The sequence below is a fragment of the Aquisalimonas lutea genome, assembly GCF_030409225.1.
GTDB classification, from domain to species: domain Bacteria; phylum Pseudomonadota; class Gammaproteobacteria; order Nitrococcales; family Aquisalimonadaceae; genus Aquisalimonas; species Aquisalimonas lutea.
Genome location: NZ_JAUFPK010000005.1, coordinates 310,831 through 365,827, shown reverse-complemented (window position 1 = coordinate 365,827; position 54,997 = coordinate 310,831). Strand labels below are relative to the sequence as shown.

Sequence of the window (54,997 nt, the reverse complement as noted above, 5' to 3'; positions counted from 1 at the left end):
CGTCTGGGAGCAGGCCCTTGCCGCCACGGATGCACCGGACTGGGATCTGGAGGTCGGGCGACAACAGCTGGAGCGCGACCTCGCAGAAACCCTCGATGTGCCCCTGCGCGAGATCCGGCTGGAACTCGATACCCGGCTGCGGCAACAAGGTGGTCCCAATTCGGCGCGACAGACGGTGGCACCATCCGCACCCGCCTCGGAGTCCCCTGAGCAGGAACCCGTACCGCAACAGACTCCATCATCTGGTACGCCACCAGCGACCGCAGGCACCGAGCATATCGATGCAACGCCCGCCGGCCCCGGCGAGCACGCGAACGCGGAGCCGGCTTCAGCCTCGGCCACCATCACCGAAGACGCGCGTGACGCACCGAACGAGCCGGAACTCGCCGACCCATCCACTTACGGCAGTGAATGGAGTGACGAAGAGTCACCCGGGCATGGCGACGCGGGCGAACCGTCGACCACACCCGGCGAGGACGCGACCGTCAGCTCGCTCCGGCGGGACGCTTTCCTGTGCGCCGAGCAACTCGCGCGTCGGTACAAGCTCGACATCTATCTCAAACGCTGGGACTACGGCATGGGTTTTCTCATGGATCTCCCTCCGCCGGAAGACGTCCTTCGAGATCCGTCAACGCCGCAGAGCACCCGTCGCCAGTGGGTGTGGTGGCTGCTGACGGTCTGGTCGGAAGCCCTGGAAGAATCCAAGGCGGCCCATGCGCCATTCCCCGAGCGCTTCGAACTGGGCCGGGTCATCAACCACGGCAACGACCAAGCGCTGCACTACCGCGTCGGCTCCCCCATGTGGGCCATAGCAGCCGCCGATTGGTGGTCCTGCCCGAACACCCCGGAAGACGACTTCGAGGACTTATTGCAGCTGATGCGCACGTGTCGCCGCCTCGCCCAATGCGCCGCGGCCAGCGGTGAGGCGCTTTGGAGGGACGAATCATGAGCAAGGAACTCGCTTACCAGATCGTTTGCTACGCGGTTGAGAAGCTCAAGGCATCCGACGAGAACGCGGTCGCGGATCTGGGCTTCGATCCGGAAGAAATCAGGGCCATGGAACAAATGACCGTCGGCGAGCTGCATCACCTGGCCCGGATGGGGACCCACTTCCTGGATATCGCGGTCGACCACCGATGCCTGCAAAACGCCCTCGCCCACGCCCGCAACGAAGCAGAAAACGAATCCACGCAGGATAATCTGATCCGCAATGGCGCCAGCGCAGAAATGCTCCAGGCGCTCTACGGGCTTACGCCCGGCGAAGTCTGCCGCCGGAGGCGGCTTCTGGGTGCGCAAACGCCGCGCGGCCGTCCCCAGCGGCCCCGGCCGCCGACACAGGATCGCATCTGGCGCACGTGGTGCGCCCGCGGAGATCTTCCGGAACCGGAGCGCTATCTCGAGGTCGCCCGGGAGTGCCAGGTGTCGGCACAGGCCGTATGGCGCCTCGTTCAGGAGGCTCAGGCCATCCAGGACACGGTCGGCGGCGCCAGCGCATCCCCGAGCGCGGTCGTTTCCCTTGTGACCCGCTACGACGGCTCGGAGGGATAGGCCATGACAACGAGCAACCGGAATGCTTCCCCGTTGAACTACCTCGACGGCCACCTCTCCGAGGCCGCTCGCCAGGCGCGTGCAATGACGGCCACCGAGGACATCCAGGCCGACGAACGCAACACGGTTCTATACAGCGGCAACTGGCAGGACAGCCACCCCCGACGCCTGCTCTACGATCCCGCTCTCGATGCCCGCGACAAGATCGCATGGATGGTGATCAAGGCCCACACGGACCCACAGTCCCCACGTAGATTTCCCAGCTATGACGACTTTGGCGCCGCCGGTGTGGGAAGCAAACCCACCATCGCCGTTTCCGTCGCCATGCTGCGCATTACCCGCTGGCTTTGTCTCTACGAGCGCGTGCGGGACGAGAAGGGTCGCTACCGGGGCAACGTCTACGCGCTCCACGACGAGCCCGTCAGCGTGGCGGAGGCCATGGAGCTCGACGAAGGGTATGTGGCCTTTCTCGAGAGCATGTGCCGACACAATCATCGCCGCGTCCGCCGCACCGCCCAGGCCGTTTTAGCGACCATCCAGGCAGAGCTGATCGCGGGCAGTGACATAACCGACGATCGTGGAGCGAAGACCCGCTTCGAGACACGGCTTGCCGGCATCCGCGGCCACGCTGGGGCGTTCGCGACCGGTGCGTACGGTGAGCTATTCCGCGAGCACCAGAACAATCTCTCCGGCGACAGCGGAGCCGAGGCTCAGCACCGGGTTAACCCAGTTAACCCGGAAGGGGATGCAGCCCAGGTTAAGCAGTTTAACCTGGACGAAAATAGCCAGGTTAAACACGTTAACTCGGAGGACAATTCTTTTTATTCAGAATCTTACAGCCAGGTTAAACAGCTTTACCCCTCGCGCGCGCGGAGTAGTAGTGGTAGTAGTAGTTACAACAACACAACAACGTCGAATCAAACCGCTCGCGAACGCGGCGAACCCGGTGACGAGCCACCTCTTCGCTACCCCACCGGCCTCAGCGGTGAACAGCAGCGACTGGCCCGCTTGTGCGTTGAGGGCTTGGAGCCGGAGCTCGCACAGCAAGTGTTCGACGAACTCGACGGATGTCTCAAAGACAGGTCAAGGGAGCCCATCCGGAACCCTATCCGGTATCTGACAGGACTGGCCCGGCGTGCCCGGGAAGGAGCCTTCATCCCTACGTACGCAGCCAATTTCCAGGCGACGGGACAGCGCGAGGCCTGCTCGGCTCAGGAACGTGGATCGACGGGAAGCACGCGGTCGCAGTTGAGCCGCGCCAGGGGAGCGGAGGACCTGGTTCAGATGCTCAAGGCCGCCGGCAGACCCGTTCCCCCGGAACTCGCTGCGCAGCTTCCGGAGGATTCATAGATGCTGGAATGGTGGTCTGTCCCATCAAGGGACGAAAACCACGCGATCCCGGAAAGCATTTCTCCGCCAATACTTCGGCAAGCGATTCCACGATCCCCGACCCAAGCTTGCCATCGCGGAGTGAGCACCATGTCCCAGGCAATCCGGGAAGACACTGGCGAACCCTTTCACAGTGAAGAACGGGCCGAGCTGGTCCGCGATGCGCTGGTGCGCGAGACCGGTTTGCGGTTTCGGGTAGTCGCGGTGGAAGGCGGTTACATCGTCGAGCAATACTCCCAGGGCGCAGCGGAGATGCCCACCGGCACGGCGGCCTCGGGCGGCACGGCCGACACGCATCCGGAAACGGTTGTTCTGCGACCAGCCGTACGCGGCCATATCGGCCTTGTCATGCAGGTGCTCATGGGCTTGCTCGGCCTGGCGACTGCCCCGGTCATCACCGATCAGGCTGCTGCGCTTCCGGAACCGCTCGGTCCGGCCGCTGGAAGCTGGTCACTCGATTCACCACCACTGGGGCCCATCAACGGTGTCGAAGCGGCCATCGCAACCGCCGCATCCGGGGTCGCGCTTATCTCGCTCCTACGGCTCCTGATCGCCGTGTACTACTACCGTTTTGAGCTGGGAAGACACGTCGTCACCGTCCATGAAGGCATCGTCGCCCGTTCCGTTCGGCACATGTACTACCGGAACGCGCGAATTCCGACCCTCAAACAGAACCTTGCCGAACGGCTCCTTGGTGTCGGTACGGTCACGCTCTCCTCGGCAGGAGGTGGCGACACGGGTGAGATCGATCTCGCCACCATTCGCCATCCAGCCAGGGTCAAAGACGAGATCCAGCGTCGCATCGAACAGGCGGTCGGATGAGTCCACCGGAGGGCACTGATGAACAACCAAGAAGTCGAGACGAACAACGGCGCCTCCGATCCGAACCATGCTGGCAAACGCCACCCCGGCGGATTGCGCGGCCAGGCAACCATGACGTTGCAGACGCGCCAAGCCCAAAAGCTCATGCGCGGGCGCACGCGTCGCGACAACAGCAACAAGCCGGCGATCATCGGGCTCACGCGGTTCGCCACCCTGATGCGCTGGGCGTGGCGTGCCGCCGAGTTCGACGATCCGTGGGCCGACTGGTTGCTGATTCGTGTCCATGACACGATCACGGAGAATCGCGATTCGCTGGCTGTCCTGCAACGGCAAATCGAAGAGCGCCTATCAGCGATGTCGAACGTCGAGATTGCCGTCGCGGAGAGCCTGGAACCACTGGAGATCCCGTTGAACTTCTCCACACCTTACGGGTTCTTAGGCGCCTACCTCGTGGCGGACTACGACAACTATGCGCGCGCTGTCCTGACCGCCCGCCACGTAGGGCTTCTCGGCCGTGATGACGCCGAACGCCAACTCCACCAAGGCGGGCACCTCGTTCGTAGCACCTTCCATATACCCGCTGGCTGGCGTTACCGGGCCCTCACGAGGGACAGTGTTCGCCGACAACCCCCCAAGGCCGTGGAAGTCGCTCAGATCATGGGCTGGCCACCGCAAGAGGTCGTCGACAAGATCACGCGTGCGCCCATTGCTCCTTCCATCCGCAAGCCATCAACCAACTCTGGCACGCGGGAAGAGGAACCGCAAGCGTAGCCTTTCAACATGGGCAGACACCTTCCAGATGCTCTCTGACGACGAACCAGTCTGTGGCCTTTAGCCAATGGTGGGTTGTCGGATTCAACACAACATGCAGGTAAGCGTCCGCTGAGCACCGTCTTGTCGCCGGGCCTCGACGATGCTTACGCGTTGATCTCGTCGGTGAACTCGCCGTGCTCGATCGCGGTTGCGACCGCCGCGTCGAGCCGCAGCAGGACGTCAGCGAGGGACTCGTCCGGACGGCGGCGGAGCATGGCGAGGGCGTTGTGGGGGTCGCTGGCGACGGCCACCTGGCCGACCGGATGCAGGTAGCCGATGTTGATGTCGCCATCGTCGGCAAGCAGCGCGTCGATGTTCGGCAGATCAAGCTCGGTGATGTGCGCCATCGACCCTCCTGGCGGATCAGGCCGCCCGGGCGTACTCGTGCTCGGTATCCAGCGCGATGTTCCAGGGCAGCAGCTCGTCGATGCGGTTGATCGGGTGCGTGCCGATGCGCTCGAGCACGGCCCGGAGGTAGGCGTAGGGATCGACGCCGTTCAGCCGGGCGGTTCCGATGAGGCTGTAGATCAGCGCCGCACTGTCCCCGCCCCGGTCGGAGCCGGCGAAGAGGTAGTTCTTGCGGCCGAGGGCGACGGTACGCAATGCGCGCTCGGCGGCGTTGTCTATCTCCACCCCGTCGTCATGGCGGTGGCGTGTCAGTGCCGACCAGCGCTCGAGCGCATAGCGCACCGCCACCGCGAAGGCGGACTTCGCAGAGACGCGCTGGAGTTTGTCGGTGAACCAGGTATACAGGGCATCCAGCACGGGTCCCGCCCGGGCCTGGCGCTCGGCCCGGCGGACATCCGGTGCCTTGCCCCGGATGTCGGCCTCGATCGCGTAGAGCGTCCCGATGCGCTCCAGCGCCTCGCGGGCGAGGGGCGAGCCGTTGCCCTGGTCGATGTCGTGGAACTTGCGGCGCACGTGCGCCCAGCAGGCTGCCTCCTGGACACGACCCGTGTCGTACAGCGGCCGGAAGCCGGCATAGCCGTCGGCCTGGAGGACACCGGTGAACGAGTGCAGGTGACGCTGAGGATGCACCCCCTTGCGATCCGGTGAGTAGCGGAACACCACCGCGGGCGGCGTCTCGCCGCCCGCGGCGCGCTCGTCGCGCACGTAGGTCCATAGCCGAGCGGTACGCGTCTGCCCGCGGCCCGGGGCGAGCACGGGCTCCGGCGTGTCATCGGCATGGACCGTGGCGCCGGCGAGGATGTGGCGCTGAAGCGCCTCACCGATTGGGGCGAGCAGTGTGCTGCTCGCGCCCACCCAGTCGGCCAGCGTGGAGCGCGTGAGCTCCACGCCCTCGCGGGCACAGATCGCCGACTGGCGGTACAGCGGCAGATGGTCGCAGTACTTCGCCACCAGCACCTGGGCGAGCAGCCCGGGGCCGGCGAGCCCGCGCTCGATGGGCCGCTCGGCGGCCGGGGCCTGGTTGATCGTGCCGCACTGCCCGCACCGGTGCTTGGGGCGGATGTGGCGGATGACCTTGAACGATGCCGGGACGTACTCCAGCACCTCGCTGACGTCCTCACCGAGATAGGTCAGCGCGCCGCCGCAGTCCGGGCAGGTGCAGGCCGCCGCGTGGAGGCGGTCTTCGCGGGGGAGATCGTCCGGCAACGCCTGGCGCGCCGGGCGGGCACTGGGTGAGGGCTTTGGCGATGCCGATGGCCTGGGCTGCTGGGCAGCCGCCTCGGCCTGCGCGGCCTCCATCTCCTCGATGGTGAGTTCGAGCTGGGCGATCTGCGCATCCAGCCGCTCCGAGGAGCGGCCGAACTGCTTGCGCTTGAGCCGGGCGAGCTCGAGCTTGAGCTTCTCCAGCTCGCAGTCACGGTGATGGAGCCGGCTGCGCAGCTCCGCCAACTCCGCACGGCTGGCTGCCAGTTCCGCCCGCAGGGCGGCGACGTCCTCGGGCGGTTCCGGGGTGTTGGCGGGCGTCGTCGGCATGCGCGCATTATACCGACGACCGCCCCGCGGGGCATCTCTCAGGCGGCGTGTTGCGGGTCGAACGTGCGCATCGGGATGCGCCAGTCGATGCCCTCCAGGAGCATCGCCAACTGTGCCGCGGTGAGGTAAACGGCCCCGTGCTTGAGGCGCGGCCAGACGAACCGGCCCCGCTCCAAGCGCTTGGCATACAGGCACAGTCCTTGGCCGTCCCACCACAGCACCTTAATGCGGTCCCCGCGCCGGCCACGGAACACGAAGATTTGCCCCGAGAACGGATCCTTGCTTAACCGGTGAGCGACCATCGCAGCCAGGCCATCGAAGCCCTTGCGCATATCGGTCACCCCCGCAACCAGATAGATGCGCGTGCCAGTCGGTGGCGCCATCATCGGCCCAAGACCTCCAGCGCCACACGCAGTGCCTCCCCGTCGGCGTCGCCGCGCACGAGCACTCGATGGCCGCCGCTCAAGGTGATCTCCAGCTCGCCATCACCCGGCCTCGGGGAACGCTGCGGCTCGGCCGCCGCAGCGACGTGCGTGTCGGCCACGCGGATGGGCACAAGTGCCGCCGCGCTTGTGCCCGTCGTCTCCTCCAGCAGACCTTCACGATAGAGCTTGCGCCACTTGAAGAGCTGGTTGGCGTTGACGTCGTGGCGGCGGGCGACCACCGATACCGAGGCGCCCTCGGCCAGCGTCTCCTCGACCACCCGCCGCTTGTAGCCGACCGTGAAACGCTGGCGCCTGTCGCCTACGGTGGCGCGAGTGTGTTCTTCGTTGGTGTCCACTTCGCCTCCAGGTCGACACCTATCCGGTGCCCACTTCACCCATGGAGGCGCGATCATCGGTCATCACGAATCTGACGGGAAGCCGGTACTCACCGGACGCTTACACATGCAATAGCGCCCCCATGAGTGTGTATCTCGGCATCCGGCAACCCTCCCGGACACCGAGTTACACATTCATGGGGACTCTGGTAACCGATCCACGAACCCCATCTGTTGAGCGGATTGTGGTTCCGGGACGCTGAGCGGGCGGTAGACAAGCTGTTCGTGCCTGTCCATCGTCCAGGCGGGCTACTGCAGGGGTGATTCCGACCGGGGCGTTTTCGGGAAAGGAGCCGCAGTCACCACGCGGTTGCGACCGCTTTCCTTGCCCTCGTAGAGAACGGCGTCGGCGCGCTCGATCCGATCCCGTATGCCTTTGTCCTCCTCCAAGCCTCCCACTCATCTGCAAGGCTTAGTGTCACGGAACCACAATCCGCTCAACAGATGGGGTTCGTGGATCGCTTACGGACTCTGCTCCGTCTCGCGCGTGATAGTGAAGGAACAATCAGCATGACCTGCTTGACTCTTGAACGCTTGATTCGGTCAATCGACCGTTTTCGCTAGACGCTCGAGATCGGCCAAAACCGCTTCCCGGTCATCGCTCTGGCGGATCAGCACCCGTGCCTCGCCGTTGGCGGCGAAACCGTAGATCCCCGCGCTGTGGGAGACGTCGTAGTCGCCGTTTTCGTCCTTGTCGCCGTAGCCGTAGGTGACGCGATAGCGCTTGCTCAGGCGGCGCAGCTGCTCCTGGGTGCCCGTTAGGCCCGTAATCGCCTCGTGGAAGTGCGCCGTGTAGCTGCGCAGCCGCTCCGCGTCGTCCCGATCCGGGTCGACGCTGACGAACAGTACCCGGATCCGCTCGCGGTCGGCCTCGGGCAGCTGCCCGAGCCAGCCGGCGATACGCGCCATGGTCGCCGGGCAGACATCCGGGCAGTGGGTGAAGCCGAAGAACATCAGCACGGCCTTGCCTTCGTACGCGTCGGCCGTGACCTCCCGGCCGTGCTCGTCGGTCAGGGTGAACTGCAGCTCCGGCATCAGCCGCGAGATGTCCTTGGTCTGCCAGTCCTGCCCGCCGCCGCAACCGGCAACAGTGAGCCCGCTCAGCAGCACCAGGGTGAGAATCCAGCGTGGCATGCGTTTCTTCGCGAATAACATGGACCTTGGCTTCATGCCGTCGAACCCGACGCGGCGGCATCCCGCCCCATGCGCTCGGCTTCCCGCTTCTCCTGCCTGAACATCTGGGACAGGACGATAAGCAAACCCAGCACGCTCATCATCGCCGAGGGAATCCAGGTAATCAGGCCGCCCAGCATGCGGTCTGTGTCGGTATCGATGGGCCAGGGACTCCCGCAGACCTCGTAGTACTCGTAGACCCCGGTGCCGTAGAAGAAGATATAGGCGCCCAGGACGATCTGAGGGAACGCCACCACCGCCACCACAATACAGCGTTTGCCGTACCCAATGCGGTGCTGTGCGGGATCCGGAGGATATGGGTTGAGCACCAGCCACCAGAACAGCAGCCCGTCCAGGGCCATGCTCCAGTTCATGATGCTGTACAGCCAGCCGCTGAGCATAGCATCGAAGTGGATGCTAGGCGTGAGCCACAAGTAAATCAAGCCGACAAAGAGAAAAGCGGCGACCACTGGCTGCTGCACGGCACCGTAAGCGCCGCGCACCGGTCCGCTGCGCCACACGGGCGTAATCAGATTGTCGCGCAGCCATGCCGGCGCCCCTTGGGCCAGCACCGGCAACGGGTTGGCAAGCACCAGCAGCATCGCCGCCACGTGGTGTAGCGCCAGGTGTTGGATGCGATGGATGAAGAACACGTACTGGGAGAAATAGTCGAATTGGGTCTGGCTGACTCCGTACATCAGACCCAAACCTACGAAAAACGCCGTATTTCTCCAGAAACCCGGCCCGCCGCCGCGACCAAGGCCTCTCAAATAAAGAAGAAAAACCAGCCCGCAGACCAGCGTAACCATAGGCTGCCACTGGTAAGGGGTGAGCGCATGAACAATATCGCTGGGTTCGGGCATATAGGGTTAGGCTGTGAGTTGATGAAGTTAATGTGCCACGTTAGCAGTCTACCGTTTGCACTATGACTAATGCTGATTTCTTATTTTCCAACCATTTTAAGATGAAGTCTTGTCAGAAAATAACGCGGGACCACGAACCTCATAAGAAAGTATGAGGGATAAAACATAGGCAGTCTTTACTTGATTTGATGTCATTCTATTAATCTCCTAATATCGGCAACGATGGCATTGACCGAGTCACTCGGGATTCCACCGACTCCACTGGCCGTAATTTTTAAACGGGCCCTGTCGTCGCGATCGAACACAAATACCGAGCCATTATGTTGGACGGTATAGTTACCTTCACGGTCGGACTCTCCATAGGAAAAAGTCGTGTAGTAACGACCCGTGAGTTCCCGGAGTGTCGATTGATCGGCAGTCATGCCCACGAACTGCTCGCCAAACGCGTCAGTATATTCCGCTAGGCGACTGGGGTTATCCCGCTGTGGATCAACGCTTACGAACAGTATGCGCACGTTCCCGCGCTGCGAAGGCGAGAGCTCTCTCAGGACTTGGCTTAGGCGACCGAGGGTGTTGGGGCATACGTCCGGACATGACGTAAACCCAAAAAATAATAGATTAACTTTCCCCGAAAAATCTTCTTCGGTAACAGTTTTCCCGGTCTCGGCAGTAAGTTCAAACTGAAGATCAGGAAATTGTCCAGTTACATCAGAAGTTTCCCATTCGGGTTGCTCATCGCATCCGAGCAGAAGAAGGATTAGGAAGAAGATCAGAGAAAAATAAAAAGGTGCAAACCGCCTAACTTTAATCATCCAGTCCTCCACGGCCTGTTGTTGCGTTTCGTACTACGAATGAAACGGTGTAGTTCGCACCGGATTCTGTGGCAAACGTTAGTTCTACTTCTCCACCAGGCTCGATATCTTTTTGCGAGCTTCTAAGCATCAGGTGATACCCACCGGGCGCGAACGTTGTCGTTTCGTTGGTCTGAATTTCCAGTGGCATGTCAACTGGTATCATCGAAATCGAGCCGTCGTTCTTTTGGATGGTTCTGTAAATTGAAACGGAGCCGAATGCCGAGCTGCGGGCTTCAGAAAAATTTAATGGCTTGTTGCCACTGTTGACTGCATGAAAGTATCCGTTCATTGGAACGCTGGCCGGCAGTCAACGGATCCATGCATCACGAAACTGTAATTGGGCTCCGGCTATGGCTATAGTACAAGTGGCGGCGAAGGTTAGCGCAATAAGTAGATAACGCATATCTGCTAGAGATCTCCCGTGGTAGTCGGAGTTTCTGAGTGGGCGTCTAGATTGGCGTAGGTCGATTTGGCGGCACCGTTCAGGACGGGTTCAAGGTTCCGTACATGGTTTCGAAATTCATCGAGGGTCTCGCCGGTCAACTTCTGACTGGGAGGGAGATCAAGGGTGCGGGGATTAACGGGGGCGCCGTCGCGCAGAACCTCATAGTGAAGGTTTGGTCCAGTGGCGGTGCCGCTCGCACCGACATAGCCGATCACTTGCCCCTGACGGACTTGATCTCCCGCGGTGAGTCCGTTCGCGTACCTGGAGAGGTGGGCGTACGCAGTCTCGAATTCGGGATCATGGCGTATACGTACGTACTTGCCGAAACTCCCGTAGCGGCTCGCTCGAACGACGCGACCGCTACCGGCCGCGACGACGGGAGTGCCATGGCGAGCGGCGAAGTCGAGTCCTTCATGCATGCGGGTATACCCGAGAATTGGATGGTCACGCTCGCCGAACAATGACGACAGTCGAGCGCCCTCGACGGGGGTTCGTGATAAGACCGTCTCCACGCTCACACCCGCGGAATTGTAAAAGGCGGAGTTGCCTCCGCCGGGGGCGAAGCGGTAGATTGCTATGCGCTCAGCCTGTTGGTCGATAGACGCAGCAAGCAGCTGGCCAGCGTGCCTTATTTCATTTCTTTCGTGTCGGAACATTTCGAAGACGAAGCTAAGCTCATCTCCCAAGCGGATGTCGCGCTGGAAATCCACGCGGTTACGCAATTGCCTGTACGCTTCGATGAGAATTTGAGTGGGTACGCCCGCAGCCATCGCGCTTTCATAAACGCCATCCTCAACGCGAAATCGCACGCTTTCGACTGTGCGTTGATGTGGTACGGATGTCTCCTGAACGTCCAAGGTGCCCTCGGCTGAGCGTGAGGCGATCACGCGGGTATCAACGGTTCGCCTTATGTGCAGGCGTTCAAGGCTAGGAGAATCTGTCGTTTCCGCTGAGCTTGACACTGCATAAGCGAGTGTCTGCCCAGGATGCAGATTTTCAGGATCCATAACACTGGCAAGTGCATCCACGATGCGCAGTGCCTCACCGGCCGACAGACCGGCTTTGCCCGTGAGAAGCCCCGTAAGTGTATCGCCAGATTGCACAGTAACCGTAGTCAGCTCGCTTGGACGAGACGGAAGATCGTTAGTTCCGCCGGCAGACCGTGGCCATGAGAATGGCGTGCTCGACAAGTCCCCCGCACTGGCAAGCGTTAGCCACAATGAACCCCCAGCGACCACGGAGGGAGGCTGCGGCGCTGGTGCTGCTTGGTTCGCCTGAGTAATGACTGCCGCACCAGCCAGCACCGCGAGCAGAGCAGCCAACGAGAAGAAAACTATGGGCAATCGGATCATAAGTCGCTTGGCATTCTCGGCAAGGTAGGGTTTTCAGCGAGAAGCTGATGCGAACGCGGAACGCTGAAAGGGAGAAAATGCATATGACATTCGGATACTACAGCCCCGGTCATAGATCCCGGAGCACGAGTCTTGCCTCCGTGACAACGGCCGCTGCCCCGCCGGAAGACAGGATTGCAGCAGCCGTATAAAGAGTGGTACCACGATGCACCAAGGCAAAGTGGCGCAGAATCCGGCCAGTCGCTGCGAACGCAAGCACGATGGTGTGTTCGTTGATGCATTAGCCGGTATTTCCGCTCTGTCCGCGCCTTTGATGGCCGGCGACTACAGGGATAGTGGCCACGTCATACGGGAGTTCAGGCTGCAATGTGACGTGCTCAATGCCGAAGTCTTCCCGCAACAACCGCTTCATCTTGTCGAGCTGTTCGGGCCACTCCGCAAGCCTGCGTGTGCGGACATGGGCTGCAATCGCGTAGCTGCCGGATGCGATGATCCAGATGTGCAAATCGTGCACACCGTCAATGCCCTCTACGCGAGCCATCCTCTCCCGGACCTCATCGAGGTCCACGTGCGGTGGAACGCCCTCCATAACCACATGGACCGCGTCGCGTAGCAGTCGCGAGGTAGAGATGAGAATCAGAGCGGAAATCAGCAACGACAGGATGGGGTCAATCGGTGTCCAACCAGTCAGGGCAATAACGACACCGCTGGCCAAGGCAGCCACGGAGCCCAGCAGGTCTCCGAGCACGTGGAGGATTGCGCCACGCGTGTTGAGGTTCTGCTCACCACCATGCAGCACTTTGAGCACAATGAAATTCAGTGCAAGGCCAATGGCTCCGACCACCAGTACGGTTTCGCCTTGCACGGGTACAGGTTCGATGAAGCGCTGAACCGCCTCGTAGCCGATCCAGGCAACCACCACGAGCATGAAGCCGGCATTGACCAAAGCTCCGATGACCTCGGCTCGTTGTAGCCCGAAGCTATGTCGCTTAGTCGGAGGTTGTTGGCTCAGGCGATATGCGAGCGCACCGAGGCCCAACGCCATTGAATCGGTAATCATGTGCCCGGCGTCGCCAATCAATGCAAGCGAACCAGACAACCAGCCCGCTATAATCTCGACGACCGCGAAGGTGGCAGTCAGGACGAGGCCGGTCACGAGCGCCCGACCGCCCGAGTGCTGGTGGTGGGAATGATGCTCGTGGCTATGGCCGCCGTATTCGCGCCCAGAGTGCGCCTGCGTCATGATGAAAATGACTCCCCAATCCGACAAAGCAACCGCCGGCGTGAAGCCGGCAATGAAAGGGGTTCAGGCGATGGGCGGCGGCGTGTTGGGGGCTGAGTCGAGGCTTGTCAGACGCTGGCGAAAAATTGCGAAGACTACTTGTCCAGCAAGAAGGTCTTGAAAGTCGAGGGAAGTGTAAACCGGAGCAAACAGGTGCGACGTTGCGTGGCAGAGGTGCGCAGCTGACTCGGGGCTCGATGGCTGAGCCCCGGCCTCCGGCGTCTGCATGCTCGCTTCTCCATCACTGTGAGAAGCCACCTCGATGCTGGCTACCGCTGAATGAGCGGTGACTGACAGCGCTATGAGGACTAGCAGGATTCGAGCGGCGACCTTCATAGAGCAGGAGAGTAGGACGATTGCGCGTGTTTGTCTACTCATGCACCTACGTCTGATACTCGTGATCGATGAGTTAGTGTAGACAATCTAGATTAGCTATTGCTAATCTATAAAGCAAGATGACGATCAAATGTGGATGGGGACGTCCATGAACATACCATCACTCACTCGCCGCGCTCTCCTGCGGGGCGGGCTCGGCAGTGGAGCAGCTGCACTGCTGGGCCTTTCGAGCGCGCGCTTCGGCTCCTTAGCGGGTGTGGCTCATACTCAGCAGGGCGGGAAGCACGGTTCAGGAGACTCCCGCACCGACGGAATGACCACCGTGGGTGAAGTGAACCACGAGCGCAACGGCTTTGACCCGGGCGAGGTTCTCAATGACTGGGATATCGGCGAGGTGAGCGAGCTGCCAGACGGCCGGCATCTGCGTGAGTACACCATCACGGCGGTCGACAAGGAAATCGAGATCGCGCCCGGAATCTTCTTCCCGGCCTGGACATACGAAGGTCGCGTGCCGGGGCCCACCCTGCGCGCCACCGAAGGCGACCGCATCCGTGTCCGCTTTACCAACGCCGGCAGTCATTCGCATACGATGCACTTCCACGGAATCCACTCGGCACGAATGGACGGCGTACCGGGCGCGGGGCAGGTCGCGCCGGGAGAAACGTTCACATACGAGTTTGATGCCGAACCCTTCGGCTGCCACCTGTATCACTGCCACTCGGTCCCGCTAAAGCGCCACATCCACAAGGGTCTCTACGGTGCCTTCATCGTCGACCCGGACCCGAAGCGCCATCCGGAGCAGGCGGACGTTGCGCAATCGCGGTTGCTCGGCAGCGAGGAAAACCGCCGCTGGCAGGAGTTCGTCATGGTTATGAATGGCTTTGACACGAACTTCGACGAAGAAAACGAAGTCTACGCTGTCAACACGATCGCCCATGCGTATGCGAATCGACCGATTCGTATCGAGCGGAGTCGCCCTGTGCGGCTCTACCTAATCAATGTCACCGAGTTCGACCCGGTGAACTCGCTGCACTTGCACGCCAACTTCTTCGACTACTACGACCATGGCACCACCCTGACGCCCACGTTGAGGACGGTGGACACAGTGATGCAGTGCCAAGCGCAGCGCGGGATCCTGGAGTTCTCCTTCTCCGATCACGAGCCCGGGTTGTACATGTTCCACGCCCACCAGAGCGAGTTCGTGGAGCTTGGTTGGATGAGCTTTTTCGAGGTGGTGTGATGAGCCTGCGCTTCTGGTCCTCCCTACTGTTGCCTCTGCTGCTTCTCGGCGGGGCCATTGCTGGCTTCCTTGCCACCAATCCCCTCGCGCTACTCGGCGTTTCGCCACCACCCACCGAAGCGCTCACTGTCGAGCGCACCGTGCTGAACGACGAGGGGATATCTCTCAAGGTGCGCGCAGGAGGATCGGACCCGATGCGTATTGCACAGGTCCAGGTGGACGGCGCCTACTGGACGTTCACCCAGGAGCCCGCTGGCCCGATGGGCCGCGGTGAAAGTGCATGGATCCGTATTCCTTATCCCTGGGTTGAGGACGAACTCCACGAAATTACTTTCGTCACCAATACCGGCATCACCTTTAACCATACCATCGAAGTGGCCACGGCGACCCCGCAGGGCACAGTGCGCCAGGTGCTCGGCTACGGCCTGCTCGGTCTCTACGTGGGTGTGCTCCCGGTAGCGCTCGGCGTATGCTTTCGCCCGGCGCTACAACGTGCCGGGCGGCGAGGTTTTCAGTTTGCGCTGGCGTTGACCCTGGGCCTGCTCACCTTCCTGCTGGTGGACACGCTGGTAGAGGGGCTGAAACTCGGAGAGCGTGCTGCATCGCTGTTCCAGGGCACGGCCATGGTTTGGCTTGCCGCACTCGTGGCATTCCTTGGCCTTGTCGCGTTGGGGCGGCGCCACGGCAGACCGCCTGAAGGGCGAGCACTGGCTTGGTACATCGCGCTTGGGATTGGCTTGCACAACCTGGGCGAGGGCCTCGCAATCGGTGGTTCGTTCGCTGCAGGCGCGGCTGCCCTTGGAACTTTCCTGGTTATCGGCTTCACCCTGCACAATCTCACCGAGGGTATCGGCATTTCTGCGCCGCTGACCAACGAGCGGGTGCCGGCGTGGGTATGGATCGGACTCGTGGCAGTCGCCGGTCTGCCAGCCGTACTCGGGGTCTGGATTGGGGCATACGCCTTTGCGCCACACTGGTCGGCGCTTTTCCTTGGTCTCGGCGTTGGCGCAATTCTCCAGGTGCTATTCGAGGTCGGAGATCATCTGCGCCGGACTACTATGGCCGCGGACCGAGGAGCGGTTCTTTCGGCGACCTCCGTGGGCGGATTTGCGGCGGGGGTGGCGGTAATGTACGCGACCGCGTTCCTCGTCCAAGTCTAAGCCGCCCCGCGACACCCGCTGCCCGCGCTGCATCTGCAAGATTCCGTCTGCGTAGGGCCGTTGCAGATTTGTTATCCACTACTTGTCGGGGCCTCGCTGGCCGCTGGGAGTATGACGCAACGGGCAGGCATTCTGTGCCGACAGGTCGTAATATTTGTCGGCGCGATACCGTTGAATATCACCGATTCCATGCCCGGCCTTATACGCCCAGTTGAGGCCACCTTGCGCGCATTGTGATTCTGGGTACAACCATAGGAAGTCACATTGGTCCGGGATTGGGCATGGGCTTGCGAGGCAGCCAGGAGAGGAAGACGACCATCCCGAAGAGTTCCATCAGGGTCTGAAAGACAATCACGACAACCGCCGTCTCCCAGCCATCCGGAAGAGCTACGGCAGTTTCAAGCACCACGAAGGAGTCGCGGGTGCCAAAGCTAAACGTGAGGATGCGCGCGGGGGTGCGCCAGGCGGAATAGCCAATCATAGCGTCGGAGTGTCCACGGTGCTGGGGAAGTCCAGGATGCACTGGGAGGACGGTCAGGTCCGGTGCGTCGACGACGTGGCAGAGCCGGGATTGCTCGCTGTTTCTTCACCGGTCACGAAAAGTGCCTCAAGCATTGAGCAATCCGGCGTTTCTGCGCCGGTGCATCGGCCGACCAGATCGGCCAGGGCGTTCTCCACACGGCGCAGATCAGCGATCTTGCCCCGCACCGCATCCAGATGCTCCTGGCCCAGGGCCTGCACCTCGGCGCAGGTATAGGTGCCACCATCGGTCATTCGCAACAGGGCGCGGACTTCATCCAGCGAAAAGCCCAGGTCACGCATCCGCCGGATGAACAGCAGGCGACGGCGGTGGCTGTCGTCATAGATACGGTAGTTGTTCGATGCCCGCGCCGCCGGCGGCAGGATGCCGATGCGTTCGTAGTAGCGAATGGTCTCCACCTGGCAGCCCGTGTCATTTGCTAACTGGCCGATACGTAGTTTCACGGATGGCTCCCTCGTTGACCTTATAGCGACTACAGGGTCTATGGTTCTGTCATTCCAGTCAACGAGACGGCTATTGGAATCCATGACAAAGCACGAACTGGCAGTTACCGGCATGACCTGCGAGAGCTGCGCCATGAAGGTGCAAACCGGCCTCGAGCAGGTGCACGCCGACGGATATGACGCTGCGTTTATCGATGGCACCGATGAAACGCCGGTCCGGAGGAATACCTCCGGCCAGACCCATGTCGCCATTATCGGCAGTGGCGGCGCCGCGTTCGCCGCGGCCATCCGTGCCGCCGAGGAGGGCGCCCGGGTGACCATGATCGAGGCGGGCGCCATCGGCGGCACGTGCGTGAACGTCGGCTGCGTCCCCTCGAAGATCACGCTGCGGGCCGCGGAGCTCCACCACCGTCGGGCCCATCACCCGTTCGACGGCGTTCCCCGCGATGCCGGCCCGGTGGATCGCACCGCCCTGCTCGCCCAGGTCCGCGGCCGTGTCGAGGAGCTGCGCCAGTCCAAGTACGAGGGCATTCTGGATGATGAGCCGGCCATCGACTTTCTCGCTGGCTGGGCCCGCTTCGAGGACGCAGGCACGCTGGCCGTGGAAGAGCCCTCGGGCGCGGTGCAGCGCCTGCAACCGGACCGCATCCTGATCGCCACGGGCGCCTCGCCGGCCCTGCCCCCGATCGACGGTCTCGCCGGGACGCCCTACTGGACGTCCACCGAGGCGCTGCTCACCGACGAGATCCCGGGACACCTGGTGGTCCTTGGCGGCTCGTTCGTGGCGCTGGAGACCGCCCAGGCCTATCGGCGGCTCGGCAGCGAGGTCACGGTCCTTGCCCGGAGCACGCTGCTCAGCCGCGATGACCCGGAGGTGGGCACCGCCTTGCAGGCGGCGCTGGAGGATGAGGGGATTCGCGTGCTCACGCACACCACTCCGCAGCGGGTCGACCATGACGGCGCGCACTTCCGGGTCACCCTCGACGGCGAAACCCTCATGGGCGAGCGGCTCCTTGTCGCCACCGGCCGGCAACCGAATACGCAGACGCTGCACCTGGATTCAGCCGGAATCGAGACCTCGGGTGACGGAGCCATCGCAGTGGACAGCCACCTGCGCACCTCCGCCCCGGGCGTTTTCGCCGCGGGCGACTGCACAACGATGCCGCAGCTGGTCTACGTAGCCGCGGCGGCCGGAACGCGGGCCGCCGTCAACATGACCGGCGGCGACGCGGAGCTGGATCTGTCGGTGGTGCCCGCGGTGGTGTTCACCGACCCCCAGGTGGCAACCGTCGGGCTGGCGGAACGCGAGGCCGAGCACCACGGCATCACGCCGGATACCCGCCGCGTCGACCTGGAGCACGTCCCCCGCGCCCTGGCCAACTTTGACACCCGTGGGTTCATCAAGCTGGTCGCGGAAGCCGGTACCGGTCGACTCATCGGTGCGCAGATCGTGGCCCACAACGGCGGCGAGATCGTCCAGACAGCGGCGCTGGCCATCCGCAGCCGCATGACCGTGGAGAGCCTGGCGAACGAGCTGTTCCCGTACCTGACCATGAGTGAGGGCATCAAGCTCTGCGCCCAGACCTTCTCGAAGGACGTGGCCAGATTGTCGTGCTGTGCGGGGTGAGCTTATCGGTATCTATCGGAGGAAAGCGCAATGCTAGGCAGCATGCTAGACGCAGTAACCCGTCTGGGTGACAGGTTCGGCTTCGGGGCCACGTTGGTTGCCGGAGCGGGTTGTTCGGTGTGTTTCCCGGCGCTGGCCGGCGTTGGGGTCGCCCTTGGCCTGGGCTTTCTCAGTCCGTTGGAGGGTGCGCTGGTCAACGCGGTGATTCCGGCGATCGCGGTGCTGCTGGTGGTGATCAATGTCCTGGGATACTTCAAGCACCGGCAGTGGCACCGCCTGGCGCTCGGCCTCGCTGGTCCTGTCCTGATCCTCATCGGTGCGATCACCATGAGCGAGCTGTTCTTCTATCCAGGGCTTGCCGCGGTACTCGGCGTATCCATCTGGGACATGCTCTCCAGCCGCAACAAGCAATGTGCGACATAGAGACGCCGCTCAAGGGAGGGAGCCGCCTGACGGGGGATGACAGCATCTCGCATGTGAAGGCCCATTACAGTCGTGTTGCCCCGCTTCACAGTCTGGCCGACCTACCATTCGAGTGGGCACCCCCTCGACAGCTGCGACGGCTCTTGCGCGCGGGCCTTACGGAAGATGTTTTTGAGGCAGGCGTTGGCACTGGACGCAACCTGGCCTATTACCCGAACGGGTTCAGATCACGGGGTTCGACTTGAACTCTGCCCTGCTTGCCCGCGCACAGAGCCGTTCCCTCCCCGCCGGCATGAGGGTGCAACTGCACCGGGCCTACATCACGACCGCGAGCTCCCCGTCGGGCACCTTTGACGCCTTTGTGTCCAGCTTCACGTTGTGTGTTCTGCCACCCGAGCAACGTGGACCGCCACTGGCCGAGACGGCACACCGATGCCGCAGCGGCCGAGATCTCCGCCCGATGGAATAACAACGCTCGCATATCAGCCCGATGTTCGCTGCAGCCGCCATGAGTCTGAGCTCCGTTTCGGTTATCGGCAATGCGTTACGCCTGCGCATGGCCAAGCTCTAACGGACCCCTGACACCTTTGCCCCATCCCGGCAGTACGGATTCCCGGGATGGGGTGGGCCAGAAACCGTGGAAACAACGGAATCTGTCCTCATGCACTAATGCGCGATGGATCCACCCGGAAGTACCGCATCATGCCAGCATCCTCGTGCTCCATGTTGTGGCAGTGGTACATGTACAAGCCCGTGAAATGCTCGAACGTCATCGCAAGGCGAACCCGCTCACCGGGGAACACGAGCACCGTGTCGTGCAGGCCGGCGTCGATAAGGCCGTCATGAAGCTCCGTCCTGCTGCCCTCGGCGATGCGTTCGTGGACGTGAAACTGCAGTCCGTGCACGTGCATGGGGTGGGGCATCATCGTATCGTTGACGAACTCCCAGATTTCGGTGTCCCCGAGAGTGACGATCTCGTCGTCCGCCACATTCGTGCCGTTCATCTGGCGGCCGTTGATCGTGAAGCCACGCATCATCCGCATGCCCAGCGTGAAGCGGCGCACTGGCGTATCCGGCCGGATGGACGGCGCTGGCAAGTCCTCGGCAAGACGCTCCGGCAACCCCCTGGGATCGGTCTCCGGCGAAGTGATCCGGAACGTGACCAGCGATTCCCGCTGGCTGCCCATCATGCCGCCGCCCATCATGCCCCCGCCCATGCCGCTCATCTCGTACGCCTCGCTCACGAGGCGCACGGAGTCACCGGGCTTCGCGCCACCGAAATCGACCCATAGATCAGTGCGTTGCGCGGGCGCCAGGGTGACGAAGGCACGCTGCTCTGGCGCGGCGAGTAATCCCCCGTCCGTGCCGATGACGGTGACCGGGCGTCCGTCGCTCCAGGCGAGCTTGTAGATGCGCGCGTTGGAGCCGTTGAGGATGCGCAGCCGGTACGGCTGAGTGGCAACGTCGCGCCGGGCGTCCGGGCGGCCGTTCACCAGCATCCGGTTGCCCCGGAAGCCGCGCATGCGCGTCATCATCGACCCCATTCCATCGCCGATGTACTGAAGCTGGTTGTCGCGGGTGAACGAGCGATCCTGCAGCAACAGCACGAACTCCTGCTCGCCGGCCGGAAGCTCCAGGGCCTGTTCCTGCTCGTCGGTGATCATCAGCGGCCCGGCAAGGCCCGCATAGGCCTGGAAGCCGACCCGCCCGCCGCGCGGGCCGTGGGGATGGGGGTGATACCAGTAAAGCCCTGCCCGATCCCGGACATCGAACGCGATCTCCTGCCTGGCACCCGGTGCGATGGGCAGGCGCGGCTGGCCGTCCACCTCGGACGGCACGTGCAGGCCGTGCCAGTGCACCGTGGTGTCTTCCGGCAGCTCGTTACGGAGCTCGACCCGCAGGCGCTGGCCCCGGCGAAGACGAATCAAGGGCCCCGGATAGCTCTCACCCAGGGCGGTGAGTGTATCCGCGGGCCCGGCGATCCGCTCGGCTGTGTATCGCCAGACCTCGCTGGCCGGGCCGGAGAAGATGGGGACCTCATCGGCATGCGCCCGCAACCGCAGGTCGACATCGAAAGCTCCGTCCTCGCGGCCGGATGCCATGGCGGTCGCATACGGCAAGCCGGGCCGGGAGCCTCCGAGCCACACCCCGGTCCCCGCCAGGGCAGAGACCGTCGCAAGGCCGCCAAACCATCGCAATACGGCGCGTCGTCCCGGATCAACATGGGTCATAACGCTCGCCCCTTGCCGCGCTCAGGTGCGCCTCACTGGCGCAGATACTTGACCAGGGCCATGACCGCGAGGATCAGGATGGCAAGCACCAGCAAGCCGAACAACATGGGTATGATCATCATGCCGCCACTTCCACCACCACCCATGGCGCCGGGTCCGTAATCGCTCTGCGCCAGCACCAAGCCGCTCCAACTCGGCAACAGCATCAAAGACAGCATGATTAAGAAGGTCCGCATGATTGCATTCTCCAGAGTGTCACTGTTGTTCGGCCCGATATCGGCCAAAACCCAGGCTACGCGGTCGAAACGGCTACCGGTTGAAACGGCGTAAAGGCGCAACGGTAGACCTTCCTATCGTGGGAAGGTCAAGCGGGAGTATTCCAGCCGTTTGAGGGTTTATGCGAAGTTGGCAAATAGGTCGAAGTCGGACGACTCCGGCGAGCCACCGAAGCAGATCTAATGCGCGGGTGGACGCTTGTTCAGTATCCGCTGCACGGTTCGGCGGTGCATGCCAAGCCGTCGAGCAGCCTCCGACACATTCCCGCCGGCCTCCCGAAGGACACGCTGCACGTGCTCCCAGGTTGCGCGTCGGACCGATATGGGTTCGCTGGCAGCCTCGCGATCAGGATCGGGATCATGGTGATACAGCGCGTCAAGGAGTTCATCAATCGAGGCGGGCTTCGTCAGGTAGTTGACCGCCCCCAACTTGATGGCTTCCACGGCTGTAGCGATACTGGCGTAGCCAGTGAGCACCACGACATGGCAGTCAGGGGCATGCTCCAGAATCGTTGGCAACAGGCTGAGCCCGGAGTCTTCCCCCAAACGCAGATCGAGTACGGCATATTCCGGTATGAAGTCAGACGCCATCCTGCGTGCCACATCGCCGGATGCCGCAACCCGCACATCAAAACCGCGCCGGCGCAAGGCGCTTGCCGCCACCGCACAGAAGGCCTCGTCATCTTCAACCAGCAGAAGCCGATATACCCTGTTGTTCTGCGATTCCATCATCAAATTTCAGTCGGCTCATGGGGAACAGGAGGTGAGCTCGGGTGCCACCACCCTCTCGTGGTGACAACTCCAGCCGTCCGCCCAGCCGCTCGATCGTGCCGGTCGCCAGGTACAGTCCGAGCCCCATGCCATGAACCCCTTCCCGCTGGCCTAGTGGTTGGCGGCCAATAATCGAGGCGAGTTCACTGGGCACCCCGGGTCCGCGATCCAGCACGTCGAGCACAAGCTCCGAGTGGTCCCAACGGGCGACAATCTCCACTTCAGTGCTGACACGCACGGCGTTGGAGATCAACGACGATACTGCCTGTTCAAGCGCGCGATCCAGCAACAGCCTTACAGCCGGCGCATGATCATCAATATGCAGTGCGATGTGCGTCTGCGGACTTTCCCGACGCCAGCGCCCCACGAGCCGGACAATCCAGTCTTCCAGATCACCGGAGTATCCCGCACTCGCTCGCAGTTCCCCCGCGGATGCGGCGAGCTGATCAATAGCATCGCGACAGCGCAACACCTGGCGACGCAGGGTGCTCAGCTGATCACGCAGGTGGGGTGTATCGACGTCGGCATGCATCTCTTCAGTAAGAAAAGACATGGTTGCCAGAGGCGTTCCAAGCTCATGTGCGGTACCTGCAGCAAGGCTACCCACCACCGCTAGATGCTCGTTACGCAGGGCCCGGTCGCGCGCCTCGGCCAGTGCCTGATCCTTTTCACGCAGGGTCTGACGGGTTCGCAATACAAAAAAGACGATAACGCTGGCGGCGACCATGAAGCAGACCCACATTCCCGTCTGCCGGAGGACTACCGGGGAGGCGACTGGCAGCGCCTCCAGTGCCGGAAGGGGGACGTGGAACATCAGCAGCACGGAGTAGCACACGGCCGCGCCGGCTACCACCCAGCCCGTATGCCAGCCCGACAAAGCGGCGGCGGCAATGGCAAGCGGCGGCAGGAGCATGAAGATGAAGGGGTTCGCATAGCCGCCACTCAGGTAAAGCAGCAGGCTGAGTTGCGCAATGTCGATGATCAGCTGTGCGGCGAACTCCCGTTGCGTGACCGGACGGCCCGAGCCCAGACGCCATTGAGTTGCAATATTGAACGCGGCCAACGCGGCGATAAGCGCAAGCATCGGCGTTATCGGGAGAGCGAGCTCAAGGCCTACATGTACGCCCAGAACCGTTACCAGCTGCCCCGCTATCACCAAATATCGAAGGCGGATCAACCGGCGCAGATGGGTCGTCTCGATGATGTCTGTCATGGCTACCAGGAGGGCGGCTAATAGTCTGGATTCTGGGGGTTCGATGGGGCGCGGCGAAAGGGGGGTGCGGCAATTTGCCGCAGGACGTCCCGGTCATAGCTCCCGATAATGGCGGTTGTCTTCCGTCAGAACTCTTCTCTGGGGAGACGCAACCGAAGGTCAAGCCTAGTTGGAGGCATAAAGATGAACAAATTCTCGATGGGCAGTTTTCTCGCCGGTGCGGCCCTTGCCAGCTCCCTGGCTGTCGGCGGTGTTGCTATCGCCAATGGCGGCAGCAACGGTAAAGGAATGATGGGCGACGACAGCATGATGGGCATGATGTCGCAAATGCAGAGCATGATGACCCAGTGCGAGTCCATGATGGATCAGATGGGCGCACACGGAGACGCCGAAGGCATGATGAGCCCGGAGTCCGAACCGGAAGACGCCTCCTGATCCCGTGAGTCGCCAGGCTGCGTCATCGTTGCAGAGCCAGGTGACAAGCGCTACGCACGGACCCCACGGGCGGCGTTACTTGCACGACCGGAAGGCTAAGACATGACGGAGGGCTGGCTTAAACGCTCATGTCGACCCGTCAGTCTTCCTGAGACCGGCCAATGCCGGTCGGATGACGTCATGAGAACGCCCATCAGGGTGACAACGCAGTGAGGACCGAACACCTTGAGTGAGTGGGCGATCGGTTATCCGACCGTAGTGCTGGCCGGGGCGATCTCGTTTCTCTCGCCGTGTGTGCTGCCACTCGTCCCCGGCTATGTTTCCTTTATGGCAGGGGATTCGATTACGGCCACACGCGCCGGGGCGGCATCGGTGGGTCGACGCCTGACAACCTCCACGGCATTCGTTGTGGGCTTCTCGCTGATCTTCGTCACCATGGGCGCTGGCGCGACGGCACTGGGTCGTTCGCTGCTTTATTACCGTGACGAAGCCAACCTGATCGGCGGCGGACTGGTGGTGCTGTTCGGGCTGTTCATGACCGGCCTTATTCGGCCTCGATGGCTGCTCGGCGACTATCGGGCGGTTACCTGGGTGGGTGGTGGTGGAACGCCTATGGCCGCCGGGGTGCTTGGCGTTGCATTCGGCGTTGGCTGGACCCCGTGTATCGGGCCGGTGCTGGGGGCAGTTCTGACAATTGCGGCGACGAGCGGCGGAGATATCCACGGCACAGCCCTACTGTCCGCCTATTCGCTCGGCCTGGGGGTACCATTCATCCTTGCTGCGTTGTTCACCGATCGCTTCGTGGGTATGCTGGCGCGGCTCCGCCTCGCCGGACGATGGCTACACCTTGTGGCCGGAGGGGTCATGGTCGCGATCGGGGTGCTGATGATGACTGGACTGATGACACGATTCTCCTACTGGTTGCTGGAGGTCTTTCCGGCACTTGAACGGATTGGCTGAGTGCATTCCGCACGGCAGCAGCCAGGGCACGGGAACGCAACGCTGCCCGTTCGTCCCCGCAGCCGTCCAGGAACTCGTTCGTAACAAAGGCACGCATCGACAATGCCAGTCTGGTTTTATCGCCTGAGCTCGCCGCCGTATTTCTACACCCGTTGCAAACCCTGGGCCCGGTGGCTCGGGGCGGTCTCTGGTGCTGCCATGATCGTGGGGTTGTTTGGCGCCCTGGTGCTTGCGCCGCCGGACTATCAGCAGGGTGAAAGCTATCGGATTATTTACGTCCACGTGCCTGCGGCTTGGATGTCACTTTTCGCATACGTCTTCATGGCGACCACGGCGGCGATCGGGCTGATCTGGCGAATCAAGGTAGCCGAGTGCCTGGCTCGGTCTGCGGCGCCGTTGGGGGCAAGCTTCACCTTCCTCACTCTCGCAACCGGTTCGCTCTGGGGCAAGCCTATGTGGGGAACATGGTGGGTATGGGATGCCCGGCTGACGTCCGAGCTACTGCTGCTCTTCCTCTATATGGGTTACATGGCGCTCAACAGCGCCATCGACGATCCACGACGTGCCGCCAGGGCGTCTGGCGTTCTCGCACTGGTCGGCGTGGTCAACATTCCCGTCATTCATTACTCGGTGGAGTGGTGGAGCACGCTACATCAGGGGCCGACGATCACGCGCCTGGATGCGCCGGCCATCCACCTCTCGATGCTTGTGCCGCTGCTGCTGATGGCTTTCGCGTTCACAACGTACTTTTGTGCCGTCCTGCTGCTGCGGACCCGTTACGAACTGCTGTCACGTGAGCGCCACACGGAGTGGGCGAAGCGTGCGGTCAGGGAGGCGTCACCATGATGGAATTTCTCGCCATGGGTGGTTATGCAGCGTACGTATGGCCCGCCTATGCAATCGTATTCGCGGTCCTTGGGGTGCAGATTCTTCTGCCCGTGCGCCGACATCGTCAGCTCATTCGTGATCTGGATCGAGGGCAGCAGTCATGACGGTGCGGCAACGCCGGGCAACGTTCGTTCTGCTCATCGTGGGAGGCGTCATGGTGGCGACTGCGCTTGCGCTGTCCGCCTTCCGCGAGAACATGCTGTTCTTCTTTGATCCATCACAGGTCGTCGCCGGCGAGGCGCCCACGAATTACCCGTTCCGCCTCGGCGGACTGGTCCGGGATGGAAGTCTGGAGGAGGTTGATGAGGGATTGATGGTTCGCTTCTCGGTGACCGACGGTACCTCGGAGGTGCCCGTCACCTACGAGGGTGTGCTGCCAGACCTCTTCCGGGAGGGACAGGGTGTGGTGGTGCGCGGCACGCTGCGGGAGGACGACGTGTTCGTCGCCGAGGAAGTGCTCGCCAAGCACGACGAGAACTACATGCCGCCTGAGGTAGCAGACAGCCTACGGACCACAAAGCCGGGGGAGGATCGCCGATGATCGGTGAGCTCGGGCTTTTCGCCCTCGTGCTGGCATTGGTACTGGCGCTGATGCAAGCGGCGCTGCCCCTCGCCGGGGCGCACCGCGGACAGCGTCAATGGATGGCGGTGGCCCGGCCCGCGGCAGTCGGTCAGCTACTGATGCTGGCCCTGTCGCTGGCGGCGCTGGCGACTGCATTCCTGCAGAACGACTTCTCGCTCGCCTACGTCGCCGAGAACTCGAACACGGCCTTGCCGTGGTACTACCGGCTCACCGCCGTGTGGGGCGCCCACGAGGGCAGTCTGCTGCTCTGGGCTGTCGTGCTTGGCAGTTGGAGTGTGGCGGTTGCGGCCTGGAGCCGCCAACTGCCGGAGATATTTGTCGCCCGAGTGCTGGGTGTCATGGGGCTGGTGAGCGTGGGCTTCCTGGCCTTCACCTTGCTGACATCGAACCCCTTCGAGCGGCTGACACCGGTGCCGGCAGAGGGGCGGGATCTCAATCCGCTGCTGCAGGATCCGGGGATGATCGCCCATCCACCGATGCTCTACATGGGCTACGTGGGATTCTCGGTGGCTTTCGCCTTCGCCATTGCCGCGCTGCTTGGTGGTCGGCTCGATGCTGCCTGGGCACGCTGGTCGCGGCCATGGACCACGGCCGCTTGGGTGTTTCTCACGCTCGGCATTTCCATCGGCAGCTGGTGGGCCTACTACGAACTCGGCTGGGGCGGCTGGTGGTTCTGGGACCCGGTGGAGAATGCCTCGTTCATGCCGTGGCTCACGGGAACCGCCCTGATACACTCGCTCTCGGTAACTGAGAAACGTGGCGCCTTCCGCGGCTGGACGGTGCTGCTTGCCATCGTCACCTTCTCCCTCAGCCTGCTTGGCACCTTCCTCGTACGCTCCGGGGTGCTGACCTCGGTGCACTCCTTCGCCACCGATCCTGCCCGCGGTGCCTTCATTCTCGGCCTGCTGATACTCGTGGTCGGTGGCTCCCTGGTACTTTATGCCTGGCGTGCACCGCGCCTCGCCGCAGGTGGAAGCTTCGGTCTCGTCTCCCGCGAGATGGCGCTGCTACTGAACAACGCGCTGCTCTGCGTGGCCGCAGCGACCGTGCTCATCGGCACGCTCTACCCGCTTGCGCTGGATGCCTTCGGGCTCGGCAAGGTCTCCGTGGGGCCGCCCTACTTCGAGGCCGTATTCGTTCCGCTGATGCTGCCGCTGCTGGCCATGATGGGCATCGGTAGTCTCGTTCGCTGGAAGCGCCACGCTGCCGGCCCGCTTGCACGCACCCTTTTGCCGGCGGCGACCGCCACGCTCTGCGCCGGGTTGGCGAGCCTGTGGTGGCTCGGAGAGGTACCGCCGCTAGCCGCGCTGGGGCTCGCACTGTCGGTCTGGATCGCGTGGACGAGTGTCCAGGCCGTGGCTGATCGGGTACGCGGGCGGCGTCGGCGCTGGCAGGCTCTGCGCACCACGCCCCGGAGCGTCTGGGGCATGGCGCTCGCCCACTTCGGCCTCGCGGTGTTCGCCGCCGGTGTCACCGTGGTAAGCACACTGGACCTTGAGCGCGACGTGCGGCTGGCTCCGGGAGAGTCCATCGAGGCGGCGGGCTATACCTGGACACTGCAATCGGTGCGCTCGACGGAGGGACCGAACTACAGCGCCGAACGTGGTGAGATCACGGTAAACCGAGACGGGCGCACGGTGGCCACGCTCTACCCGGAGGAGCGCGTCTACCGGATGCAGAGCAACCCGATGACCGAGGCCGGCATCAATGCCGGCCTTTTCCGGGACTTCTACGTAGCGCTTGGCGAGCGACGCGCCGACGGGAGCTGGACAGTGCGCATCCAGCTCAAGCCGCTGGTGCGCTGGATCTGGCTCGGTACCCTGTTCATGGCTCTCGGCGGCGGACTGGCGATCACAGATCCGCGCTATCGCCGGCTCACCGAGCGCGCCCGACTGGGGGCGGAGGCACCGGCATGAAGCGCCTCCTGATGCCCCTGGTGGTGTTCGTGGCCCTCGCTGTCCTGCTCGGGGTGGGACTCACGCTGCGCCCCGGCGAGATCCCCTCTCCCCTCGTGGGCCGTGTGGCCCCGGATTTTACCGTCGAGAGCCTGCGTAATCCGCAGCGGAGCGTCTCCCTGAGCGACTTGCGCGGCGAGGTTTCCGTGATCAATGTCTGGGCAAGCTGGTGCGCCGCCTGTGAGGACGAGCACCCATATGTCATGGCCCTCGCCGACGAAGTACCGGTGTACGGCCTGAACTACAAGGACGAGCGGGACAAGGCCATCGCCTGGCTGGACCGCCAGGGCGACAACTACACCGCCAGCCTCTACGACCCGGACGGCAAAGTAGGCCTGGAATGGGGCGTCTACGGCGTGCCGGAGACATACATCCTGGACGCCGAGGGCGTGGTCCGGAAGAAGCACATCGGTGCCATCACCGAGCGCACCCTGCGCGAGGAGATCCTGCCGTTGGTGCGCCAACTGCAGGCGGAGGCCGAGTCATGATTTCGCTCCGCTGGCTGATGACCGCGCTTCTGATACTCGCCGTTGCGGCGACCGCCTTCGGGAAGGGGGACGATCCTTTCGCGGATCCCGAGCGTGAGGCGCGCTTTCGTCACATTGCCCAGGAACTCCGCTGCCTGGTCTGCCAAGGCGAGAGCATCCTCGACTCCAACGCTGACCTTGCGAAAGACATGCGCGCCAAGGTGCGCGAGCTCATGCGCGAGGGCCGCTCGGATGAGGCGATCCGGCGCTACATGACCGAACGCTACGGGGACTTCGTGTTGTTTCGCCCACCATTGAAGCCGGCGACCTGGGTGCTCTGGTTTGCTCCCGCACTGCTTGGCATCACGGCGGTCGGTGTCGCGCTTGTCATCGCAAGACGCCGATCAGACCGCCATCCGCAGGTGCTCAGCCCTGAGGAACACGACCGCCTGCGACGCCTGCTCGACGACGAGAACGATCAAATATGAAAACGCTGATAGCGATGATCGCACTTGTCGGCGCCGCGGCGATGGCCGCCGCCTTTGTCGTGGTCCCCCTGTGGAGGCAGCGCCGACTGCAACGTCCAAGCACGGCCGCAGCGGACCTGATAGCACGACGCGCCCGACTGCGCGAAATGGAAAGTGAATGGCAGGCCGGCCTGATCGGTGATGAAGAGTACCGTGAAGCGCGTATCGAGGCCGAACGCGAGTTGCTCGGTAGCACTGATGAGGCACATGCCGCGGACAACCCTGCGGGCGGTAACCCCGGGGCCGGCCGTTGGAGGGCAGCGTTTTGCGGGATGATGGTTGTGGCGCTCGCGGCGGGTCTGTACCTCAGCATTGGTCGCCCCGACTTTCTGGTTGGAACGCCCTCTGTCCAGCAGCCATCGAACGAGGAGTTCAACCCCACGGAAATGGCCGAGCGGCTGCCGGAACTCGAGAATCACGTCGCCACACGTCCGGGCGACATCCAAGCGTGGGGAATGCTGGGGCGTGCCTACCTGGCCTTGGAGCGCCCGGACGAAGCGGCGCAAGCCATGGGCCGCGCCGTCGAGGCGAATGGAGACATACCCGATCTATTGCTGATCTGGGCGAGAGCGCTGGCGGCGGAGCAACAAGGTCGTTTCAGCGGAAAGCCAACCCGGTTGGTTGAACGTGCGCTAGTACGCGCTCCGGCGCATCCGGATGCATTGTTCTTCGGCGGGCTGGCGGCGGCGCAGGCCGGTGACTGGGAACGAACTCGTGCTCTCTGGGAGCGGCTTCGCGCTCAACTCCCCGACAGCGATGCCACTGCTGCACGCATTGACGAAGCTCTGGATGAAATTCCCGACAGTTGACATGACGCCCGGCGGGCAGTCACCTCAGTCAAGGCTGATCCGTAAGCCGGCGGCAACGGCGATCGGCGCCAATGTGATCGTGAACAACGTCATTGCACCCAATAGCTGGAGAGGTCCGGATACGGACAGGCCACTCGCGGCGGCGTCGGCCGCTCCTGCGCCAAAGATGAGCACGGGCACGTAAAGCGGCAATGCGAGCAGCGCGAGCAGGGCACCTCCGCGCCCCACTCCCAGCGTCAGCGCCGCTGCAATAGCGCCAACACCGGAGAGCACCGGGGTACCCAATGCAAGGGTCGCCATCAACGCCGGTATGGCGGTGGCTGGAAAGTGCATCCAGAGCGCGAGGAGCGGCGACACCAGGATCAGCGGCAACGCCGTGACCAGCCAGTGCGCGGCAAGCTTCGCAAGTATCAGCAACGCCAGCGGGGAGGGTGCTAACGCAAGCTGCTCCAGCGTCCCATCTTCGAAATCGGCCCGAAACACGGTGTCCATGGACAGAATGGACGACAGCAATGCCGCCACCCAGATGATACCGGGCGCAATACGAGCGAGAACCTCGGTAGATGCTCCGATAGCCAAGGGAAACAGCGCTGTGACCATCACGAGAAACAGCACGGGGTTGGCAGCATCCCCCGGTGAGCGGGCGTGCAGACGAAGATCACGGACCAGAACGGCCGCAAACGCTGAGCCGGGCGAGTGATCAGGCATGGGGCAGATCGAGCGTTCGAAAGGCCGATATATCCATCGGTACAAGCTGGTGGGAGGTTAGTATTGCGATCCCGCCAGTACGAACATGAGCCTCGATCAACCGCGAGAGGCATCCTGCCCCTTCGGTGTCCAGAGCGGTAAAGGGTTCATCAAGTATCCAGAGTTCAGCCTGCTCGCAGAGCAGGCGCGCAAGCGTGGTCCGCCGGCACTGTCCGGCGGAAAGCACACCACACGGTAGCTGCGCCGCCCCGCCGATCCCCATGGCTGCGAGCGCCTCCGTGGTCGAGATATCTCGCCCAGGACGTATCCGTCGATAATGCTCCAGATTTTCCTTGGGCGTCATCCGCATCTTCAGTCCGCTTTGATGGCCCACGAACAGCATTTCGCTACGGTAGATGTCGCTGCTACGCCGGATGTCACGGCCGCGCCAGTCGATACGCCCGTGCTCAAGGGGTGTGAGCCCGGCGATCGCCCGCAGCAGCGTCGTCTTGCCACTGCCGTTAGCTCCCCGGACGTGAAGGGCCTCTCCGGCAGACAATGCGAGTGAGAGATTGGACAGCAAAGGACGCTCGCCGCGAGTCAGAAAAACATCGTTCAGGTTCAGCATAGTGCCTGAAATGCGTTCGGAGATCGGGGCCCGATCATAGCACCCCTTGACTTGAGTCAGTCCGCCCTACGCGGCTTCTTCCTGCGGCAATTTGCCGCAGTCCGGGTTGATACACGCGGGGACCAGATTCAAGGTCCCGCTGTGTTCTCTTCCTTTTCGCCTGGTGCGTTGTCAGCCGACCGATTTATGTTGGGTTTCCATCCAAGCAGCGACAGTAGCGCCGCCAACAGCCAAGTGGGCCACCTACCGACACGGGTGAACGGTGTATAACCCACCATGGGCAGCGCTTCACCGACAAGGCTGGTTTGCTCGAACTGGGGCGCCTGTGTGGTAATCCGCCCCTGGTGATCGATAATCCCCGTCACCCCGTTGCTGGTGGCGCAGATCAGGGTACGACCGTTCTCCAAAGCGCGCAGCCTTGCCATCTGCACAGGAACAGAGTGATATCCGCCAAGTCGAAGGCGGCCCAATGCCACTCACGCCAGTAGTAAGTCCAAGTAGTCCACCACATACCCTCGTGCCAGCCGATCGATACGATTACCCAGGGCGGCACCCAACATCAAGCTGTACCCCCCGCGCGGCGCGGCGCTATCGGTATCCGCTTCGTTCTCACGACGTGGCTTCCCTATAGTACGGACTCGCCGAGCCGCTTGAGGCGGCTCCGAGCGAGAAGCGATAGCCCAGCAGCCGCATGGCGTTCAGAGTCACTAGCACGGTAGCGCCGGTATCCGCCATGACGGCGATCCACATACCGGTAATGCCCAGCGCCGTGGTCACCAGGAAGATGGCCTTGAAACCCAGGGCCAGCGCGACATTGGTCTTGACGTTGTGCAAGGTGGCGCGGGACAGGTCAATCAGCTCGGCGATACCGGTGACGCGGTTCTTGAGCAGCGCCGCATCCGCCGTTTCCAGTGCTACATCTGTGCCGCCGCCCATGGCGATGCCCACTTCTGCCGCGGCCAGTGCCGGCGCATCGTTGATGCCGTCGCCCACCTTGCCGATTGGGCCCCGGCCGGCGGCCTGCCAGTCGCGAACGCGCTGGGCCTTGTCTTCGGGCATCAGCTCGCCATGAGCCTCAATACCCAGGCTGTCACCGATGGCCGCCGCCGTGCGTGCATTGTCACCGCTGAGCATGACCGCCTGCACGCCCAGACGCGACAGCGTCGCCAGGCCCTCCTGGGCATCGACGCGAGGTTCATCGCGCACGGCGATCAGGCCCAGCGGACGCTCGCCTTCGAGCAGTACTGCGAGGCTCTTGCCAGCGTCCTCCAGTTCAGCAATCCGGGTGCTCAGGCCTTGATCAATGTCTGCCAGCCCCGCGAGATGTCGGGGGGCGACCAATCGCAGCTCACGTCCCTCGACCTGGCCGGCGACGCCACGACCCGAAAGAGCATGGTTGCCGTTCGCCTGGGGGATAGAAAGTCCAAGCTGCTCTGCACGCGAGAAGATAGACGTAGCGATGGGGTGGCTGGAGTCACGCTCCAGCGCCGCCGCCAGCCTCAGGACCTCGTTTCCACCCTGACCGGGGGCCCAGTCTTCCACATCGGTGACTGTCGGGGCACCTTCCGTGAGCGTGCCAGTCTTGTCCACGGCGATCAGGCGCAGCTTGCCCAGTTGTTCAAGCACCGCACCGCCCTTGATCAGCAGGCCCCGCCGAGCGCCCGCCGATAGACCAGCGGCGATTGCCGCAGGGGTTGAGATCACCAGCGCGCAAGGGCACGCGATCAACAGCAGAGCCAGGGCACGATAGACCGATTCCGACCAGGCCATGGTCGAGACCAGCGGTGGCACCACTGCCATCAGCAGGGCGAGTCCCACTACCGCAGGCGTGTAGTAGCGAGCGAAGCGGTCGATGAAGCGTGCCACGGGTGCCTTGCCGGCCTGGGCCTCCTCCACCAGGCGGATGACCCGTGCGATGGTGTTGTCCTCGGCGCCGCGTGTCACCTCCACCTCCAGGGCGGCATTGAGGTTCACCGTGCCGGCAAAGACGTCATCGCCCGGTGCACGCGAGCAGGGCACGGATTCACCGTTCACCGGTGACTCATCCAGGTCGGATGCTCCGGCCAGGATGCGACCGTCGCAGGGGACGCGGTCGCCCGGCCGAACCATTACCCGCTGTCCGGGCGTGAGAGAGGAGGCCGAGACCTCACGAATGGCTCCCTCTTCCATCAGCCTGGCCGTTGACGGGGTCAGATCCGCCAGGGCCGAGATGCTGCGTCGCGCCCGTGAGGCGGCCACGCCCTCCAGCAGTTCACCGACGGCGAACAGGAAGACCACCACCGCCGCCTCGGCAGCAGCATTGATGGTCAACGCGCCCAGGGCGGCGATGCTCATCAGCATCTCGATGGTGAAGGGGTTGCGCATCTTCAACGCGGCCAAGACGCCCTGTGCGATGGGCACCAGACCCACCACGGTGGCCGCGACGAAGGGCCAGTTGCCCAAGGACGGCAAGGCCCAGCGGAGGACGAAGGCCAGAGCCAGCAGCCCCCCCGTGACGAGCACCAGACGTCCCTTGGCGGTCCGCCACCAGGGCGCCGGAGAGGCATCTGCCTCATCCTTCTCATCATTGGCCGCAAGCTGATAGCCGAGCTCGTTAAGGGTCCGCTCGATCGTCTCGTGAGAGGGGGAAGTGTGCGGCTGGGGCTGAATCCTCACAGAACCAGTGACCGAGCTGGCCGATACCTCCTCGATGCCCTCCAGGCGGCCCAGAGCGTCCTCTACCTTGCGCTCGCAGCCGCCACAGTCCATACCTTCGATCCGCAGCGTCAAGACCGCGGATGCTGCCGTGGGTGCCGAATTTTCCATGGTGACACTCCTGCCGATGCGTTATCGTTTGCAGCATAAAACTTGTAGCGACTATAGATTCAAGCCATTCGGGAGACGCATCAGGATGTCGGAGTCTAGCCCCACAATCGGTATCGGCGAGCTGGCGCGGCGCGCCGGCTGCAAGCCTGAAACGGTGAGATATTACGAGCGAATCGGGCTCGTGGGCGATGCGTCGCGTACCGAGGGTGGGCAGCGCCGTTACGGCGAGGAAGTCGTCAGGCGGCTGACCTTCATTCGCCATGCCCGGGACTTCGGCTTCTCGGTGGATGCAGTGCGTGAACTACTAGCAATGTCAGACCAGCCCGACATGCCCTGTCAGGAGGTTGACGCCATTGCCACGCATCACCTGGAAGAGGTGGAGTCGCGGCTGCAGCGGCTCTCCGCATTGCGTGACGAGCTCAGGCGTATGGTGAGCCAGTGTGCCGGCGGCAAGGTTGAGAGCTGTCGTATCATCGAAGTGCTGAGCGATCACCAGCTGTGTATCAGCGAACAAGCCCATGGAGGCGCTCGCGAGCTGGGATAGCTCCTGCGCCCGTGACGGCTCATCGATTGTTCAATGCCGCCAGATCGCAAGCAGCGGGTGTACCGATGGCTTTTTGCGGACGAGCCCAACCTCGAACAGCGCGCTCTGATAATCCTGGCGTGTGCGTGACTTGCGTATTCCGGTGAACGTGACCGCGGATTCCTGTGCATCGTGACCGGTGATTCCGGCCGGAGCGTGACCGATTTTGGCCCTGGCGCCGGAATCCGCGGTCACGTTCACCGGAATACGCAATTGGACAGCAAAGGACACTCGCCGCGAGTCAGAAAAACATCGTTCACGTTCAGCATAGGGCCTGAAATGGGTTCGGAGATCGGGGCCCCGATCATAGCACCCGTTGAGCTTAAGCCAGTCCGCCCTAGATGGCTTCTTCCTGCGGCAATTTGCCGCAGGCCGGTCCACGTCCGAGTTGATACAGTCGATGACCATATACAATGTCCCGCCGTGTTCTCTCTGTGCTCATCTGGCGGCAAGTCGACCGATACCCTTACCCCCGGGATTCCGTAGATGCTCAACTATCCCGATATCAACCCGGTTGCTCTGGAACTCGGACCGCTGAGCATTCACTGGTATGGGCTGATGTATATCCTTGGCTTTTTCGCGGCCTGGTTGCTGGGACGGTATCGAGCACGCCAACCGAACGCTTTGCTTCGTCCAGCGCAGATTGAAGACTTATTGTTCTACTGCGGGATCGGCGTTATTGCCGGTGGTCGTCTGGGCTACATTCTGTTCTATGACGCGGCCACGCTCGCGGGCGATCCGGCACGACTGCTTCGGGTCTGGGAAGGGGGCATGAGCTTCCACGGCGGGCTGATCGGCGTGATCATCGGCTCCTGGCTGTTCGTGCGTAGAACGGGCGTGGATTTTCTCCGACTCATGGACTTTGTGGCGCCTCTCGTGCCTGTCGGCCTGGGCGCTGGCCGCATCGGGAATTTCATCAACGGCGAACTCTGGGGACGCGTCAGCAACGTCCCCTGGGCCATGGTCTACCCGCCCATGGGCCCCGACCCACGCCATCCTTCCCAGCTTTATCAGTTTCTTCTGGAAGGCGTGTTGCTGTTCGTTGCCCTGTGGTTGTTCTCGCGCAAACCACGCCCGACCATGGCCGTCTCCGGGCTGTTCCTCGCGCTGTACGGCGGCTTCCGCTTTCTGGTGGAGTTCGTGCGCATGCCGGATGCCCATATCGGCTACCTGGCATTCGGCTGGGTCACCATGGGCCAACTCTTGTCGATACCAATGATCGCGCTCGGTATCGTCCTGTTGCTGTGGGCGTATCGCGCCACATACCGTCTGACCTACCAGTAGCCGGAATATCTTTGTCCGGACGGGCTCCACGGAGAAACATGTATGACTCAGTCAACTGACACGACGAAGGCTACCGAACCGTCCTTGACCAGGCTCCTGATCAATCTCGTCCGGTACTACCTTACCGGTCGCCGGGGTTTCATCGCGCTCGCCGGGGTGGCTCTCGTCGCAGGCGCGGTGTTCCAGTGGGACTGGCTGGTCGCCGCTGGTATTGCGCCATTGCTGGTTGCACTGGCTCCCTGCGCACTGATGTGCGCACTGGGGGTTTGTATGCGTGGGTCGGGTGGGACATCGTGCTCATCCCCAGACCAGCGAGTCCAGGGCAGCGTGTCAGTGGCACAGCCGCAGGATCCGCAGGATGGTGACCGACCGGCGCAGTCACAGAGCGTGACAGTAAATACCGAGGCTCAACCTCCGCCCGCAGGGACGCTTGATAAGGAAGAGAACCCCCCTTCCGGACAATAAGCACTGTAGCGCAACCAGCTTGGCTGCCGCGGATGATTCCTTGCCAGGGAACCGCGCCGACTTCTGTTACAAGGCCAATGCCGTGCCTACGGCGCGGCGCAATTTCATACACTATGTATTCAGGCGCGGCGAACGCCCAACGGCAACAGACAGTCTGTCCGTTGCGATACGCCACGGAACGCCAAGATGAGGCCGACATCCATATCCGGGAGGATCAGTCCCACGTTCCCCGCGCTGCGTGGTTAAAGGCCGTCGGCCTTGTCATTGCTGCCGTTGGCGTTTCCGTGGTTAGCATCATTCTTTGGCGGCTTGGCCAGCACTGGCTACTGGACACAAGCTTGTCCCCTGCCGATCTCCGCAGCCTTGTAGCAAGCTGGCAGCCATGGGCACCGATCGCATCGGTGCTTTTAATGGTTGCCTACTCGGTCCTGCCACTCCCGGCTGGGGCAATTGCGCTCGTCAACGGTATGTTGTTCGGGCCCGTTGTCGGGACGACCGTCACGTGGATCGGGGCGATGGCCGGTGCCGTGCTTGCCTATGGTGTGGCCCGGTGGCTAGGGAAGGCAGCCGTAGTGCGGCTAGTGCCTGTACGGTTTCGCAGTAGGCTTGACCAGTGGACGCGTTGCGTGGGGTCGGGTGAGCTTCTGGTCGTACGCCTGATTCCGGTCATCTCGTTTACCCTGCTCAACTATAGTGCCGGCCTGGCCGGCGTCCGTCCCTGGATCTTCCTATGGACGACTGCGCTCGGCATTCTTCCGCTCACGGTTGTGAGCGTGCTGATCGGCCACGGAGCGCTTACCTGGTCGCCCGGGGTCTGGTTGACTGCCGTGCTCGGTGCTGTAGCAATCTTGCTGGTGGTGCGTCGGCTCGCGGGCAACCTGTCCCGGCAGCCTACCAACCAGAACTGATTGCACCTCGCGGGAGCAACGCCTGCGCCCCGTCCCCCGACTCCAGCTCTTCGCGAACCCGGAGCTCCTCATCACCCCGGTCATCGCACGCCGGGGTCGAGTAAGCATCCATTACCGTGCCCCTATTCGGGCAGGATCGCTCTGCGACAATTTGCCGCAGGACGGTTCGTACTCCCCTTGATATCTTCCCCATTGGCAAATGAGGTCGAAGCCGAAAGCATGATCCTTGTGGGGCCTGATCTGTCCTGCTGCCTCATGGAACGGTCGGTGTGTCCCTTACGCCCTGTTTAAGCCCAGGAATCAGCCGGAGAGTCAGGCATGAAACGCCTTATCGCCCCAGCAGTGGCAACAGCAACCTTGCTCCTCGCGTCCTTGCCGCTCGCCGCTCACTCGCTGCATGACGTGGAGAGCGGGATACAGGAGCAGGAGCGCTACGCTCAATTCGTGGACCGGGAAGCACCTGACTTTCACCTCGCGGGCGCGAACGGAGACGAGGCCAGCCTCAGCGATTTCGCCGGAAAGGTCGTGGTGCTGAACTTCATCTACGTGCGCTGCACGGACGACTGCCCAACGCACATGGTCCTCATTGGACGACTGCAGTCCATGATCAACGCCGCTGAAATGGCCGAGAGCGTCCAGTTCGTCACCATTGCCACGGACACCGAGGGTGTCGAGTCTACACGCGAGCTGATGCGTGGCTATGGCGAGTCATTCGGCCTTGACCCGTCCAATTGGCAATTCCTGTTCCGGACTGAAAGAGATCCCGTTGACACGACTGTGAAGCTGGCTGACGCATACGGTCTGAAATTCATGCCGATAGAGGAAGAAGCTGTGCAAATGCACGGCGTGGTCACCCACGTGATCGACCAGACGGGGCGGATGCGTGCACGTTTCCACGGCCTCGGCTATGTACCAGGTAATTTGGTGTCGTATGTGAATGCCTTGATTGACAAAGACCATTCGCGCCACTAATCGCACGCTGCACACCAACAGAGGAATACGTTGATCATGGACTGGACATTCGTAAAACCGATGGTCGCAGCGATGCTACTCGGGCTTGTCCCACCCGCTTTCGCCGATTCAATTTCTGCGACCCTCTATAAGAACCCGAATTGCGGCTGCTGCGAGGAATATACGAGGCATCTGGAAGCCAACGGGTTCGACGTCGAGATGGTGGTTACCACTGATCTTGGCGAGATCAAGGAGCGATACAACATCCCGAAGCAACTGCTGGCCTGCCACACCACGATAATCGGGAACCGGGTGTTCGAAGGACACGTGCCCGCCGAGGACATCAAACGCTTCATGGAACACGAGCCGATGGTCCGCGGGCTCGCGATTCCCGGCATGCCAGTGGGCACTCCCGGCATGCCGGGTCGCCAGCGAGGACCCATCGAGGTCTTCTACCTGAAAGACAGCGACCCCCCGGAAGTCTATGCGACGCATTAAGTTGCCGAAGGTGCCCCTGGCTGGCACCGGGCTTTTGTTCTTGTTGACCTTGGCAGCGGCGACAACCGGGTGCTCACCGGGCGACGAACCGTCCAAACAGGAAAACGGCGTTTCCGGCAACGAGTCCCGCGATACCGGCCCGCAAGGTTTCAAGTTATCCGCCGAGCCGCAGCGGGTGCCGGATGTTGCGTTCACGGATGCCGCTGGCAATCCGCTGACATTCGACGATTTTTCCGGGCGCGTTGTGCTGGTCAATATCTGGGCGACGTGGTGTCCACCGTGCCGGAAGGAAATGCCCACACTCGACCGGTTGCAGGCCGAACTGGGCGGTCCGGACTTCGAGGTTCTGACGTTATCCATCGACCAGGCCGGAGTCGGCGTCGTCGAAGACTTCTTTGCGGAGATCGATATCCAGCACCTGGACATCTACATCGACGATACCGGACAGGCCGCCGCAACGCTCAACGCTGTCGGCGTACCAACGACTCTGCTGCTAAACCGTGAGGGCGAAGAGATCGGTCGCCTGGTCGGTGAAGCGGAATGGGATACGCCGGAAATGGTGGCGTTCCTGAGTAATGTGGTGCAACAAACACAGTAGGCCGGGCTCTCAGAAGACATCAACCGCCGCGAGCTACGATCGGGATAACTGAGAGTCCGCTCGGGAATGGCAAGATTTACGGGGATTGCGAGGAAAATGAAACAGCGGATCGGGAAGCTGACACGCCATGCCGGTGGTGCCATAGTGGCCATCTTCGTTTCGTTTGGGATCGCCCAGGCCGAGGACTTGGCCATCGGCGGGTTGAGCGACGCCGGTGACGGCCGGCTCTACAAGACGGACGGGCTGTCGTTGTCCCGAAGCGACGATGGTGGCGAGAACTGGCGAGACGTCTCTTTCCCGGCACTCGGGGAATCCGAAGCAATCACCGCGGTGGCGGCTTCGACGGAAAATGCGGATCAAGTCCATGTGGCCGGCAAAGGGTTCGGGGTGTACAGGAGCACCGACGCGGGCGAAACATGGGTCAACGTGACCGGGGAGCTGCCGGACAACGACGCGCTTGCCCTCACCGCTCACGCCACCGAGGCAAACACCCTATACATCGTGATGGCCGATGAGGGGATCTATCGCAGCCAGGACGCCGGCGAGAGCTGGCGTCTGATGCACGCGGGCCTGTCATCGGCCACCATCAGCGCACTCACTCATACCGACATGGAAGGGAGCATGGAGACAGGGTGGCTTCTCGCTGCTACCGATAAAGGCGTCTACCGCACCATGGACTGCTTCTGCTTGTTCGAGCTGGCCAGTGGCCTGCCGGGCGGCGCGACCGCCGTCACCCACAACCCCGTGACGCCGGCTGAGATCTATACCGCGGTCGGCGGGGAGATATTCCGGAGCGCACGTGGTGGTGAGGCGTGGGAACACGTCGGCAAGGTCAACGGCGAAGTGAGTGCCTTAAGCCATTCCGGCGATACGCTGTATGCCTTGCTCATCGACGGAAATCTTCTGCAGAGCACGAACGGGAGTGATTGGCGGTGAAGGTGAGCACGCTTGTCACCCGGTTGGGGATGGTGACACTGGGCACTTTCGCTGGCATTACCGTGGCTGATGACAGCAAACCACCCTCTTTGAGCGATGAACTCGTCGAGCGTGGACAAGAGATTTATCAGGAGAGCTGCGCATCCTGCCACGGTGCAAATGGAGAAGGTGCTGCAAACTGGCAGGAGCGGAATTCCCTTGGTGAGCTGCCCGCGCCTCCACATGATGAAGACGGTCACACCTGGAAGCACTCCGATGCCCTGCTCTATCGTATGGTCCGAGACGGCTGGCGACACCCGTTCAACGAAACCGATCGGCTCACCATGCCTTCCTTCGAAGCCGTGCTTTCGCCACAAGAGATTCGGGCCGTCATCATGTACCTCAAGACTCTCTGGACCCCTGAGCAAAGGCAGTTTCAATGGGAGGAAACCCAGGAGCAAGGCGGTTTCCCCGCCAGCGCATATCCTGAGGATTCCGCCGAATCCACTCGCTCGAAAGGCCAGTAGCCTTGCATCGCTCGGGCATTCGAAGGCTACTGGTGCAGGCGAGCCCCCGGGCCCTCGAGATGAGGCAAGCGGCATCGGCTAGGGCATCGGTCAATGCATGGAGCGCTTCGACATGCCAACTACTGACGTCGAGCGTGGGCACCAATACCTACTGAGGCCCTGCAGCTGGCTGCCGGGGAGGAACTACACCAGCAGCCCGATATCCCCGGCGTCGACGTCTCACAATGCGCGGAGATAAGCTTGCCGTCGCGGTGTAACCGTGTCGAGATCGGCATCTCGAGTCCAGTCCAGCCGCGGCATTCCATAGTGGAAGGTGACAAGTGCATCCGCCGCGATCCGGGCGTGGCGGCCGTTGCCGTTGGAGAAGAGGTGGATGGCCACCAGTTGGTGGTGAGATCGGGCCGCCACCCCACGGGCTCGCCGTACTGGAGCACGATCCAGGCGCCCGCGGCGCGCACCCGGGCTCCGATGACATCGGGCGCCACTCCGGCACGGGTCTCCCATGTCCGGTAGCGGCCCGCCCATGTCCAGACCTGGTTGAACATGCGCCAGCGGAGGTCCCTCGGGAACAGATCAGCCAGGACGTTGGGTTTGCGGTGGCGGTAATCCAGCGCTCACTGCATCGATGTTCGCCTGTGATCTCCATGCCGTAAACGTATAGGTTGCCCTTTCACGATCTTCGTTAACCTTATGTTTCGACTTCCGGAGCGAAACGGGGCATCGCGTGACCGCGAGACAGGGCTTCCCGTCGGATCTCTTTCCCTTTGGCCCTTCATGCCTCGCCCTTTGTGGATACGCCCCTTGCCCGTAGGCCGCCCTTCCCTTCCTCTCCTTTGCTCTCTTGTCCCCGTTTCCCTTTTCCGTCGCTGAAAACTCCCGCGCATCCACTGAGACTTTTTCCACCGGGCCCGGCCGGCGCTGTGGACACTATCCCCGTCACTTCCGCTGACGCGGAGTGACGCCTCCACAGAGCCGGTCCACGCCCGCTCCGCGGGCGTGGACCTTCACCAACGCTGTGAGGGTCGGTGATGCGAAGACACAACTGCCTGATGATTGCGCTGCTCGCGGTTGCCACAACCGCGGGCGCGGCCGATGGGGTGCGCGTCGGTCGGTATCAGACCGTCGCGGCCGAGCCCACGCCGGCCCAGGCGAATCCGCTGCAGGTCCAAGTGGATCTGACGTTCCCGCCGTACGTCGAACGGGTCGGCGACGCTGTCATCCACCTCCTGGATCGAAGCGGCTACCGGCTTCAGGATCCCGGCAACGCCGACCCGGCGATGCGCCTTCTCCTCACGCGGCCGCTACCGGCCGTCCACCGGGATCTGGGGCCGCTCCCCCTGGAGGATGCCCTCAAGACCCTTGCAGGGGCGCCCTGGCGCCTGGTCGTCGACCCGACCGCACGGCTGGTGTCGTTCGAGGCGCGGGCACCCTATGCCGAGGGCGCCCGTGAGAAGGCGGCCGGCCTGACCTTCGAGCCCCGGGAACCGCAGCCCGGGCCCGCCACCTACGGGCCTGTTGACGAGGGCGAGACGCTCCTCGGTATCGCGAAGCGCGTCGCGCCGGATCGGCCAATGCGGACGGCGCTGGCGCTGTTCGAGGCCAACCCGGGCGCCTTCGAGCAAGGCAGTCCGCACCGCCTGACTGTCGGCGCCACGCTCGCGATTCCGGATGAGCCGGCCGTTCGGGCCACGGATACGGCTGCGGCCCGCCAGACACTATGGGAGGGAGACGATGAGCACCAACGACAATGACACCGCTGCGAGCGACGCCACCGGAGCATCGCCGAAGCCGACCCCGCCGGCGCTGAGGATCCTCGCCCCCGTCGGGGCCGTTGTCGTCCTCGGGGGCGTGATCGGCGTGTTCACCTTCTCCGGCTCGGCTCAAACCGAGGGCACCCGTGACGGCAAGCAGGCAGACGGCGTTGAACAACCCGTATCTCCGGACGATGCAGGTACGGCGGCTGAAGCAGGTGCCGGTGGCCGTGGTGGATCAGGGGATCGAACCCCTGACGCTGCCAGGATCGCTGAGCGGCTCGGCGATCTCACCCACGATTTCGCTGCGCTCGATTCCACCGTACGGCGCCTCGATGGCGACCAGGAAAGCCTGCGCGAGCGCGTTCGCTCGCTCCAGGCCGAGGTGCAGACGCTCAGTGACGCTGTCGACGAGATTGAACCCAACGAGGCGATCCACACGCTGGAACAGTCCGTCGAGGATCTCGGTGAGCGGGTCGAGTCGCTGGCCGGCGAGGTGGACGGGGATCTGGATCAGCGACTCGCGCGCCTCGGCGAGCGCGTCCAGCATCTGGAGCAGCGCTCCAGGGCGCCTCGGTTCCATGGGCAGCTGATCGGCATCGACCACTGGGGCAGGACGCCGCTGGCTGTCATCGAGCACAATGGAGTCCGGGAGCAATACCGCCGTGGTGAGTCCATCGGTGACTGGCAGCTGACCAGTGTGGATCCGGAGGCCGGCGTGGCCGTGCTCCGCCACCCCGCCGGTGCAACCCGGGCCCTGGCCACGGAGCAATGAGGCATCGCCATGGGTGAGGCTGCGCTCGCGCTGATTTTTGCCGGGATGTTGGTGTTCGCCCCGGGCGTTGGAAGCAACGGTGCCAACGAGCCCGCGGGACACGAAACCGACGCCGCGGAGGTCGCGACGACCGCGCCGGACACCGCGAGCCACCGAACGCGGGAACGGGACCCACGGCCAGACTCCTGCCTGGAAGCGGTTGAACAGCGCCGCCAGGTCGAAGCCCATCTCGACGACTGGCCCGAGCGCACCTATTTCGTCGGAGGCCAACGATGCGAACGCTAGCTCTTCTCGCACTGAGCACGATGATCGTCCTGCCCGGGACCACTGCAGCACAAGGCGGCGAGGACGTTGATTCAGCCCGAGCGGAGCGGGCCCGGTCCGAGCCCCGACAGGCCCGCGGCAGCCAGGTGGAGCGCTCTCGTGCCCGCGACACCGGCCCAGTGGACATCGAGCGGCTGCGCTCGTCCGGGCAGTGGAACCTCGACGACGAGGAATGGCAGCGCTTCGAGACGCTCATGAACGGCCCCCGGGGCCTTTGGACCCCGAATCTCGATCCGGTCTGGGTACTCGGCATCAATGCCCGCAGTGACGCGGAACGACGGCGCTATGCCGAGATGGCTGTCGAGCGCGAGCGTGCCCGGGCGGCCCGGGAGCTGGCCTTCCAGCGCGCGTACGACCAGGCATGGGACCGGCTCTATCCCGACCGCAAGATCGTCGACGTCGATCCCCGGGACTCCGGCGGGCAACCTGCAAGCGGCAACCGCCCCGCGACGCACGGCGGAATGCAGAGCGTTTCCTTCGACGCCGTCGGCGCCGGCGATCGGCTCGTCCTGGTCGCCGGCCTCGACTGCCGCCGCTGCCGTCGGGTCCTGACCCGGCTCGTCTCTGCCCTGGACAACGGCGCCGAGTGGGAGCTGGACGTGTTCCTGCTTGATGCCGTTGCCGACGAGGAGGTCCGCCAATGGGCAACCGCACTGGAGATCCCGCCCGAGCTCGTCCAGTCGCAACGGCTCACCCTGAACCGCGACGACGGCACCCTGGCCGCGTTCGAGCCACCGGCGCTGCTGCGCCGAAACGGGTTGCGCTGGCAGCGGGTCTCGTTGTAGGGCTGGCCCTCGCCTCGCCCGGCGGCGCGGAGGTGCCCGCCGGCTACCAGCGCATTGCCGCCGAGCAGGACGTGCCCGCGTCGATTCTCTATGCCCTCGCGGCGGCGGAGTCCGGCCAGCGCCTGGCTTCGGGTCGGTATCGGCCCTGGCCGTGGACATTGAACGTCGCCGGCACGCCCCGGCGATTCCGCACGGCCAGGGCCGCCCTGGAAGCACTTCGCGCTCACCTCGACGCCGGGCAGACCAACATCGATGTCGGCCTGATGCAGGTGAACTGGCACTGGCACGGCCACCGCTTCGTCAGTCCGGCCGAGGCCCTCGCCCCTTACACCAACCTGCGCGTAGGTGCGCAGATCCTGCGTGAGCAGCATGACGCGGCAACCGACTGGCTGCAGGCCGCCGGCCTGTACCACGCGCCGGCCGATGCCGACGCGGCCGCGGCCCACCGGGCGCGCGTGCGTGACCATCTGGAGGTGATGTCCCCATGAAGCCCACGGCGGTCTGTCTCACTTTCCTGCTCGCTGTCACCGCACCGGCGGCCGGCGCTCTGGAGATCCTCGAGGATACGGGCGAGACCGAACCCATTGCCCCCTACCTCCGGGCCCTGGAGCGCGATGACAGCGACGCCGGTGGGCCGGCGGAGGTCGAGCGCGCAGCGCCGGCCATCCAAGGCCGCGCGGTCGACCTCCTCCCGGTGGATACCCCTGAACTCGAGCCCGGGGACCTGGAAGCCCGGCCCGGTCCGGCCGTGCGCGAGCGCCTGCAGAACCTGCCACGGCCGCTTTGCATCGTCGGTGCCGACCAGCGTTCGGTCGCGTGGCTCGAGAGGCACCGCAACGCCCTCGTGAAGGCGTCCGCGGTGTGCATGCTCGTCGACGCCGAGACCCGTGACGACTTGGAGCGGGTCCAGGTCGCCGCCGGGCCCGTGCCGGCCCAGCTGACCCCCGGGAGTGCGCTCGCCGAATCCCTGGGCCTCGCACACTACCCCGTGGTGCTCTCCGCGGAAGGAGGCTTCGAGCAGTGACGGCGCGCTACCCCGTGGAGGCGTTGTTGCGTCCACCCGTGGAGTTCTACTCGGCCGGCGTCGCTGCCATGGCCGCGACCATCGCGGTCAGCGCGCCCTGGGCGCTCATGATGACGCTGGGCATCGCCTGGGCCGCCGGCGCCCTGCTCGCCACGCTCGCCGTCTGGCGGGCGCGGCAGGGCTGGCAGATCGTCCGCTACCACCGCAGCCTGAAGCAGCTGCCGACGTTCACCATGCGCTCGGACGCGATCCCGGTCTCGCGCCGCAAGCTCTACCTGGGCCGGGGGTTCCGGTGGCGCCAGAAACACGCTCAGCGCTTGCGCGACACCATCCGCCCGGAGGTCCAGCACTACGTCGAGCCGGGCCCCCTGTACCACTGGGCCCGGCGCAAGGAGATCGCCTGGGAGGCAACGCCCGGCCTGCGGTTGCTCGCCGCCATGCTGGCGACGCGGTCGTGGTGGAACCCGGTGGCGCCGTTGCCGGCGATCGGCGGGAAGCCGATACTCCACGCGGTCGGTGTCGACGAGGAAGAGGATACCTACCTGGATCTCACCGAGCGCGTCGGGCACACCCTGGTGCTCGGTACCACGCGCGTGGGCAAGACGCGGCTCTCGGAGCTTCTCATCGCCCAGGACATTCGCCGCGGGGAAGTCACCATCGTCATCGACCCCAAGGGCGATGCGGAGCTGCTGCGCCGCGTCTACGCGGAGGCACGGCGCTCCGGGCGCACCGACCGCTTCTACATGTTCCATCTCGGCTATCCGGAGCACTCGGCGCGCTACAACGCCGTCGGCTCGTTCGGGCGTATCACCGAGGTGGCCACCCGCACCTCCCGGCAACTGCCGAGCGAGGGCAACAGCGCCGCCTTCCGGGAGTTCGCATGGCGTTTTGTCAACATCGTCGCCCAGGCTCGGGTGGCGCTGGGCTACCGGCCCAACTATGACCGGATCCTCCGGGATGTCACGAACATCGAGCCGCTGCTCATCGAGTACTACGAGCACTGGCTCCCGGGCGTCGCACCCGAGAACTGGCGTGACGAAGTCGACCGGCGCGAAGCGAACATGAACGAGCGGCAGGTCCCCCGCAACCTCCAGGGCCGCGACAAGCGCGCCATCGCCATGGTGCTCTACGTCAAGGAACAGGGCCTGTCGGACGCGGTTGCCGACGGGCTGCGCTCGGCGATGGAGTACGACAAGACGTACTTCGACAAGATCGTTGCGAGCCTGCTACCGCTCATGGAGAAGCTCACCACCGGCAAGACCGCCGAGCTCATCTCCCCGGACTACCTGGACACCGACGATCCGCGGCCGATCTTCGACTGGCGCTCCGTGATCCGCGCGGGCGGGATCGTCTACGTCGGTCTCGACGCCCAGGCCGATGCCGACGTGGCCGCGGCCGTGGGCAATTCCATGTTCGCGGATCTGTGCTCAGTGGCCGGCCAGCTCTACAAGTACGGCCAGGACAAGGGCCTGCCGGGCGGGCGGACCCGGATGCCGACCGTCAACCTGCATGCCGACGAGTTCAACGAGCTCATCGGTGACGAGTTCGTCCCGCTGCTCAACAAGGCCGGCGGTGCCGGTTTCCAGGTCACCGCCTATACCCAGACCTGGTCGGACGTGGAGGCACGTATCGGCAACGCGGCCAAGGCGGGACAGATCGCCGGCAACCTCAACACGCTCATCATGCTCCGGGTGAAGGAGTACGCCACCGCGGAGATGCTCACTGCACAGCTGCCCGACGTCGAGATCTTCAGCCTGATGCAGGTCTCCGGAACCAATGACGCTTCGGACACCGAATCCAGCCAGCACTTCTCCAGCCGTAACGAGGACCGCATCTCGGTTACCGAGGCCTCGCTGCTCACGCCGGCGGACGTCATCAGCCTGCCCAAGGGCCAGGCGTTCGTGCTCATGGAGGGCGGCCAGCTCTACAAGATCCGGATCCCGCTGCCAAGCGGCGAAGCAGACCCCGACATGCCGGCCTCGCTCAACGAGATCGCCGACGACATGGAGCGCATCTACGCCACCGGGGACACCTGGTGGCAGGCACCGCCCGTACCGACGCCACCCGCCGACCGGGAGGCGGACTGATGGCGACACAGCAGACGGTCCGGCAGCAGGCCCGGCAACCCACCGGTGTTGTCGGCAGGACATGCGCCTACCTGGGGCAGACCATCGTGTGGCTGCTCCTCGCCCTTGTGTTCTCGATCGTCGTGGAATGGATCGGCCAGACCTGGATCTGGCCGGATCAAGGCGTCGAGCACAGCCGGCAGATGCTCCAGCGCGAGCTCGGCTACCTGCATCAGGACTTCGAGCGCTCCGTCGTCCCAGGAATCGACAATTCGGCAATGTATGCCAAAGCCTTCGCCGACTGGACCTATTACGGTGTTGTCGAAGCCTCCGGGCTCCAGTCCCTACTGCGATGGCTCGCCCGGTCACCGGACCCCGAGGGCGGTGATCTCCAGCACGCTGCCCGGGCAAGCTATGCCGCCGCGGAACCGTATATCCTGTCGGCGGTGACCATCATGCAGGTCTTCGCCCTGCGCGTCGGCGTGCTGACACTGGCCATGCCCATCTTCGTGCTCTTCGGCCTGGTCGCCGTCGTCGATGGCCTGGTGCAGCGCGAGCTGCGTCGCTGGGGAGGTGGCCGGGAGTCATCGTTCGTCTACCACCACGCGAAGCGGCTCATGATGCCCTCGATCGCCATGGCCTGGGTGGTCTACCTGGCGTTACCCGTCTCCACCCACCCCAACTGGGTGATCCTGCCCTTCTCCGTGCTCAACGCCACGACCGTGGCGATCACGGCGTCGCGGTTCAAAAAGTATCTCTAATCTGGACGATCGTGTTCCTGCGTCACCGCGCACGGTCGCTTCGGATTCGCTGTGGCACCCTGGACCGATCGAGTGGAGTAGAGATGCGTGAGGCAACGTGACCGAGAATACGCCGACCAACTTGTGCCAGCCTTGGCCGGAATCCGAAACAGGGACCATATAACGTGATCGGTAGCTCACAGGTATTGGAAATCCTCTGGCACAAGGCGGGCTGGGTCGTGCCCGCTCTGCTCGTTCTGGATGGTCTAAAACTGGCGGTTATGCCAAAGCCCAAAGGTCTAGTCGGAGAGCGGGCCGTCCGTGCTCGACTAAAGGGTCTTGCCACGGACGAACTCCATGACTGCATTCTCCCGGATGGTCGCGGCGGCATGACCCAGATCGATCATCTCTACCTGACGGGAAAGGTATCCGGGTGATCGAGACCAAGAACTACGGCGGCCGGATCTTTGGCAGCGCGAGGCAGAGCACTTGGACGCAGCGCCTTGGTCGGCGCTCCATCCGGATTCAGAATCCTTTGCGCCAGAACTGGGGTCACATTCAGGCGGTGAATGCCCTTGTGGGAGACCGCGTTCCAGTCCACGGCCACGTTGTTGTCGGCGGTCGCGCAGAATTCCCCAAGGGCATACCGGAGGGTGTTCAACGGCCTCGCGAACTTGCCGCCGAGTTCCGGGCCGAAGCCGCTGCCGAAGGTCCACCGCACGCGGAATGGAATTCGGCCTGGCAAGAACTCAGGGCGGCAACGCGAAGCGATGCGCCCGTACGGAAAGCTCACCGGACAGCATTGGGTCGGAAGCACGGGGTAGATAAGGCGACCTCTGTAGGGATGATCATGATCGCTGCAGGCGCCGTTGTCGGCGCGTTCTACCTGTTCTCCGTCCAGGCTGGATGACCCCGCAGAGCCCCGACGATCACGGAATCGGCAGGGCTGCAATAGACGGTGATCCAGGTTGCAGCCTGCATCAGCGCTGGAGTATCAGGGTGGGTTCCCCAGTAACCCTTCTGAACTCCCCCACAACCTGAAACTCATTCAGTTGAGCGCCTTCAAACACGATGTTCTCGTACCCGGAACTCCTATTTGAGAAGCGAATCGTCTGAATCAGGCGGAAACTCCGCGCGGCCACTTGCTCTAACCTCCACACTAATTCGAGAGGTACTGCCACTCGGGTACTTGCTGATCATGTTTCAGTCGGATGCGTCGGAGGCTGACGGCGGAGAACACGTCCTCAAGCTCGATGGACTCCCGTGTATCCAGGCCGCCGAGCGTCGCTGCGGCTTCGCGGCCGAACCGCTCATATAGGCCGGGATGATCCGTTCGGCACCATGCCCGCTCCCACCAGTTCATGATGTGATCCTGAGCCTCCTGCAGCGTGTGCGCGTCCGGGATGCGGGCACCCTTTTGACTGTTCACCGGCCGGCTGGCTGGGAGCAAATTCCACAGATCTTCGCAGGGCCAGGCGGCCCAAGGGAAACAGTGGTCAACGTCGAACCTATTGTCTAGAAGTCGCCTACCGCTCCAGATGCAATATATCGGTTCTCCCTCTGCCCGGAGGGCTTCCACCCGGTCACGGGCGATGCGCACGTCGCGCTGTGGCTCGCTCCAAACCATGGCCTGCTCAATCTCGGCCGGCTCGACATGCCTCATCTGGCGCTCGAGATACTGCGCCATCAGTCGCTTCCATTCAGTCTCCACCGAGGGTTCAATCCATACGCTGAACCGCTGAAGCGCACGCCAGACATCGAGCGGCACACGAAAGGTGCCGAATTGCCAGAGGAACGGTGCGTCTACAACAACATCCTGCGGTTGGTGGATGGTGCGCGGGCGCTGCACGCGGAACACGGGTCCGCCGTTCGGATAGGTCGTGTATTGCGCGGGCATCATGGCGATGTTGGCTGTCGCCTCACGAATGGCCATTGAGAGCGCCATGGCCCGATCCCCGGTGAACCGCATGCCAACATGGAGATCAGAAGGCGTAACTTGCAGCTGGAGCAAGCGAAGAAACCCCTCTTTCGCGAAACCCAGACCTCGAGTCGTGCCGTCGTGACCCGGCCTCTGCGGTAGCCGGCGGGCGATCAGGGGCTGGAACGCACGGATCCATGTGAGCGCCACGAGGCCGAAGGGCAGATCAACGGTCTCGTCCGACCCATGCCTTGCCAGCCCGTCGGCGGAGTCGGCGATCCGGCACAGGCACCGCAACAGCGCAAGCTTATAGGTGGAGCTTTTGTCGTCGTTGAGGATGATGTGCCGCAGCAGCGGCAGGGCACCGGTGCCGTCATCGGGTAGCCGGATCGCGATCTGGGCCCAGTTGATGCCCTCCCGCCCCTGCGCGTCGGGACTTTCGTCGACGTGCTCGACGTAGGCGCCATGCGAACGGCCGAGCCGCATCACCTCCTCGGCCGTCGCCTCGTGCATGCCGCGCTCAGCTTCAGCCGGTCCCTGGCGCAGCGTGATCGCCAGCATCCCACCAGGCTTAAGCAACATGATCAGCTTGCGGAACGCCCGCGACCGCTCCAACGGCGGTACGTGCATCCAGACCGCGCTCAGCAGGATAAGCTCGAACGACATGCCCAGGCGCGTGACCTTGTCCAGACCCGGAAGGTGGTCGTTGACCCATCGGATACGCGGGTCCGGGTGGCGGCGCTTGCCCTCGGTACGCAGTCCCGCCGACGGTTCAACCGCAACGACCTCGTAGCCGCCGTCGGCAAACCAGGCTGCATCACGACCCGAGCCGGCGCCGACGTCGAGTACCGTCGTACCTGGTCGGCGTGGTAGCCGGGGGATCAGCCAGTCGTGGACCTCGCCGACCTCTAACTGCTCGTAACGCTCAGCCGCCGCTACCGCGTGCGCGTCGTACCAAGCCACAGCGCGACTGTGCGAGTGCCCCACCCCGTTCATAGACCTCCAAGTACCAGCACTGGAATGCCGCTGGCGAATTCCTGCGCGCCTCGTAGCATGGTAGCTGCCGAGCGTGTCTAGCAAAGCTTATAGTGTGCTGACTCAGCGCACATCGCCTCAGGCCCGGCTTGAAAGGTGCTCGCGATCCTCGCCTGCGCACCCTCCGCTTGCCACATGATGGCGTGACATACCTGTTACGAGCCCATGCGAGCCCTGCCATGCCGGAGCTCCAGAACAAACCTTGGGGATTCGCAGGAGAACTTCGAATCGCTCGATGCCCCGCGCGTCGTCTCATCACGACCCAAAGCGGTAGTCGCTTAACCGCATGTCAACGGCCGCTTTCCGTAGTGTCCACGAGCTTCTCGATGTTGCGCTAAACGGAGCGAGCGTGTAAGCGGCGGATTGAGCGCATGACTATGCGAAGGCATGATTCAATCGAATAGGGGATTCTGGAGTTCGACCGCCCGGTGCCGAACCAGTCACGGCATCTACTGAATACTCTGTCGATGCAGTAACTCGATAGCCGCCAAAGCAAGTCAAGGGTCTAGCACGCGCATGCAAACTGATTCGCCCGAAAGCCCTCCTTGCGGCCCCGGCTGTGGCAGCGCAATAGAGACGTTGAACCGCGTCTGCTTCTGCCGCACTGTCGATCAGACCCTGCTACACCAGCAGCTCTTAGCGGAACAGCCGGATGCGGACCTGTACGAGCATATCCTGGCGACTCGCCCGCATCTTCTCTCCAACACGGCTGTTTTCCTCAGCCAGCGACATGCCGTTGAAATGCGTTCGCTGATCGAGGCTGTGGACCAGGTCGTGGCCACACCCGCTTATCAACAACACATCATGGGCTGGGCGCGACCGATTGCCAGGCGGCCATTCGGGCCATTGGGCGCCTGCATGGGATTCGACTTCCATCTGGGTCCGGATGGGCCGCAACTCATTGAGATCAACACGAACGCCGGCGGCGCCTGGCTCAATGCCGCCCTGGCGCGGGCGCAGATGCCCTGCTGTGCCAATCTGTTGGAGGACTCAGCCGCGCAGCCACCTCCTTCCTCTCTCGAGGACCGCTTGTTCGCCATGTTTCGTGACGAATGGGCCCTGCAACGGGGAGATACACCGCTCGAAACGGTGGCAATCGTCGATGACTCTCCGACCGAGCAGTACCTGTACCCGGAGTTCTGCCTCGCCGCCCGGATGTTCCTGCGGCACGGGGTCAGAGCCGTGATCGCGGACGCTGGGTCACTACGGTATGCCGAGGGCAGATTGTGGCATGAAGGCACCCCCATCGACCTCGTCTACAATCGCCTGACCGACTTCACCCTGGAATCACCCGATCACGTGGCCCTGCGGAATGCCTATGAGGCGGGCACGGTCGTAGTGACGCCCAACCCGCACACCTACGCCATGTATGCTGACAAGCGCAACCTCACCGCATTGACCGACGAAAAGCTGCTGCGCCAGTGGCGAATCCCGGAGCCCACCATATCGACCCTGCTGCGTGGTATCCCGCACACCGTCGCCGTTACACCCGAGAACGCCGACGCCCTGTGGCAACAACGCCGGCACTTCTTCTTCAAGCCGGCCAGCGGGTACGGCAGCAAAGCCACCTACCGCGGCAACAAGCTGACCAAGCGTGTCTGGACGGCCATTCGCGAGGATGCGTACGTTGCCCAATCCCGCATCCCCCCGAGCGAACGCGGTGTTCTGGTGGACGGGGAACAAACCACACTGAAGGTCGATCTGCGCAACTATGTGTACGCCGGCGACGTTCAGCTTATCGCGGCCCGGCTGTACCAGGGGCAGACCACGAACTTCCGCACGCCAGGTGGCGGCTTTGCATCCGTATTCGTCTAGATCAGAACCGAGCCCCGGGTGTCACTGCCATCATACGCGGCTAACCCTGCCCCCGCCCTTCCGATGTAGGAAGAAAGCAACGCGGACAAATACGCTTGTCGACCATGAGTCCGTGCGTGTCGAGCGCAGGCGCGCAACGCCGTAATGAACGCCTTGCCCACGCGGTCCGCGGTGAGGATACAGTCTTCCATCCATAGCCGCTTCTGTGCGGCTTCGAGATCGCCGAGCATGCCCGCATGCAGCGGCGCCCTTCGCTGAAGACCTCGAATTCGGATTCTGCGCTCACCTGAACTTGCGGTGTGATGGCCACTCGGAGAAAGCCAGAAAGTAGAGAAACACGAGGTTCGCCAACGGGATCAGAATCAGCAGGCTCAGCCAGCCCGAGTAACCCGCCTTGCTGCAGATCCTCCAGAATGGGATGACGACAATGGCCGCCATGATCAGCATCCAGATGAGGTGGCCGCCAAACATTCCTTCATTCATCATCGCACAGTCTCCCCGTTTCCCATGCCACTAGATTGGTGTTTACGCCCGGCGCTTCGCCAGCGCGCATCTCCGCTCGTTTTCCGCCGAATGCCTGGCCAGTGCGTCCAGAGGAATGGGCGGTCATTGCCTTTGCACCACAGCCTTGACCCTGATCAAGTCGCTCGCCACCAAGGCTTGCTAATTTGTTAATCTGGTTCTAGATCCTCGACGGACACGCTCAATGCGAACGCAGCAACCCAACATCACTGCCGAAGGAGGCACGCTGCGGCGAGTACGCCCCTGGAGGTGGCTGCTGCTCATCCTGCTGGTTCTGCTGCCGGTCACGGCGGCTCTGGCGAACTCTGAACCGGTCGGGTCCACACCGGATGATACCGCTGAACATGAACCGAGCGTGCACGCCCATGGTCCGTCGGACACGCCGGTCTGCCACCATCGCAGCCATGACGGGGAAGAGCATCTCCTCGTGGGTCACAACCGTGAAACGGAATTGCCGGCCCCCGACGACAACGTTGCGGTGATTCCGCGTCTGGTCCCGGTGCATGACGACTCACCGATCTCTGGAGCCGTGCTCAAAGCCCTGCTTGCCGCCGATGCTCCGCACACCGGCCCGGTCTACCTGCTGACCCGACGTCTGCGCGTCTGATCCTTCGACCTCCTGCGACGCCGCGTCGAGCGGCGCCCGTTAATCCCTTTCGGGAGGTTGATAACCCATGCATTCCATCCTTCATGACACCGGTGCGGGCTTCTGGCTCGGGCACTCGCTGATGGTGATCATCATGATCACCGTGCTCGCCCTAATCCTGGCCGGCACGTACCTGCTGCTGTCAGCACTGCTCGGCCGGCAACAGGGCGACGGCGAGGAACCGCTCCAGGCCCTGGCCGAGCGCTATGCCCGCGGCGACATCGAGCGGGACGAGTTTCTCAAGCGCCAGCAGGATCTGCTGGATCTCCGTTCACCCAGGACATGACGACGCCACTCGGCGTCCACATCACGCGTTGAAGCACACGCTTCAGGAGGTTTCGAAATGACGATGAATCGCGGTTACAAGGCAGCACTCGGGATGGCCCTGCTCCTGGGAGCAGGCACTGTAGGAATTGCCGGCGCTCAAGGCATGCAAGGCATGATGGGCGGCGGTCAGGGCGGCATGATGCAGGACTGTCCCATGATGGGCAGTGGCTCTGGCGGCATGCAGGGCATGATGGGTGGTGGCATGCATGGCGGTGGCCAGGGTGGCATGGGCAT

The 54,997-nt window shown here is 63.3% G+C and carries 63 protein-coding genes (1 of these 63 cut by a window edge); 40 read left to right on the top strand and 23 right to left on the bottom strand.

All coding sequences use genetic code 11. The annotated features are described in order from the left end of the window. The 5 genes from QWY84_RS15960 to QWY84_RS15940 all read left to right on the top strand — a co-directional run. A protein-coding gene (locus QWY84_RS15960) for a ParB family protein (protein WP_290203894.1) crosses the window boundary here: on the top strand, window positions 1-949 show its 3' portion. Its footprint begins 719 nt before the window's first position; 949 of the gene's 1,668 nt are visible here — the last part of the coding sequence; its start codon lies off the left edge, out of view; it ends in the stop codon at window positions 947-949. Then, a complete protein-coding gene (locus QWY84_RS15955) occupies window positions 946-1,548 on the top strand; it encodes an STY4526/YPO1902 family pathogenicity island replication protein (protein ID WP_290203893.1) in 603 nt (200 codons plus the stop codon). The genes QWY84_RS15960 and QWY84_RS15955 overlap by 4 nt, the downstream gene beginning before the upstream one ends. A gap of 3 nt (window positions 1,549-1,551) precedes the next feature. After that, window positions 1,552-2,898: an STY4528 family pathogenicity island replication protein gene (locus tag QWY84_RS15950; RefSeq protein WP_290203892.1), complete on the top strand. Its 1,347-nt coding sequence runs from the start codon at window positions 1,552-1,554 to the stop codon at window positions 2,896-2,898. A gap of 129 nt (window positions 2,899-3,027) precedes the next feature. Next, the gene (locus QWY84_RS15945) at window positions 3,028-3,759 is read left to right on the top strand and encodes a PH domain-containing protein (protein WP_290203891.1); all 732 of its coding nucleotides are present in this window, start codon (window positions 3,028-3,030) and stop codon (window positions 3,757-3,759) included. Between the two features lie 18 nt (window positions 3,760-3,777). Continuing rightward, window positions 3,778-4,530: a PFL_4669 family integrating conjugative element protein gene (locus QWY84_RS15940; RefSeq protein WP_290203890.1), complete on the top strand. Its 753-nt coding sequence runs from the start codon at window positions 3,778-3,780 to the stop codon at window positions 4,528-4,530. 146 nt (window positions 4,531-4,676) lie between these two features. Here QWY84_RS15940 and QWY84_RS15935 read toward each other — a convergent pair whose 3' ends face one another. The 10 genes from QWY84_RS15935 to QWY84_RS15890 all read right to left on the bottom strand — a co-directional run bounded on the left by QWY84_RS15935 (window position 4,677) and on the right by QWY84_RS15890 (window position 13,263). Continuing rightward, window positions 4,677-4,919 carry a hypothetical protein gene (locus QWY84_RS15935; protein ID WP_290203889.1) on the bottom strand — a complete coding sequence of 81 codons (243 nt, stop codon included), beginning with the start codon at window positions 4,917-4,919 and terminating at the stop codon, window positions 4,677-4,679. Window positions 4,920-4,935: 16 nt separating this feature from the next. Further along, window positions 4,936-6,513, bottom strand: a complete 1,578-nt coding sequence (gene tnpC / locus QWY84_RS15930) for an IS66 family transposase (protein ID WP_290203888.1) — start codon at window positions 6,511-6,513, stop codon at window positions 4,936-4,938. Window positions 6,514-6,551: 38 nt separating this feature from the next. Continuing rightward, window positions 6,552-6,899, bottom strand: coding sequence for an IS66 family insertion sequence element accessory protein TnpB (gene tnpB, locus QWY84_RS15925; RefSeq protein WP_290203887.1), 348 nt, complete (start codon window positions 6,897-6,899; stop codon window positions 6,552-6,554). Next, entirely contained in the window at window positions 6,896-7,294 is a 399-nt protein-coding gene (tnpA, locus tag QWY84_RS20180; RefSeq protein ID WP_435372994.1) for an IS66-like element accessory protein TnpA, read from the bottom strand. Before tnpA ends, tnpB begins: the two co-directional genes overlap by 4 nt. 582 nt (window positions 7,295-7,876) lie before the next feature. Beyond that, the gene (locus QWY84_RS15915; protein WP_290203886.1) at window positions 7,877-8,467 is read right to left on the bottom strand and encodes an SCO family protein; all 591 of its coding nucleotides are present in this window, start codon (window positions 8,465-8,467) and stop codon (window positions 7,877-7,879) included. Window positions 8,468-8,499: 32 nt separating this feature from the next. Further along, window positions 8,500-9,369 (bottom strand): cytochrome c oxidase assembly protein, encoded by an 870-nt coding sequence (locus QWY84_RS15910; RefSeq protein ID WP_290203885.1) that lies wholly within the window; start codon window positions 9,367-9,369, stop codon window positions 8,500-8,502. Window positions 9,370-9,560: 191 nt separating this feature from the next. After that, window positions 9,561-10,181: an SCO family protein gene (locus tag QWY84_RS15905; RefSeq protein WP_290203884.1), complete on the bottom strand. Its 621-nt coding sequence runs from the start codon at window positions 10,179-10,181 to the stop codon at window positions 9,561-9,563. Then, a complete protein-coding gene (locus tag QWY84_RS15900) occupies window positions 10,174-10,512 on the bottom strand; it encodes a copper chaperone PCu(A)C (RefSeq protein ID WP_290203883.1) in 339 nt (112 codons plus the stop codon). The genes QWY84_RS15905 and QWY84_RS15900 overlap by 8 nt, the downstream gene beginning before the upstream one ends. 119 nt (window positions 10,513-10,631) lie before the next feature. Then, entirely contained in the window at window positions 10,632-11,525 is an 894-nt protein-coding gene (locus tag QWY84_RS15895; RefSeq protein WP_290203882.1) for a M23 family metallopeptidase, read from the bottom strand. Between the two features lie 775 nt (window positions 11,526-12,300). Then, complete coding sequence (locus QWY84_RS15890; RefSeq protein WP_290203881.1) at window positions 12,301-13,263, bottom strand: cation diffusion facilitator family transporter; 963 nt, start codon at window positions 13,261-13,263, stop codon at window positions 12,301-12,303. Between the two features lie 697 nt (window positions 13,264-13,960). Between QWY84_RS15890 and QWY84_RS15885 the strand changes: the two genes are divergently transcribed. After that, the gene (locus tag QWY84_RS15885) at window positions 13,961-14,878 is read left to right on the top strand and encodes a multicopper oxidase domain-containing protein (protein WP_290203880.1); all 918 of its coding nucleotides are present in this window, start codon (window positions 13,961-13,963) and stop codon (window positions 14,876-14,878) included. Beyond that, the gene (locus tag QWY84_RS15880; protein ID WP_290203879.1) at window positions 14,878-16,038 is read left to right on the top strand and encodes a ZIP family metal transporter; all 1,161 of its coding nucleotides are present in this window, start codon (window positions 14,878-14,880) and stop codon (window positions 16,036-16,038) included. Before QWY84_RS15885 ends, QWY84_RS15880 begins: the two co-directional genes overlap by 1 nt. A gap of 259 nt (window positions 16,039-16,297) precedes the next feature. Here the strand turns inward: QWY84_RS15880 and QWY84_RS15875 are convergent, their stop codons facing one another. Together QWY84_RS15875 and QWY84_RS15870 are read right to left on the bottom strand one after the other, a co-directional pair. Further along, entirely contained in the window at window positions 16,298-16,519 is a 222-nt protein-coding gene (locus QWY84_RS15875) for a hypothetical protein (RefSeq protein ID WP_435372993.1), read from the bottom strand. 53 nt (window positions 16,520-16,572) lie between these two features. Continuing rightward, on the bottom strand, window positions 16,573-17,022 hold the full coding sequence (locus tag QWY84_RS15870) for a MerR family transcriptional regulator (protein ID WP_290203878.1): 450 nt from the start codon (window positions 17,020-17,022) through the stop codon (window positions 16,573-16,575). A gap of 82 nt (window positions 17,023-17,104) precedes the next feature. Here QWY84_RS15870 and merA point away from each other — a divergent pair, with 82 nt between their 5' ends. The 3 genes from merA (at window position 17,105) to QWY84_RS20130 (ending at window position 19,541) form a co-directional block, all read left to right on the top strand. Then, a complete protein-coding gene (gene merA / locus QWY84_RS15865) occupies window positions 17,105-18,649 on the top strand; it encodes a mercury(II) reductase (protein ID WP_290203877.1) in 1,545 nt (514 codons plus the stop codon). 30 nt (window positions 18,650-18,679) lie between these two features. Then, window positions 18,680-19,072 (top strand): MerC family mercury resistance protein, encoded by a 393-nt coding sequence (locus tag QWY84_RS15860; RefSeq protein ID WP_290203876.1) that lies wholly within the window; start codon window positions 18,680-18,682, stop codon window positions 19,070-19,072. A gap of 226 nt (window positions 19,073-19,298) precedes the next feature. Beyond that, the gene (locus QWY84_RS20130; protein WP_353959907.1) at window positions 19,299-19,541 is read left to right on the top strand and encodes a class I SAM-dependent methyltransferase; all 243 of its coding nucleotides are present in this window, start codon (window positions 19,299-19,301) and stop codon (window positions 19,539-19,541) included. Window positions 19,542-19,731: 190 nt separating this feature from the next. Here the strand turns inward: QWY84_RS20130 and QWY84_RS15855 are convergent, their stop codons facing one another. The 4 genes from QWY84_RS15855 to QWY84_RS15840 form a co-directional block, all read right to left on the bottom strand. Beyond that, window positions 19,732-21,192: a multicopper oxidase family protein gene (locus tag QWY84_RS15855; RefSeq protein ID WP_290203875.1), complete on the bottom strand. Its 1,461-nt coding sequence runs from the start codon at window positions 21,190-21,192 to the stop codon at window positions 19,732-19,734. A 143-nt stretch (window positions 21,193-21,335) separates the two neighbouring features. Next, a complete protein-coding gene (locus QWY84_RS15850) occupies window positions 21,336-21,641 on the bottom strand; it encodes a hypothetical protein (protein WP_290203874.1) in 306 nt (101 codons plus the stop codon). Between the two features lie 117 nt (window positions 21,642-21,758). Next, window positions 21,759-22,310, bottom strand: coding sequence for a response regulator transcription factor (locus QWY84_RS15845; RefSeq protein WP_290203872.1), 552 nt, complete (start codon window positions 22,308-22,310; stop codon window positions 21,759-21,761). Then, complete coding sequence (locus tag QWY84_RS15840) at window positions 22,264-23,562, bottom strand: ATP-binding protein (RefSeq protein ID WP_290203870.1); 1,299 nt, start codon at window positions 23,560-23,562, stop codon at window positions 22,264-22,266. Before QWY84_RS15840 ends, QWY84_RS15845 begins: the two co-directional genes overlap by 47 nt. A gap of 183 nt (window positions 23,563-23,745) precedes the next feature. Here QWY84_RS15840 and QWY84_RS15835 point away from each other — a divergent pair, with 183 nt between their 5' ends. The 9 genes from QWY84_RS15835 (at window position 23,746) to ccmI (ending at window position 30,186) form a co-directional block, all read left to right on the top strand. Then, window positions 23,746-23,997: a hypothetical protein gene (locus tag QWY84_RS15835; protein ID WP_290203868.1), complete on the top strand. Its 252-nt coding sequence runs from the start codon at window positions 23,746-23,748 to the stop codon at window positions 23,995-23,997. 225 nt (window positions 23,998-24,222) lie between these two features. Then, window positions 24,223-24,957, top strand: a complete 735-nt coding sequence (locus tag QWY84_RS15830; protein ID WP_290203867.1) for a cytochrome c biogenesis CcdA family protein — start codon at window positions 24,223-24,225, stop codon at window positions 24,955-24,957. A gap of 102 nt (window positions 24,958-25,059) precedes the next feature. After that, the gene (locus tag QWY84_RS15825) at window positions 25,060-25,803 is read left to right on the top strand and encodes a heme ABC transporter permease (RefSeq protein ID WP_290203864.1); all 744 of its coding nucleotides are present in this window, start codon (window positions 25,060-25,062) and stop codon (window positions 25,801-25,803) included. Continuing rightward, window positions 25,800-25,949, top strand: a complete 150-nt coding sequence (gene ccmD / locus QWY84_RS15820; RefSeq protein ID WP_290203862.1) for a heme exporter protein CcmD — start codon at window positions 25,800-25,802, stop codon at window positions 25,947-25,949. Before QWY84_RS15825 ends, ccmD begins: the two co-directional genes overlap by 4 nt. Then, the gene (gene ccmE, locus QWY84_RS15815; protein ID WP_290203861.1) at window positions 25,946-26,386 is read left to right on the top strand and encodes a cytochrome c maturation protein CcmE; all 441 of its coding nucleotides are present in this window, start codon (window positions 25,946-25,948) and stop codon (window positions 26,384-26,386) included. Before ccmD ends, ccmE begins: the two co-directional genes overlap by 4 nt. After that, the gene (locus tag QWY84_RS15810; RefSeq protein ID WP_290203859.1) at window positions 26,383-28,344 is read left to right on the top strand and encodes a heme lyase CcmF/NrfE family subunit; all 1,962 of its coding nucleotides are present in this window, start codon (window positions 26,383-26,385) and stop codon (window positions 28,342-28,344) included. The genes ccmE and QWY84_RS15810 overlap by 4 nt, the downstream gene beginning before the upstream one ends. Then, a complete protein-coding gene (locus tag QWY84_RS15805) occupies window positions 28,341-28,871 on the top strand; it encodes a DsbE family thiol:disulfide interchange protein (RefSeq protein ID WP_290203857.1) in 531 nt (176 codons plus the stop codon). Before QWY84_RS15810 ends, QWY84_RS15805 begins: the two co-directional genes overlap by 4 nt. Then, window positions 28,868-29,338 carry a cytochrome c-type biogenesis protein gene (locus tag QWY84_RS15800; protein ID WP_290203856.1) on the top strand — a complete coding sequence of 157 codons (471 nt, stop codon included), beginning with the start codon at window positions 28,868-28,870 and terminating at the stop codon, window positions 29,336-29,338. Before QWY84_RS15805 ends, QWY84_RS15800 begins: the two co-directional genes overlap by 4 nt. Next, on the top strand, window positions 29,335-30,186 hold the full coding sequence (gene ccmI, locus QWY84_RS15795; RefSeq protein WP_290203855.1) for a c-type cytochrome biogenesis protein CcmI: 852 nt from the start codon (window positions 29,335-29,337) through the stop codon (window positions 30,184-30,186). The genes QWY84_RS15800 and ccmI overlap by 4 nt, the downstream gene beginning before the upstream one ends. A 24-nt stretch (window positions 30,187-30,210) precedes the next feature. On the opposite strand, the gene ccmB is transcribed toward ccmI, so the two are convergent. From ccmB to QWY84_RS15775, 4 genes are all read right to left on the bottom strand, one after another. Further along, window positions 30,211-30,894 (bottom strand): heme exporter protein CcmB, encoded by a 684-nt coding sequence (gene ccmB / locus QWY84_RS15790; RefSeq protein WP_290203854.1) that lies wholly within the window; start codon window positions 30,892-30,894, stop codon window positions 30,211-30,213. Next, window positions 30,887-31,501, bottom strand: a complete 615-nt coding sequence (gene ccmA, locus QWY84_RS15785; RefSeq protein WP_290203853.1) for a cytochrome c biogenesis heme-transporting ATPase CcmA — start codon at window positions 31,499-31,501, stop codon at window positions 30,887-30,889. Before ccmA ends, ccmB begins: the two co-directional genes overlap by 8 nt. Window positions 31,502-31,977: 476 nt before the next feature. Then, complete coding sequence (locus QWY84_RS20175) at window positions 31,978-32,130, bottom strand: signal peptidase II (RefSeq protein WP_435372999.1); 153 nt, start codon at window positions 32,128-32,130, stop codon at window positions 31,978-31,980. Beyond that, window positions 32,111-34,306, bottom strand: a complete 2,196-nt coding sequence (locus QWY84_RS15775) for a heavy metal translocating P-type ATPase (RefSeq protein WP_290203852.1) — start codon at window positions 34,304-34,306, stop codon at window positions 32,111-32,113. The genes QWY84_RS20175 and QWY84_RS15775 overlap by 20 nt, the downstream gene beginning before the upstream one ends. An 85-nt stretch (window positions 34,307-34,391) precedes the next feature. On the opposite strand from QWY84_RS15775, the gene QWY84_RS15770 reads away from it, so the two are divergent. From QWY84_RS15770 to QWY84_RS15735, 8 genes are all read left to right on the top strand, one after another. Next, on the top strand, window positions 34,392-34,850 hold the full coding sequence (locus tag QWY84_RS15770) for a MerR family transcriptional regulator (protein ID WP_290203851.1): 459 nt from the start codon (window positions 34,392-34,394) through the stop codon (window positions 34,848-34,850). 525 nt (window positions 34,851-35,375) lie between these two features. After that, window positions 35,376-36,173, top strand: a complete 798-nt coding sequence (lgt, locus tag QWY84_RS15765) for a prolipoprotein diacylglyceryl transferase (protein ID WP_290203850.1) — start codon at window positions 35,376-35,378, stop codon at window positions 36,171-36,173. Between the two features lie 497 nt (window positions 36,174-36,670). Then, window positions 36,671-37,546, top strand: coding sequence for a TVP38/TMEM64 family protein (locus QWY84_RS20125; RefSeq protein WP_353959902.1), 876 nt, complete (start codon window positions 36,671-36,673; stop codon window positions 37,544-37,546). Between the two features lie 318 nt (window positions 37,547-37,864). Continuing rightward, window positions 37,865-38,518 carry an SCO family protein gene (locus QWY84_RS15755; protein WP_290203848.1) on the top strand — a complete coding sequence of 218 codons (654 nt, stop codon included), beginning with the start codon at window positions 37,865-37,867 and terminating at the stop codon, window positions 38,516-38,518. A gap of 36 nt (window positions 38,519-38,554) precedes the next feature. After that, window positions 38,555-38,995, top strand: coding sequence for a DUF411 domain-containing protein (locus QWY84_RS15750; protein WP_290203847.1), 441 nt, complete (start codon window positions 38,555-38,557; stop codon window positions 38,993-38,995). Continuing rightward, window positions 38,982-39,593 (top strand): TlpA family protein disulfide reductase, encoded by a 612-nt coding sequence (locus tag QWY84_RS15745; RefSeq protein ID WP_290203846.1) that lies wholly within the window; start codon window positions 38,982-38,984, stop codon window positions 39,591-39,593. The genes QWY84_RS15750 and QWY84_RS15745 overlap by 14 nt, the downstream gene beginning before the upstream one ends. A 96-nt stretch (window positions 39,594-39,689) precedes the next feature. Further along, a complete protein-coding gene (locus QWY84_RS15740) occupies window positions 39,690-40,529 on the top strand; it encodes a WD40/YVTN/BNR-like repeat-containing protein (protein ID WP_290203845.1) in 840 nt (279 codons plus the stop codon). Continuing rightward, window positions 40,526-41,035: a c-type cytochrome gene (locus QWY84_RS15735; RefSeq protein WP_290203842.1), complete on the top strand. Its 510-nt coding sequence runs from the start codon at window positions 40,526-40,528 to the stop codon at window positions 41,033-41,035. Before QWY84_RS15740 ends, QWY84_RS15735 begins: the two co-directional genes overlap by 4 nt. A gap of 219 nt (window positions 41,036-41,254) precedes the next feature. Here QWY84_RS15735 and QWY84_RS20120 read toward each other — a convergent pair whose 3' ends face one another. Next, window positions 41,255-41,539, bottom strand: a complete 285-nt coding sequence (locus tag QWY84_RS20120; protein WP_353959906.1) for a Fic family protein — start codon at window positions 41,537-41,539, stop codon at window positions 41,255-41,257. A 545-nt stretch (window positions 41,540-42,084) separates the two neighbouring features. Here QWY84_RS20120 and pilL2 point away from each other — a divergent pair. The 9 genes from pilL2 to QWY84_RS15690 all read left to right on the top strand — a co-directional run bounded on the left by pilL2 (window position 42,085) and on the right by QWY84_RS15690 (window position 49,410). After that, window positions 42,085-42,786, top strand: coding sequence for a PFGI-1 class ICE element type IV pilus protein PilL2 (gene pilL2 / locus QWY84_RS15730; RefSeq protein ID WP_290203840.1), 702 nt, complete (start codon window positions 42,085-42,087; stop codon window positions 42,784-42,786). Continuing rightward, complete coding sequence (locus QWY84_RS15725; protein WP_290203838.1) at window positions 42,767-43,561, top strand: hypothetical protein; 795 nt, start codon at window positions 42,767-42,769, stop codon at window positions 43,559-43,561. Before pilL2 ends, QWY84_RS15725 begins: the two co-directional genes overlap by 20 nt. A 9-nt stretch (window positions 43,562-43,570) precedes the next feature. Beyond that, the gene (locus QWY84_RS15720) at window positions 43,571-43,846 is read left to right on the top strand and encodes a hypothetical protein (RefSeq protein ID WP_290203837.1); all 276 of its coding nucleotides are present in this window, start codon (window positions 43,571-43,573) and stop codon (window positions 43,844-43,846) included. After that, window positions 43,834-44,670: a TIGR03759 family integrating conjugative element protein gene (locus QWY84_RS15715; RefSeq protein ID WP_290203835.1), complete on the top strand. Its 837-nt coding sequence runs from the start codon at window positions 43,834-43,836 to the stop codon at window positions 44,668-44,670. Before QWY84_RS15720 ends, QWY84_RS15715 begins: the two co-directional genes overlap by 13 nt. A gap of 32 nt (window positions 44,671-44,702) precedes the next feature. Further along, window positions 44,703-45,158, top strand: coding sequence for a transglycosylase SLT domain-containing protein (locus tag QWY84_RS15710; protein WP_290203834.1), 456 nt, complete (start codon window positions 44,703-44,705; stop codon window positions 45,156-45,158). Next, window positions 45,155-45,694 (top strand): PFL_4695 family integrating conjugative element protein, encoded by a 540-nt coding sequence (locus QWY84_RS15705; protein WP_290203832.1) that lies wholly within the window; start codon window positions 45,155-45,157, stop codon window positions 45,692-45,694. The genes QWY84_RS15710 and QWY84_RS15705 overlap by 4 nt, the downstream gene beginning before the upstream one ends. Then, the gene (gene traD, locus QWY84_RS15700; protein ID WP_290203831.1) at window positions 45,691-47,781 is read left to right on the top strand and encodes a type IV conjugative transfer system coupling protein TraD; all 2,091 of its coding nucleotides are present in this window, start codon (window positions 45,691-45,693) and stop codon (window positions 47,779-47,781) included. The genes QWY84_RS15705 and traD overlap by 4 nt, the downstream gene beginning before the upstream one ends. Further along, window positions 47,781-48,521: a TIGR03747 family integrating conjugative element membrane protein gene (locus tag QWY84_RS15695; protein WP_290203830.1), complete on the top strand. Its 741-nt coding sequence runs from the start codon at window positions 47,781-47,783 to the stop codon at window positions 48,519-48,521. The genes traD and QWY84_RS15695 overlap by 1 nt, the downstream gene beginning before the upstream one ends. A gap of 412 nt (window positions 48,522-48,933) precedes the next feature. Continuing rightward, window positions 48,934-49,410, top strand: a complete 477-nt coding sequence (locus QWY84_RS15690) for a nuclease-related domain-containing protein (protein WP_290203829.1) — start codon at window positions 48,934-48,936, stop codon at window positions 49,408-49,410. A gap of 249 nt (window positions 49,411-49,659) precedes the next feature. Here QWY84_RS15690 and QWY84_RS15685 read toward each other — a convergent pair whose 3' ends face one another. After that, window positions 49,660-51,414 (bottom strand): class I SAM-dependent methyltransferase, encoded by a 1,755-nt coding sequence (locus QWY84_RS15685; protein WP_290203828.1) that lies wholly within the window; start codon window positions 51,412-51,414, stop codon window positions 49,660-49,662. Window positions 51,415-51,969: 555 nt separating this feature from the next. Between QWY84_RS15685 and QWY84_RS15680 the strand changes: the two genes are divergently transcribed. After that, the gene (locus QWY84_RS15680) at window positions 51,970-53,268 is read left to right on the top strand and encodes a hypothetical protein (RefSeq protein ID WP_290203826.1); all 1,299 of its coding nucleotides are present in this window, start codon (window positions 51,970-51,972) and stop codon (window positions 53,266-53,268) included. A gap of 282 nt (window positions 53,269-53,550) precedes the next feature. Here the strand turns inward: QWY84_RS15680 and QWY84_RS15675 are convergent, their stop codons facing one another. Further along, window positions 53,551-53,754: a hypothetical protein gene (locus tag QWY84_RS15675; RefSeq protein WP_290203824.1), complete on the bottom strand. Its 204-nt coding sequence runs from the start codon at window positions 53,752-53,754 to the stop codon at window positions 53,551-53,553. Between the two features lie 220 nt (window positions 53,755-53,974). Between QWY84_RS15675 and QWY84_RS15670 the strand changes: the two genes are divergently transcribed. The 3 genes from QWY84_RS15670 to QWY84_RS15660 all read left to right on the top strand — a co-directional run. Beyond that, complete coding sequence (locus QWY84_RS15670; RefSeq protein WP_290203822.1) at window positions 53,975-54,397, top strand: hypothetical protein; 423 nt, start codon at window positions 53,975-53,977, stop codon at window positions 54,395-54,397. Window positions 54,398-54,464: 67 nt separating this feature from the next. Continuing rightward, window positions 54,465-54,722: an SHOCT domain-containing protein gene (locus tag QWY84_RS15665; RefSeq protein WP_290203820.1), complete on the top strand. Its 258-nt coding sequence runs from the start codon at window positions 54,465-54,467 to the stop codon at window positions 54,720-54,722. A 57-nt stretch (window positions 54,723-54,779) separates the two neighbouring features. Further along, window positions 54,780-54,997: hypothetical protein (locus QWY84_RS15660; protein ID WP_290203819.1), on the top strand; the 218-nt coding region annotated here is incomplete at its 3' end.

Excerpts from the sequence above, each read along its gene's own strand:
- QWY84_RS15955 (WP_290203893.1), top strand. The coding sequence starts at position 946 with ATGAGCAAGGAACTCGCTTACCAGATCGTTTGCTACGCGGTTGAGAAG.
- QWY84_RS15950 (WP_290203892.1), top strand. The coding sequence starts at position 1,552 with ATGACAACGAGCAACCGGAATGCTTCCCCGTTGAACTACCTCGACGGC.
- QWY84_RS15945 (WP_290203891.1), top strand. The coding sequence starts at position 3,028 with ATGTCCCAGGCAATCCGGGAAGACACTGGCGAACCCTTTCACAGTGAA.
- QWY84_RS15940 (WP_290203890.1), top strand. The coding sequence starts at position 3,778 with ATGAACAACCAAGAAGTCGAGACGAACAACGGCGCCTCCGATCCGAAC.
- QWY84_RS15935 (WP_290203889.1), bottom strand. The coding sequence starts at position 4,919 with ATGGCGCACATCACCGAGCTTGATCTGCCGAACATCGACGCGCTGCTT.
- tnpC (WP_290203888.1), bottom strand. The coding sequence starts at position 6,513 with ATGCCGACGACGCCCGCCAACACCCCGGAACCGCCCGAGGACGTCGCC.
- tnpB (WP_290203887.1), bottom strand. The coding sequence starts at position 6,899 with ATGATGGCGCCACCGACTGGCACGCGCATCTATCTGGTTGCGGGGGTG.
- QWY84_RS15915 (WP_290203886.1), bottom strand. The coding sequence starts at position 8,467 with ATGCCACGCTGGATTCTCACCCTGGTGCTGCTGAGCGGGCTCACTGTT.
- QWY84_RS15910 (WP_290203885.1), bottom strand. The coding sequence starts at position 9,369 with ATGCCCGAACCCAGCGATATTGTTCATGCGCTCACCCCTTACCAGTGG.
- QWY84_RS15905 (WP_290203884.1), bottom strand. The coding sequence starts at position 10,181 with ATGATTAAAGTTAGGCGGTTTGCACCTTTTTATTTTTCTCTGATCTTC.
- QWY84_RS15900 (WP_290203883.1), bottom strand. The coding sequence starts at position 10,512 with ATGAACGGATACTTTCATGCAGTCAACAGTGGCAACAAGCCATTAAAT.
- QWY84_RS15890 (WP_290203881.1), bottom strand. The coding sequence starts at position 13,263 with ATGACGCAGGCGCACTCTGGGCGCGAATACGGCGGCCATAGCCACGAG.
- QWY84_RS15880 (WP_290203879.1), top strand. The coding sequence starts at position 14,878 with ATGAGCCTGCGCTTCTGGTCCTCCCTACTGTTGCCTCTGCTGCTTCTC.
- QWY84_RS15875 (WP_435372993.1), bottom strand. The coding sequence starts at position 16,519 with ATGATTGGCTATTCCGCCTGGCGCACCCCCGCGCGCATCCTCACGTTT.
- merA (WP_290203877.1), top strand. The coding sequence starts at position 17,105 with ATGACAAAGCACGAACTGGCAGTTACCGGCATGACCTGCGAGAGCTGC.
- QWY84_RS15860 (WP_290203876.1), top strand. The coding sequence starts at position 18,680 with ATGCTAGGCAGCATGCTAGACGCAGTAACCCGTCTGGGTGACAGGTTC.
- QWY84_RS15845 (WP_290203872.1), bottom strand. The coding sequence starts at position 22,310 with ATGATGGAATCGCAGAACAACAGGGTATATCGGCTTCTGCTGGTTGAA.
- QWY84_RS15840 (WP_290203870.1), bottom strand. The coding sequence starts at position 23,562 with ATGACAGACATCATCGAGACGACCCATCTGCGCCGGTTGATCCGCCTT.
- QWY84_RS15835 (WP_290203868.1), top strand. The coding sequence starts at position 23,746 with ATGAACAAATTCTCGATGGGCAGTTTTCTCGCCGGTGCGGCCCTTGCC.
- QWY84_RS15825 (WP_290203864.1), top strand. The coding sequence starts at position 25,060 with ATGCCAGTCTGGTTTTATCGCCTGAGCTCGCCGCCGTATTTCTACACC.
- ccmD (WP_290203862.1), top strand. The coding sequence starts at position 25,800 with ATGATGGAATTTCTCGCCATGGGTGGTTATGCAGCGTACGTATGGCCC.
- ccmE (WP_290203861.1), top strand. The coding sequence starts at position 25,946 with ATGACGGTGCGGCAACGCCGGGCAACGTTCGTTCTGCTCATCGTGGGA.
- QWY84_RS15810 (WP_290203859.1), top strand. The coding sequence starts at position 26,383 with ATGATCGGTGAGCTCGGGCTTTTCGCCCTCGTGCTGGCATTGGTACTG.
- QWY84_RS15805 (WP_290203857.1), top strand. The coding sequence starts at position 28,341 with ATGAAGCGCCTCCTGATGCCCCTGGTGGTGTTCGTGGCCCTCGCTGTC.
- QWY84_RS15800 (WP_290203856.1), top strand. The coding sequence starts at position 28,868 with ATGATTTCGCTCCGCTGGCTGATGACCGCGCTTCTGATACTCGCCGTT.
- ccmI (WP_290203855.1), top strand. The coding sequence starts at position 29,335 with ATGAAAACGCTGATAGCGATGATCGCACTTGTCGGCGCCGCGGCGATG.
- ccmB (WP_290203854.1), bottom strand. The coding sequence starts at position 30,894 with ATGCCTGATCACTCGCCCGGCTCAGCGTTTGCGGCCGTTCTGGTCCGT.
- ccmA (WP_290203853.1), bottom strand. The coding sequence starts at position 31,501 with ATGCTGAACCTGAACGATGTTTTTCTGACTCGCGGCGAGCGTCCTTTG.
- QWY84_RS15775 (WP_290203852.1), bottom strand. The coding sequence starts at position 34,306 with ATGGAAAATTCGGCACCCACGGCAGCATCCGCGGTCTTGACGCTGCGG.
- QWY84_RS15770 (WP_290203851.1), top strand. The coding sequence starts at position 34,392 with ATGTCGGAGTCTAGCCCCACAATCGGTATCGGCGAGCTGGCGCGGCGC.
- lgt (WP_290203850.1), top strand. The coding sequence starts at position 35,376 with ATGCTCAACTATCCCGATATCAACCCGGTTGCTCTGGAACTCGGACCG.
- QWY84_RS20125 (WP_353959902.1), top strand. The coding sequence starts at position 36,671 with ATGATTCCTTGCCAGGGAACCGCGCCGACTTCTGTTACAAGGCCAATG.
- QWY84_RS15755 (WP_290203848.1), top strand. The coding sequence starts at position 37,865 with ATGAAACGCCTTATCGCCCCAGCAGTGGCAACAGCAACCTTGCTCCTC.
- QWY84_RS15750 (WP_290203847.1), top strand. The coding sequence starts at position 38,555 with ATGGACTGGACATTCGTAAAACCGATGGTCGCAGCGATGCTACTCGGG.
- QWY84_RS15745 (WP_290203846.1), top strand. The coding sequence starts at position 38,982 with ATGCGACGCATTAAGTTGCCGAAGGTGCCCCTGGCTGGCACCGGGCTT.
- QWY84_RS15740 (WP_290203845.1), top strand. The coding sequence starts at position 39,690 with ATGAAACAGCGGATCGGGAAGCTGACACGCCATGCCGGTGGTGCCATA.
- QWY84_RS20120 (WP_353959906.1), bottom strand. The coding sequence starts at position 41,539 with ATGGGAGACCCGTGCCGGAGTGGCGCCCGATGTCATCGGAGCCCGGGT.
- pilL2 (WP_290203840.1), top strand. The coding sequence starts at position 42,085 with ATGATTGCGCTGCTCGCGGTTGCCACAACCGCGGGCGCGGCCGATGGG.
- QWY84_RS15725 (WP_290203838.1), top strand. The coding sequence starts at position 42,767 with ATGAGCACCAACGACAATGACACCGCTGCGAGCGACGCCACCGGAGCA.
- QWY84_RS15720 (WP_290203837.1), top strand. The coding sequence starts at position 43,571 with ATGGGTGAGGCTGCGCTCGCGCTGATTTTTGCCGGGATGTTGGTGTTC.
- QWY84_RS15715 (WP_290203835.1), top strand. The coding sequence starts at position 43,834 with ATGCGAACGCTAGCTCTTCTCGCACTGAGCACGATGATCGTCCTGCCC.
- QWY84_RS15705 (WP_290203832.1), top strand. The coding sequence starts at position 45,155 with ATGAAGCCCACGGCGGTCTGTCTCACTTTCCTGCTCGCTGTCACCGCA.
- QWY84_RS15695 (WP_290203830.1), top strand. The coding sequence starts at position 47,781 with ATGGCGACACAGCAGACGGTCCGGCAGCAGGCCCGGCAACCCACCGGT.
- QWY84_RS15685 (WP_290203828.1), bottom strand. The coding sequence starts at position 51,414 with ATGAACGGGGTGGGGCACTCGCACAGTCGCGCTGTGGCTTGGTACGAC.
- QWY84_RS15680 (WP_290203826.1), top strand. The coding sequence starts at position 51,970 with ATGCAAACTGATTCGCCCGAAAGCCCTCCTTGCGGCCCCGGCTGTGGC.
- QWY84_RS15675 (WP_290203824.1), bottom strand. The coding sequence starts at position 53,754 with ATGATGAATGAAGGAATGTTTGGCGGCCACCTCATCTGGATGCTGATC.
- QWY84_RS15670 (WP_290203822.1), top strand. The coding sequence starts at position 53,975 with ATGCGAACGCAGCAACCCAACATCACTGCCGAAGGAGGCACGCTGCGG.
- QWY84_RS15665 (WP_290203820.1), top strand. The coding sequence starts at position 54,465 with ATGCATTCCATCCTTCATGACACCGGTGCGGGCTTCTGGCTCGGGCAC.